Raw genomic sequence first — 57671 nt, 5'->3', positions numbered from 1 at the left:
CCTCTCCCGCAGGGGGAGAGGGATCATAGGGAGAGCAGCCGCCGCACCACGAACTCCATCATCTGCGGCGTCAGGGGTCTGCGGGTGGCCTGGTTGTTGAGGGCCAGGCCGCTGAGGGCGTCGATGATCAGGTCGGCGTCGGTGTCGGCGGGGATCTCGCCGCGGGCGATGGCGCGTTCGACGACCTGGCGGTTGTAGGCCCGGCGGCGCTGGAAGTCCTCCTGGCCGTTCTGAAAGAGCTCGGGCCGCACGCGGCTCTCGGCGATCAGGAAGCTCATGCATGGCCCGACGACGGGGTCGTTATAGAGGTCGACCATGGCCTGGCCGAGGGCGACGAGGTCGCTGACCACGTCGCCGGTGTCGGGCAGGGTCTCGAACAGGAAGGCCTCGTTGAAGGCCTCGCCGACCGCCTGCATGGGCGTGGCCCAGCGGCGATAGAAGGTGGCGCGCGGGGCGCCGGCCTTGTCGCAGATCTTCTCCAGGGTCAGGCCCGACATGCCGTGCTGGGCCAGCACCTCCAGCGCCGCGCGCTTGAGGCGCTTTTCCACCTCCGGGTCGCGCGGTCGGCCGGGGCCCCGGCGCTTGGCGGGCGGTTCGGTGGGCGTTTCTGAAGGTGGGCCGGGCTCGAAGTCCATGGTCGCAACCTAGAGCGTATTTGCGAACGATGGTCAAAAAAAGCGGCGCACCCGGGGAGGATGCGCCGCCAAAACCGCATGGCGCTGGGAAGGTCGGCCACGCGAAGCTTGTGAAGGTGGTCAGAACTTCCCTCGGATCCCCAGCATGATCTGGCGGCCGGGCTGGTAGTAGGTGTAGGCGGCGCTGTCCCACTGGAACGGGCTGCGCTGGGCCTCCTCGGTGATGTTGATGATGTCGAGGCTGACGCGCGGCTGGGTCGGCAGCTTGTCGAACTGGTAGCTGGCCGACAGGTCCCACTGGCCGCGGGCGTCGGTGTTGATGGTGGCGACCGGAATGCCGTTCTGGCCGGGGCCAGACGAGATCTGGGCGTCGTTCCAGACGTAGGACAGCCGCACAGTGGCCCCGTGCTTCTCGTAGTAGCCGGTGACGTTGTAGGTCCACGGCGAGATGCCGACGGCCTGGGCCGGGGCGCCGTTGCCGCGCGCGTTCTGCTCCACGTGGGTGGCGTTGGCGGTGAAGCCGGCGCCGTCGAGCAGGAAGTCCAGCGGCTGCACCCAGGTGACCTCCTGGCCCAGGATGGTCAGCACGCCGTCGGCGTTGACCTGCTGCTGCACGGTGACCGTCGCCGCGTCCGGGCCGCCGCGGTTGTTGATCGCCTGCTGCTGCAGGTTGGTCAGCTGGTCGAAGGGCACGCCCAGCTGGCTGAACGGGATGGTGTTGGTCCCGTTGACGGTGAAGCCGGTCAGCTCCTTGCGGAACAGGGCCACGCCGATATAGCCGGCGCCGCCGGTGTACCACTCGCCGCCGATGTCGAAGTTGTTGGACGTGTAGGGCTGAAGGTTGGGATTGCCCTGGTTGGCCTGCTGGGCCGAGGGATCGGCGAAGGTGGTGCCCGGCAGCATGGCGCTGGGGTTGGGGCGGGTCACCGTGCGCGAGGCCGAGGCGCGGACGATCAGGTCTTCGCGCAGGTTCCAGGCGACGTTGAACGAGGGCAGCAGGCCATCATAGTTGCTGGTGCGCGACAGGAACGACAGCACGCCGTTGACCGTCTGCGGGCCCTCGATCGTCTGGTCGGTCGAGTAGTAGCGGGCGCCGAGGTTGAAGCGCAGGTCGCGGTCCAGAACCTGCGTCGCGCCATTGACCTCGACATAGGCGCCGGTGGTCTTCTCGCGGATCAGGCCCGAGGCCGCGCCGGTGGCGGCGGCCGCCGAGAACGGGGCGCTGTCGAGGAAGGCCTGGTAGTTGCTGTCGGCGAAGAACCGGTCCTTGTCCAAGGTGATGAAGCCCAGCGGACCCTGCTGGATGTAGCTGGCCAGGTTGGCCTGGGTGATGGCCGAGCCGGCGCGGCCGTCGCAGGCCGGGACCGGGGCCGGAACCGGGCTCTGCGGGGTCACCCCGCCGCCGCCGCAGGTGAAGGCCTGCCAGCGAGCGGAATTGTCGAGCGCGGTGATCGTGCGGCCGACGTCGTCATAGGCGACGCCGAACTTGAAGTTGGTCCCCTTGTCGTCGCCCAGGGTCAGGTCGAAGTGGGCGCCCTTGGTCTGGGTGACGCGCTTTTCGGCCTGCACGTTGACGCGGCCGCCGGCCCACACCCAGCCCAGGGCCGGGTCGTTGAGGTCCTTGTTGGACTTGATCGACGGATAGTCGCCGCCGCCGTTGGCGTAGGTGACGTTCAGGCCCGAGTTCAGCGGGGTGTTGAACAGCACCGTCGGCGCTTCGCGGAAGAAGACGCTGCGGCTCCAGTTCACCTGGCCGTCCAGCTTGATCCAGTCGTTGGGGCGCCAGGTGAAGCCGGGGTTGAGGTTCAGGACCTCGACGTCCTCCTCGTAGGGGCGGTACTCGAGGAAGAACTGCGAGTTCAGGAACGTGCCCTCGGTGACCACGCCCTCGCCGTTCACCTTCACGCCCACCGGGACCATGAAGTTGGAGTTGCGCACGACCCAGTTCATGTCGATGCGCTCGAACGAGCGGCTGCCCTTCGAATAGAGGGTGTCGAAATAGACGTTCAGCTGGTCGTTGGGCCGCCACTCGGCCGACAGGACGTAGGAGTCGCGGTCGCGCTCGCCCGAGCTCCAGCTGTCACGGCCGAGGCGCGGCAGTTGGGCGTCGGACAGCTGTTGCAGGGTCGTGCCGGGGTTCAGCGCGGCCAGCAGGGCGTTGTCGACCGTCTGCCCGGGCGTCAGGCCGTTGGAGGTGACGCCGGCCGGCACGGTCGAGGCCCAGTTGAAGTTGTTGCCGCCGGTGGCGTTGCAGCCGGTGCAGGTCATGTTGGCGTTCGACCAGCCGACGCTTTCGAAGCCGGTGGTGGTGCTCTTGACCCGGGCGATGGCGACGCCGCCCAGCAGGCCGAAGTCGCCGATCGGGGTTTCCCAGGTCTTCGAGGCGATCAGCGAGCCGCGCGGACTGATGTCGTCGTCCTGGTTGTTCTTGCCGGCCTGCAGCGAATAGATCAGCTGGCCGCCTCCCTTGTAGTCGAAGGGGCGGGCGCTGCGCATGTTGACCACGCCGGCGACGCCGCCCTCGACCATGCCGGCCGTCGGGGTCTTGTGCACGTCGAGCCGGGTGAACAGCTCGGTCGGGAAGAGGTCGAGGTCGACCTCGCGGTTCTGGTTCTGGCTGTCGGTGCGACCCGACGAGGCCACCGCGATCTGTGAGCCGTTCAGCAGGATCTTGGTGAAGTTGGTGCCCAGGCCCCGGATCGTGACGTTCAGGCCCTCGCCGTTGATCTCGCGGGTCAGCTGGACGCCGGGGATGCGGTTGAGGGACTCGGCGATGTTGAGGTCGGGGAACTTGCCGATGTCCTCGGCGAAGACCGAGTCGGTGAAGGCGACGCTCTCGCGTTTCGCATTGGTCGCGTCGGCCAGGCTCTTGCGATAGCCGGTGACGACGACCTCCTCGACCGCGTCGGGCTCGGCGGCCTGCGGCGCGGGCGCCGTCTGGGCCAGGGCCGGCAGGGCGACGAGGGCGGTGGTCAGGCAAGTGGCCCCGATCAGGACCTGGCGGATTCCGCGCGTGCGGTGGCTGGACGACATCGATTCACTCCCCTGGCGCTTTTGGGATTGCGCTTTTCCTCACGACCGCCGCCGTCCGCCGTTGCGCGGCGATACGACTGGTAGCGGTCACAGGAGTGAACGGCTACGAGGTAAGGCCTATCGTGTCAAGGTGGTCATACCTTTGAGATCGTCTAGGTCGGACAAGGTCAAGCTTGCCTCGACGGGCTTGGCCATGACCACGTAGCGCATCGGCCCGCGAGCCTTGGCCTCCAGCGGCCAGCAGGTGGCCAGGGCCAGGCTCCGTCCGGGCGCGCGGGGGTCCACGCCCGAAGCGTCCCAGCGCACGACCTTGGCGCCGACCACCTCGAAGCGGGCGACCTTGCCGTCGGCGCGCTCGACCAGGATCGGGTCGCCGGGCCTAACTTTGCCTAACACCGCGAAGTGGGTGTCGCGGTGGGCGGCGTAGACGGCCGTGCCCCGGTCGCCGGCCTGCGGCGTGCCGGCCACGTGTCCGGGACCGAAGGCCAGGGCCTGGCCGCTGGCGCCGTCCAGGGCGATGACCCGCTCGCCCTGGCGCGGGAAGACGATGCGGGCCGTGGGCCAGGTGTCGGCCCAGCTCCAGGGGCGAACCGGCGCGCCGCCTTCACGCAGGCTCTGGTCGAAGGCCCGCTCCAAGAGCACCTGGGCCAGGGCGGCCTTGGCGTTGATCCACAGGCCCTGGCCGCAGAGCGCCAGGCCCAGGCCTCCGGCCGCCAGGGCCGGAAGCAGGAAGGGGAGCCGCCGGCGGGCGGCTCCCAGGAGATCGGCCAGCCTGCTCACGTCGTGACCTTCCGCCGACCCAAAGCCCAGCCGCCGGCGCCGAGCATCAGGGCGAGCGCCATCAGGCCAAGGCCCGTCAGGATCAGCATCGGCGCGTCGGTGGCCGTCTGCGGCAGGTCCAACTGCGCGACCTGCTGCTCGGGATCGGCCGGGGCGTCGGCGTTTCCGTTGGCGGCCTTGCGGTTGAACAGGGCGTCGAAGTCCCAGCCGGTCGGCAGGTTCAGCGGCAGGTCGCTGCGCAGCAGCGGGGTGTCGGCCGGGCGGGCGGGGGTCTTGTCGACCGCCACCAGGCTGGTCTGGCTGGTCACCAGGCCATGGTCGAGGCCCAGCTTCAGCACCCGCGCGTCGGCTTCGTCCTCGGTGATTTGCGCCAGGCTGCGGGCGACCTCGGCGTCGGTGATCTTGCGGCGGGCCCACAGCTTGGAGATCCCCTTGCCGGCCTCGGCGTCGCGCAGGCGGATCCTGGTCTGCCACGGGCGACCGTCGATGACGCCGCTGAGCGTCAGCACGCCGTCCAGGTCTTCCACCCGGGCGGCCAGGGTGACCGGCTCGCCGCGATAGAGGTCGGGCAGCACGGCGGGGGCGGCGTCGGAAGTCGTGCCCTCGAAGCGGGCCACGAGGTTGGTGGCCACCGGGCTTTCCAGCTTGTCGAAGAGGGCGCGCATGGATTCCTCGACCCCGTCGGTGGAGCCGATGTGGGTGAAGGTCCCACGGCCCAACTCGGCGGCGCGGCTCATCAGGTAGCTGTTGGGGGCCGAGCCGATGCCGACCATAAACACTTTTGAGCGGCCACGGCCGGCGGTGATGGCGTCGAACAGGCCCTGCTCGTCGCCGATCGCGCCGTCGGTCATGAACACCACCTGGCGCACCCGGCCGTCGTCACGTTCGCTGTCGTCGCGCAGGGCGGCGGCCATGGCCGGGACCATCTCGGTGCCGCCGGTGGCTTCCAGGCCCGAGACGAACTTGCGGGCGCGGGTCAGGTTGGCGGCGTCGGCGGCGACGCTGCCCTCGAACAGCACGGTCAGGGTGTCGTCGAAGCGCACGACGTTGAAGCGGTCGCCGGGCTTGAGGTTCGAAAGGCCGTACAGCAGGCCGGCCTTGGCTTGGCGCATCGACTCCCCGCCCATCGAGCCGGAATTGTCGATGACGAAGACGATGTCGCGGGCCGGTGGCGGGCCGCCCCGGGCGGCGATCGGCGGGGTGACCTGGGCCAGCACGTACTGGGCGCCGGCGACCTTCTCGCGGAACAGGGCGACGCTGGGCGCGGCCAGCGGGACCGGCTTCCAGGTCAGCACGAAGTCGCGGTCGGCCGGCGCCTGGCCCTTGGCCAGGGTGATGGTCTTGCCGCCCTTCTCGTCGCGGACGTCGACGGTGTGGGTGGCGCTGGCTACCGCGCCGAGCGGAAAGCCCGCGCGCAGGTGAACGGTCAGGGTGACCGGGTTGATCGCGCCGGCGACCTTCGGATCGACGATCTTGGCGCGGCCCTCGGGCGTCGGCGCCGTTCCGGGCGAGATATAGCGCGGGGCCACGACCAGCGGCATGCGCAGCGAATACTCGCCGGCCGAGACGGCGATGGGGGCCTGGTATTCGATCTGCACCAGCACGGTTTCGCCCGGCGCGACGTTGGCGACGGCGTTGGTGAACATGTTGGGGCGGTTCTGCTCGACCAGGGCGGCCTTCTTGCCCTGGGCCTTGGCCGCCTCGTAGATCGCCTGGGCCTCGGCGCGCTTCTTGATCTCGCCGACGATCACCTTCTTGCCGACCACCATCTTCAGGGTGTCGACCGCGCCGTCCTGGGGCAGGGGATAGACATAGACCGCCTCGACCCAATGGCCGGTGTCGTTGCGAAAGGCCTGGGTGACGCGGCCGCGCACGGTCAGGCCGCTGACGGTCATGTCGATGTCGGTTCCCAGGCGCACGGCCTCGACCACCTGGTCGCCGCCCTTGGCGCGCATGATCAGGCCGCCAGAAGCCGGGGGAGCGGCCGGCTCGGCGACTTCGGCGGCGCGGCCGGTTCCGGCCAGGGCCACCAGGAGCAGCAGCCCCAGGGCGAAGGCTTCGCAGAGGATGGGGAACCACCGGGCGCGGCGGGCGCCGGAGGCGACGCGGGGCTTGGGCGCGCCGACGTCTTGAGCGGACATGGGAGGATCTCCTTGGGGCTCGAAAGCAGGTGATCTCTCTTGTCGTCACACTCGGGTGCAGCCGCGAGCGGCGGGATTTGCAATCTTCGTGAGGGATCCGTGCAGCTTGTCCGGAGGCCGGCTTGCCGGGGCGGGAGCGGCGCCGCAATGTGCGGAAATGTACGGATTCGTGAGGCCTGCCCAATGACCCCGGCGACGGAAGCCGAGCTGCCCGACGAGCAGAGCCTGGCCATCGCCGCCCGCGTGCGCGAGGCGCTGGCCCGCCGCCGGATGTCGCGCCAGCAGTTGGCCGACATGGCCCGGATCAGCATCTCGACCCTGGAAAAGGCGCTCAGCGGCCGCCGGCCCTTCACCCTGGCCACCACCATCCGGCTGGAGGAGGCCCTGGAGCAGCCGCTACGCGCGGCCGTCCAGCAGGCCCCGATCGCCGTCGCCGGCCTGGCGCCGGAGGCCCTGGGCGCCTATTCGCGGCCGGCCGTGACCTGGCTGGAGGGCGAGTACCTGACCCTGCGGCCGTCGTTCGAGGATCCTGACGCGGTCTACGCCTATCGCACCGAGATCGTCTGGGACGAGACCGCCTCGAGCCTGGTCTTCCGCGAGGCCGCGCGGCAGGACGCCGAGTTCACCCAGCGCGGGGCGGTGTCGCTGTCGAACCAGTCGGGGCACACCTATCTGGTCACCAACGAGCAGGGGCAGTTTCGCCTGATCATCCTGGGCCGCCCGGCGATCGGCGGCGAGATGTACGGCATGCTGACCACCTTGCAGGTGGGGCAGGGCAGCCACCTGACGCCCGCCGCCGCGCCGATCGCCTTCGTGCCGCTGCGCCGCGTGGAGCAGCCCGCCTTCGGCCGCGTCGGGCCGGACGCGGCCGCCTATGGCGACTACCGCGCGGCCTTGGCGAGGGTCACCGACAAGGGCTTCGCGCGGTTCTTCGCGGGGTAGGGGCGGGACGCTCCCCACACGCTCGTCATCCCGGAAAGCCCGCAGGGCTTATCCGGGACCCAGGGGCGAGCCAGCTTTCAGGATTTCGACCCTTTTTGCACCGCGCATCCCCGCGAAGGCGGGGATCCAAGCTGCATTTCGGGAGAGGGCGAGGTCGCGGGAAATCCGCAGCCGCCGCTTGGGTCCCCGCCTTCGCGGGGAAGGACGGATTTGTGGCGGCCGTTGAGGAGTTGTCTAAGCCGCCCGCGCCCCCGCCACCCGTTCGGCCACAAACGTCATGTGATCCGGCATCGCCTCGGCCGAGCGGGCGATGACCGCGCGGATCTCGTTCATGCGGGCGCGCAGCAGATCGTCGCTCATCACGTCGGCCATCGGGTCCCAGCCCTTGGGTTTCAGGCCCTGGCCGACCATGACGGCGAACCAGGAGGTGTCGTTGAACAGTTCCTCGTTCTCGCGGAAGATCCGGCCGTGGCTCTCGAAGACGGCGATCTTGTCGGCCAGGTAGTCGGGGATCGGCATCTCGCGCAGGTAATCCCAGTAGGGCGTGTCCGAGCGCTGCGTGGCCTTGTAGTGCAGGATGAGGAAGTCGCGGATCTTCTCGTACTCGAAGGTCATCACCCGGTTGTAGCGGTCGATGTCGGGCTGCTGGAACCGGCGGTCGGGGAACATGGCCAGCAGGCGCGAGATGCCCACCTGGATCAGGTGGATGCTCTGGCTTTCCAGCGGCTCCATGAAGCCGGCCGACAGGCCGATGGCGACGACGTTCTTGTTCCAGCTCTTCTTGCGGCGGCCGGCCTTGAACTTCAGGGTCCAGGGATTGGCCAGGGCCTCGCCGTCGAGATTGGCCAGCAGATAGGCCGTGGCCTCGTCCTCGCTGATGTGCTCGCTCGAGAAGGCGTAGCCGTTGCCGATGCGGTGTTGTAGCGGGATGCGCCATTGCCAGCCGGCCGGGCGGGCGGTGGCGCGGGTCACCGGATCGGTCGAGCCGCCGGAGGCGCAGGGCACGGCTACGGCGCGATCGTTGAGAAGCCAGTGCGACCAGTCCTCGAAGCCGCTCTTCATCGCGCCCTCGATCAGCAGGCCCCGGAAGCCCGAGCAGTCGATGAAGAGGTCGCCCTCGACGACCGTTCCGTTCTCCAGCGTCACCGACTCCACGAAGCCGTCGGTCCCGCGAAGGGCGACGTCGACGATCCGGCCTTCGATGCGGCGCACGCTGCGGGCCTCGGCGTAGTCGCGCAGGAAGCGGGCGTAGAGGCCGGCGTCGAAGTGGAAGGCGTAGGCGATGTCGCCCAGCGGCGAGTTCTTCTGACCCGTGGGCCGCTGGAACTTCGCCTGGGCGGCCGCCAGTGATTGCAGGGAGTATTCGGACAGGTCGGCGGCCTCGCCCATGGCTTGGTAGCGCAGCCAGTAGGCGTGGAACGACACCCCTTCCATGTCGACGCCGTAGGGGCCGAACGGGTGGTGGTAGGTGTGGCCGATCTGCTTCCAGTCGCGGAACTCGATGGCCAGCTTGTAGGTGGCCTTGGTGCGGCGCAGGAAGTCGTCCTCGTCCAGGCCCAGCATGCGGTTGAACATGTTGATCTGGGGGATGGTCGACTCGCCGACCCCGACCGTGCCGATGGCCTCGCTCTCGATCACCGTGACCTTGGTCACCCCGTCCTTTAGGAAGCGCCCCAGGGCGGCGGCGGTCATCCAGCCGGCGGTGCCGCCGCCGACGATGACGACGTGGCGGATGCGGTCGTTGGTCATGCGGCGACTCCCTGGGCCGCGCCGCAGTAGCGGGCGACGAATTCGGCGTGGCTGGGCATCGCCTCGGCGGTGCGGCCGATAAGGGCCGACAGATGGGAGAGGCGCTGCTTGACCTGATCATCGGGCAGGCTGTCGACCAGCGGGTCCCATTCCTCCGGTACGATCCCCTGGCCCAGCAGCACGGCCAGCCAGTTGGGCTCGTGGAACAGGTCGTAGTCCGACGGGAACCAGCGGCCGCGATGGGCGAACAGCTCCATGCGGCGGGCCAGGCTGTCGGGCACGGTCATCGACGACAGGTAGCGCCAGTACTCGGTGTCGTCGCGGCGGGTGGCGTGGAAGTGCAGGATGACGAAGTCGCGGATGCGGTCGACCTGCTCGGCGGTCAGGCGGTTGTATTCGTCGATCTCCAGCGGATCGACGCCATTGGCCGGGAACAGCGCCAGCAGCTTGGTGATGCCGGCCTGGATCATGTGGATGCTGGTGCTTTCCAGCGGTTCGATGAAACCGGCCGACAGCCCGATCGAGCAGACGTTCTTCTCCCAGGCGCGCTCGCGGCGGCCCGGCGTGAAGCGCAGGAAGTTGGGCTCGTCGGTCGCCGCGCCGTCGAGGTTGGCCAGCAGGGTGTCGAGCGCCCGCTGGTCGTCGACGTGATGGCTGGAATAGACGTAGCCGTTGCCGATCCGATGTTGCAGCGGGATGCGCCACTGCCAGCCGCCTTCACGGGCGGTGGCGCGGGTGAACGGGGTCAGGCCGTCGCCGCCCAGCTCGCAAGGGATGGCCACGGCGCGGTTGTTGGGCAGCCAGCGGCCCCAGTCCTGGTAGGGCACCTTCAGGGCCTGGCCGATGACGAGGCCGCGAAAGCCCGAGCAGTCGACGAAGAAGTCGCCTTCGATGCGGCGGCCGTCCTCCAGCGCCACGGCCTCGACGAAGCCGGTCTCGGCGTTCTGGTCGACCCGGCCGATGCGGCCTTCGATCCGGACCACGCCGCGCTGTTCGGAAAAGCCGCGCAGGAAGCGGGCGTAGAGGCCGGCGTCGAAGTGATAGGCGTACTTCAGGCTCGACATGACCTTGGACGGGTCGGGATCGGGCAGGGAGAAGCGCCAGCGGCGGGCGGCGGCCTCGGTGAGGTTGTAGTCGCCGATCGGGCCCGCCGAAGCGGCGAACTTGCGCCAGACCTGGTGGAACTTGATCCCCTCCAGGTCGAGGCCGAAGGTTCCGAAGGGGTGGTGATAGGTCTCGCCGAGCGCGCCCCAGTCGACGAACTCGATGCCCAGCTTGAAGCTGGCCTTGGTGGCCCGCATGAACGCCCGCTCGTCGATGCCGAGCATGGCGTTGAAGGTCAGGATCGGCGGGATGGTGGCCTCGCCGACGCCGACCGTGCCGATGGCTTCGGATTCCACGAGGGTGATCTTCAGGCCCTGGGCGCTCAGCGTCTTGGCCAGCGCCGCCGCGGTCATCCACCCGGCCGTGCCGCCGCCGACGATGACGATCGACCTCACGCGTTGGTCTGACATGATACGCTTTCCCGCCCCAGAAGATCTTATGTCCGCACGGCTTTGAACGCCGTTTCAAGCGGGTCGTAAATTGACTGCGCTGTCCGCATTTGTCACGTTTCCCGCCGGTGAAAAATCGCCGGGACGTCGTTTCTGCCGGGAAAGGCGTTTCAAAACAAAAGGATGAGTGGCGCTTCAGGTGACGTTACGGGGTTATGTCAACGCCCTTGACGTGATCGACCTTTGCCATATCATCAGACCAATAATGGTCTCGACATATGACCAATGGTAGCGCTACCGCGTTGCCGCACCTGGGGAGGAATACAAGAATGAGCTCCGTAAACGGAGCGTCCGCGACGCGTGGGCGCCAGACTCTCGGCGATCTGAAATTCGGCCTGAAGTGCGGGGCGTCGGCCCTGGCGCTGAGCCTGGTGTTCGGGGCGTCGGCCCTGGCTCAGACGACCGCACCGGCCAGCGGCCAGACCACGGAAAATTCGGTCGACGAGGTGGTCGTCACGAGCATCCGCCAGAGCCTCAAGAGCAGCCAGCAATTGAAGCAGTCGTCGGAGATCATCGGCGACTCGATCACCGCCGAGGACATCGGGGCCCTGCCGGACCGCTCGGTGACCGAAGCCCTGCAGCGCGTGCCCGGCGTGTCGATCAACCGCTTCGCCGCCGGCGTCGACCCCGACCACTTCTCGACCGAAGGCTCGGGCGTCGTGGTCCGCGGCCTGAACTTCGTGCGTTCCGAGTTGAACGGCCGTGACACCTTCACCGCCAACAACGGCCGCATCCTCAGCTTCGCCGACGTGCCGTCGGAACTGATGGGCGGCGTCGACGTGTTCAAGAGCCCCTCGGCCGACATGATTGAGGGCGGCATCTCGGGCACCGTGAACCTGCGCACGCGCCTGCCGTTCGACAGCAACAAGCGCATCCTGTCGATGTCGGCCGAGGCCAGCTACGGCGACATGGTCGAGAAGTGGAAGCCGACCTACTCGTTCCTCTACAGCGACCGCTTCGACACCAGCTTCGGCGAGGTCGGCGTTCTGGCCAGCTTCGTGAACTCGCAACTGGCCAGCCGCAGCGACGCCATCCAGGTGTCGAACTTCGGCTGCCGCACCAACCTGGGCGCCTCCAGCGCCGACTGCGGCAATGGCACGAAGGGCGTGTGGTTCCCGCGCGGCGCGGCCTTCCGTTCGACCACCAACGACCGTGAGCGCCAGGGCCAGGCCGGGGCGATCCAGTGGAAGAGCAACGACGGCACGATGCAGGCCGCGTTCCAGTACCTGCGCTCGAAGTCGACCGTGAAGTGGACCGAGCACGCGGTCGAGATCGCCACCGACAACGTGGCCGGCAACGGCGACTCGCGCCCGGCCGACGGCACCACCTTCTCGTTCGACGAGGACGGCGTCTTCACCAACGGCGTCATCACCGGGACCACCGGCTGGCGCGCCGACCAGAACGGTTCGGACCCGCGCACGCCGATCAACGGCCTGCAGTCCAACAACGTCCGCCGCGACGAGAACACGACCAACATCACCACCGACTACGGCTTCAACTTCAAGTGGACGCCGAACGAGCACTGGGGCGTGCTGTTCGACGTTCAGCACGTGGACTCCAGCGTCGACGCGATCAGCATGGGCATGTGGGGGTCGACGTTCCAGAACGCCGCGATCACCCTCAACGGCAGCGACCTGCCGGATGTGAGGTTCACCGCCCCGTCCAGCGGCACGACGGTGTCGAACTGCACGCCGTTCAACAACAACTGCCCGTCCTACGCCCGCGGGACCCACGCCAGCCTCAGCGACCCGTACAACAACTTCTGGCGCTCGGCGATGGACCACATCGAGCAGTCCGAAGGCACCGAGGACGCGGTCAAGATCGACGTCGAGTACAAGTTCGGGGGCGACAGCTGGCTGGACTCGATCAAGGGCGGCGCCCGTTGGTCGGAGCGTGACCAGACCACCCGCTTCTCGGCCTACAACTGGGGCGTGGTCAGCGAGATCTGGGGCAGCGGCGGCCCGGTGTGGATGGACGATCCCATCAACGGCAACCCGACCACCGCCGGCGGCGCCGACAGCACCCGCTTCGTCGAGGCCTACGCCTTCGACAACTTCCTGCGCGGCAAGACCGGCGTGCCGACGGGCTCGGATCCGCGCCTGTTCTTCTCCCAGAACCTGGTCGACAACTACGGCTCGGTCTCGCAGTTCCTGCTGTCGGTGGGCGACGAGTGGCGTGACCGCACCGTCCTCGACGCCCAGACCGGTCAGAGGTGCCCGCAGAACTGGGTGCCGCTGGCGCAGCGCTGCGGCGTCACCGCCGGCACGCCGTTCCGTCCGCAAGAGATCAATCCGGTCAACGAGGTGACCCAGGCGGCCTATCTGATGGCCCGCTTCAAGGGCGAGGCCGGCGACTACAAGATCAGCGGCAATGTCGGCCTGCGCTACACCAAGACCGAGCGTGAGGCGACCGGCTACCTGGCGTTCCCGATCTCGACCAGCCTGGCCACCGACGCCGACTGCACCAAGGCGTTCACCGACTGGCAGGCCCTGCCGAGCCCGAAGCCGCCGTTCACGGCCTCGTCGTTCTGTTCGCTGACGCCGCAGGTGCGGGCCGCCGCCCGCTCGTGGGCCAACGGCGCCCTCACCCCGAGCACGGCCAAGGCCTCGTTCGACTACTGGCTGCCCAGCCTGAACCTGAAGGTCATGGCCCCGCACGGCCTGCAGTATCGCCTTGGCCTGTCCAAGACGATCACGCCGCCCGACATCGGCCTGACGCGCAACTACTACAACCTGGCCCTCAACACGAACTTCGACGGCATCACCAACGGCCAGCCCTCGGGCAACGTCACCGTCGGCAATCCCTTCCTGAAGCCGACCCAGTCGACCAATGTCGACGTGTCGGTGGAGTGGTACTTCGACCAGGTCGGCTCGCTGACCTTCGCGGGCTTCTGGAAGGAACTGAGCGACGTCGCCACCAACACCACCGCGCGCGTGCCCTTCACCAACAACGGGGCGACGTTCGACGTGCTGGTGACCACGCCGGGCAACTCCGACAAGAAGGCGACGGTCAAGGGCTTCGAGATCGGCTACCAGCAGTTCTACGACTTCCTGCCCAAACCGCTGGACGGGTTCGGCATCAACGCCAACTACAGCTATATCGAAAGCAGCGGCGTGCCGCAGAGCACCCTGTCGGCGACCGACCCCGACGTGGCCGCCGGCCGCGTGACCACGGTCGACACCAGCAAGCTGCCGCTGCAGGGCCTGTCCAAGCACAACGTCAACTTCGCGGCGATCTATGAGAAGGGGCCGATCTCGGCGCGCCTGGCCTACAACTGGCGCTCGGACTTCCTGCTCACCGTCCGCGACGTGATCGTGCCCTACGCCCCGATCATGAACGAGGCCACCGGCCAGCTCGACGGCTCGTTCTTCTACACCGTCAATCCGAAGGTGAAGGTCGGGGTGCAGGCGGTGAACCTGCTGAACGAGACCACCCGCACGACCCAGGTGCTCAACAGCGAGCTGCTGAAGACGGGCCGCTCCTGGTTCATGAACGACCGCCGCTACACCTTCGTGATGCGCGCCAGCTTCTAGTACCGCGTACCCGGGCGCGCGGCCCTCGCTCTTCGCCGCGCGCCTGTTTCTCCTGCCGACTTCATCCGCGCATCGCGCTCCCGCGGTGCGCGGTTTCTTTGAGTGGGGTTTCGTATGATTACCCGTCGTCACGCGCTGCTCGGCGCCAGCGCCGCTTTGGCCGCTTCGCCGGCCCTGGCCGAGAGCAAGATCCAGCCGCTCAAGTCACTCGCCGCCAAGAAGGGCCTCGTCTTCGGCAGCGCCGTCGGCGCGGGTCCGCCGGGATCGCTGACCGGCTCGTTCGAGGACGCCCGCTACCGCGCCATCCTGGCCGACGAGTGCGGGGTGCTGGTCCCCGAGAACGAGCTGAAGTGGTACGTGCTGCGCCCGGCCGAGAAGACCTTCGCCTTCGCGCGCGCCGACCGCATCGCCGCCTTCGCCGCCGAGCACGGCGCGAAGCTGCGCGGCCACACCCTGCTGTGGCATCACCCGCAATGGTTTCCGGCCTGGCTGAAGGACTACGATTTCGGCAGCAAACCCGCCGCCCGGGTCGAGACCATGCTGGCCGAGCACATCGACAAGGTGTGTGGCCACTATCCGCAGATCTATTCCTGGGACGTGGTCAACGAGACCGTCGATCCCGCCGACGGCGCTCTGCGCCGCACGGTCTTCTCCGACGCCATGGGCGGGGTCGAGCCGGTGCTGGACGTCTCGTTCCATCTGGCCCGCAAGGCAGCCCCCAAGGCCCGGCTCGTCTACAACGACTACATGAGCTGGGAGGTCGGCAACGAGAAGCACCGCCACGGCGTGCTCAAGCTGCTGGAGGGTTTCAGGAAGCGCAACGTGCCCGTCGACGCATTGGGGATCCAAAGCCACATCGGGGCCGAGAACGCCGACAGCTTCACCGGCTTTGGCCGGCCGCAGGAGAAGGAATGGCGGGCCTTCGTCGATGAGGCTGTCGGCATGGGCTACGACCTGACGCTCACCGAGTTCGACGTGCACGACAAGGGCCTGCCGGTGGATTTCGCGCAGCGTGACGCGGCCGTGGCGGCCTACGGCAAGGCCTATCTCGACCTGATGCTGAGCTATCGCCAGACCAAGGAGCTCCTGGCCTGGGGCATGGTCGACAAGTATTCGTGGCTGCAGAATCAGTGGCTGCGCCAGGACAAGGCCCCCAAGCGGCCGACGCTCTTTGACGACGCCTATGCGCCCAAGCCGCTACGCCAGGCGGTGGCCCAGGCGCTGCGCGACGCGCCGGCGCGATAGGGGAGGGCGGTCATGCTGCTGCGCCTCGCCCTGGCCTTTTCGCTGCTTGCCGGCGCCGCCGCGGCCGCGCCCCTGGCTCCTGGAACGGCGGCCTTCGACGAGTTCACCTACAGCGGCCAGGACCCGACCGACGCGCCCCTGGCGGCGGGCCAGTACGCCAACCCGATCCTGAAAGGCTTCTATCCCGACCCCAGCGTCACGCGCGTGGGGCAGGACTACTACCTGGTCAATTCGACCTTCGCCTGGTTCCCCGGCATCCCGGTGTTCCACAGCAAGGACCTGGTGAACTGGACCCAGATCAGCAACGCCATCGACCGGCCGGGCCAGCTGGACTTCAAGCGGCTGGCCATGTCGCGGGCGGTGTTCGCGCCGGCCATCACCGAGCACGCAGGCGTGTTCTACATCCTCAACACCTGCGTCGACTGCGGCGGCAACTTCCTGGTCACGGCCCGGGATCCCAAGGGGCCGTGGTCGGATCCGGTGTGGCTGCCGGAAATCGACGGCATCGACACCTCGCTGTTCTTCGACGACGACGGCCGGGCCTGGATCGTCAACAACGGCCCGCCGCAGGGGCCCTCGCGCTATGACGGGCACCGGGCGATCTGGATCCAGCAGTACGATCCCAAGGTCGGGAAGATGGTCGGGCCGTGCTCGGTGCTGCTCGACGGGGGCGTCGATCCCTCCACCAAGCCGATCTGGATCGAGGGGCCGCATATTCTCAAGGTCGACGGCCGCTACTACCTGACCGCCGCCGAGGGCGGCACGGCCGAGGGCCATTCGCAGGTGGTGCTGCGGTCCGACACGGTGACAGGACCTTACGCGCCCTATGCCGGCAATCCGATCCTGACCCAGCGCGACCTGCCGCGCGACCGCGCCCATCCGATCACTTCGGCCGGCCATGCCGACCTCGTCCAGACCCCGGACGGCGCGTGGTGGGCGACCTTCCTGGCGGTGCGGCCCTATGGCGACGACACCTACAACACCGGCCGCGAGACCTTCCTGCTGCCGGTGGAATGGAAGGACGGCTGGCCGGTGATCCTGCCGGCCAGGACGCCGATCCCCTATGCGGCCGAGCGGCCGAACCTGCCGGCGGGATCGCCGCCGAAGATCCCGACCACCGGCGCCTTCACCGTGCGCGAGACCTTCGACGCTCCGGCCCTGGGCCCCGACTGGATGACCATGCGCATTCCGGCCGGGCGGTGGTGGGCGCTGAAGGACGGCGCGCTGGTGCTGACGGCGCGGCCCGACCGCCTGGGCGGGTTCGAGCAGCCGTCGATCTGGGCTCGCCGCCAGCAGCACACCAACGCGACCGCCGAGACGACGGTGCGCTTCTCGCCGAAGGGCCAGGGCGACCGGGCCGGGATCGTGGCGGTGCAGAACGACGCCTTCTTCTACGCCCTGACCGTGGCCGTGGGTGAAGGTGGGCGGGCCGAGGTGCGGCTGGAGAAGCGGGCGGGCGAGAAAGACCCCGTCGACGGCGTGGTCGTGGCCCGCGCGCCGCTGAGCGTCGCGGCCGGAGCGCCGGTGCGGCTGAAGATCGAGGCGCGCGGCGGCCTCTACGATTTCGCCTATGCGACCAGCGACGGCGACTGGAAGAGCCTGGCCAAGGGCCAGGACGGAACCATCCTGTCGACCAAGGTCGCCGGCGGCTTCGTCGGGACCATGCTGGGCCTCTACGCCCGGGCGGACGGGAAGTGAGACGCCGCGACCTGCTGGCCGGCGCGGCCGCGATCCTGTCGTGCGGCGGGCCGGCCGTCGCCGGGGTCGCGGCCCTGACCGGCGAGCAGGCCCATGCGGCGATGCTGCGGCGCCTTGGGATCAGGGCCTTGCGCCCCGGCGTCGACGGGATGAACCCGGCGGCCGCCACCCCGGTGAACTACGACGAGGCGCGGGCGGGCCCGTTCAGCCTGCCGCCCGATCCGCTGGCCCTGCCGGACGGCGCGCCGGTGCGGGACGCCAGGACCTGGTGGGACGTCCGGCGGCCGCAGATCGTCGAGGCCTTCGCCCGCGAGATCCATGGCCGGGTCCCGCGCGGCCTGCCGGCGCCGGTCTGGCGGACGGTGAAGGCCGAGCATGTGACGCGCGCCGGCGTGGCGGTGGTCGAGCGGCGGCTGGCCGGCGACATCACGCGCTATGGCCGGACGGTGACCATCGACCTGCTGGTCGGGGCGCCGGAGGGCGCGGCCAAGGCCCCCGTGGTGATCGAGCTGGGCTTTCCCGACGGCCCGCCCTGGCTGCGTGGACGTCCGCCGCCGCCCGGTCCCGACTGGCGCGACGCGGTGGTCGCCCGAGGCTGGGCCTATGCGATCTACGCCCCGACCAGCGTGCAGCCCGACGATCCGGGCAAGCTTCAGGAGGGGATCATCGGCCTGGCCAATCGCGGCCGGCCGCGCGATCCGGACGACTGGGGCGCCCTGCGCGCCTGGGCCTGGGGCGTCTCGCGGGTGCTGGACCTGTTCGAGGCCGATCCGGCGATCGACGAGAGGCGCGCGGCGGTGGCGGGCATGTCGCGCTATGGCAAGGCCGCGCTGCTGGCCATGGCCTACGAGCCGCGCCTGGCGACCGGCTACATCGCCTCGTCCGGCGAGGGCGGGGCCAAGCTGCATCGCCGCCGGCGCGGCGAGCAGGTCGAGAACCTGGCGGCGGTGGGCGAGCATCACTGGATGGCGGGAAACTTCCTGCGCTACGCCGGGCCGCTGACCGCCGACGACCTGCCGGTGGACGCCCACAGCCTGATCGCCCTGGCCGCGCCCCGGCCGCTGTTCATCGGGACGGGCGCCGACGCGACCGACGGCTGGGTAGATGCGCGCGGGATGTTCATGGCCGCCGCGGCGGCGAGCCCGGTCTACAGGCTGCTGGGCGGAACGGGCCTTGACCGCATGGCGTTTCCGCCGCCCCTGACCCTGACGGCGGGAGACGACCTGGTGTTCCGCCAGCATGCCGAGGGGCACACGCCCGGGCCTAACTGGCCGTATTTCCTGGAATTCGCCGCGCGCGTCTTCAGACGGGCGGCGTGAAACGCTCGAGGATCGGCCACAGTTGAACGGCCGCGGCGAGGCCCAGCGAGCCGATCACCACCCAGCCGACGAACAGCGCGAACATCGGATGGCGCTGCCACCAATGCGCTCCGCTCAATGAGCCGCCAGTAGCCCTGGCCATGACGCTTCCTTCCCGACGAGCGAAGAACGGTCCAAGTAAAAATGGCCGTTCTTCTTCTCTGACCAACACGAGCCCTCGGTTTTTAGTGTGCTCTCGTTCGGTCCAATGTCTATTCTGACATTTCGTCGCATAGATAACACGAGTCGCCCAAACATGCGCATCGCTCTCGTCGCCCTGGGGTTGTCCGCCGCGCTCGCCGCTCCGGCCCTGGCCCAGACCTCGCCGACCCCGGCGCCCGCCCCGAACGTCACGGCCAATCCGGCCGCCGAAAACCTGGCCAAGTCGACGGCCTGGATGGCCGCCAACGCCAAGCAGCCGGGCGTCATCACCCTGCCGTCGGGCCTGCAGTACAAGGTGACGACGGCCGGCGCGAAGACCGCGCCCTCGCCCAAGCCGGGCGAGATCATCAAGGTCCACTACGAAGGCAAGCTGGTCGACGGCAAGGTGTTCGACAGCTCGTTCGAGCGGGGCAAGCCGCTGATCGCGCCGCTGGGCGGCCTGGTGCCGGCCTGGATGGAGGCCCTGCCGCTGATGAAGGTGGGCGACGAATGGACGCTGTTCGTCCCGCCGGCCCTTGGCTACGGCGAACGCGCCGCCGGCGAGATCCCGCCCAACAGCGTGATGATCTTCCGGATCAAGCTGATCGACATGATGACGCTGGACTAGGACCAAGACTTCTCCCTTCCCCCTTGATGGGGGAAGGGCGGGGATGGGGGTGACGCGGCGGTTCAACCGCCGATGCCGTAAATCACCCCCACCCAACCCTCCCCCATCAAGGGGGAGGGCTTATTTTGAACGGCTCTTCATCAGCGGCTGGATCTTGGTCCCGAAGTCGTCGATGCCCTGGACGAAGTCGTCGAAGGTCAGCAGCACGCCGCCGGTGCCGGGCACCTGCGCGATCTCGTCGAGCATCCGGGCGATGCTTTCGTAAGAGCCCACCAGCGTGCCCATGTTGAGGTTCACCGCCGATTCCGGCGCGGCCAGTTGTGCGGTGTTGGTGGTGGCGCCTGCCGCGGCGTTGGGCGCGGCCTGGTTGGTCAGCCAGGCCAGGGCCTGCTGGTCGGCCCCGTCACGATACGTCTGCCATTTGGCCAGGGCCTTCTCGTCGGTCTCGTCGGCGATGATCATGAACAGGATGAACGAGGCGACGTCGCGGCCGGTCTTGGCGGCGGCCGCTTCCAGCCGCTTGTTGACCGAGGCGAAGGCGGTGGGGGTGTTGGTCCCCTTGCCCAGGGCGAAGCTGTAGTCGGCATACTGCGCGGTGAAGGCCAGGCCTTCGTCCGACGAGCCGGCGCAGATCAGCTTGGTCTCCTGCGGGTGCGGGCTGACCCGGCAGTCGTCCATGGTGAAGTACTTGCCCTTGAAGTCCGAGACGCCGGTCTCCAGCAGGTCCTTCAGCACGGTGGCGTATTCGGCCAGGTAGTTGTAGCGGTCGGTATAGTGCTGCTCGCCGGGCCACAGGCCCATCTGGCTGTACTCGGCCTTCTGCCAGCCGGTGACCAGGTTGATGCCGAAGCGGCCCGGGGCGATCGAGTCGATGGTCGAGGCCATGCGCGCCACGATCGCCGGCGGGATGGTCAGGGTGGCGACGGTGGCGAAGACCTTGATCTTCTCGGTGACGGCCGCCAGGCCCGCCATCAGGGTGAAGCTCTCGAGATTGTGCTCCCAGAACTCGGTCTTGCCGCCGAAGCCGCGCAGCTTGATCATCGAGAGCGCGAAGTCGAGGCCGTAGCGCTCGGCCTTCTGGACGATGGTCTTGTTGAGCTCGAAGCTCGGCATGTACTGCGGCGAGGTCTCGGAGATGAGCCAGCCGTTATTGCCGATGGGGATGAAGACGCCGACCTGCATGGGATTACTGCTCCCTTCTGTGATGGAGTGGCGATGCTCCCCCTGTGGGGGAGCTGTCGCGCCTAGGGCCGGCGAGCCGGCCCGATGAAAAATTGGGCGACTGAGGGGGGAGTGGCAGGATCGGCCGTCGCTCAGAAAGCTGAGAACGTCCCCCCTCCGGCCCTCTGGGCCACCTCCCCCAGAGGGGGAGGATCGATGTGTCGAGCTCGCTCATCCGTTCCCTTCAAGGAACTTCACCAGCGAGGCGTTGAACCCCTCCGCGTCCGTGACCGTCGAGGCGTGGCCGCCCCAGGGCAGCACGTCGAGCGTGGCGTTGGGCAGGCGCTGGGCCAGGCGATGGGCGCAGGTGACGGGCACCAGCATGTCGTCGGCCGTGGCGCTGACCAGCACCGGGTGGGTGATGCGCGACAGCTGCTCATCGACGTCGAAGGCCAGCAGGGCGCCGATGCGGGCCAGCATCACGGCCTTGGGCGGGAAGCCGGCCACGTGGTGCGGCTCCTCGGCGGCCAGGCGCTCGCTGTTCTCCGAGATCCAGGTCGCCGGATAGAGGAACAGGGCCTGGGCGTGCACATAGGCCGCCGGACCTGTGTCGTGCAGCAGGTGCAGACGCGTGTCGAAGCAGCGCCTGATGTGGGGATCGGGCCGCGACCAGCTGTTGACCACCACCAGCTTGCCCAGCCGGTCGGGGTGCGAGAGGGCAAGGGCCAGGCCCGCATTGCCGCCGGCCGCATGGCCCACGACATGGGCCTTGGCGATGCCCAGGGCGTCCATGACCTTGACCATGTCGTCGGCCATGTCGGCGACGGCGTAGGGCTTGTCGGTCGGCAGTTCGCGCACGCTGCGGCCGGTGCCGCGATGGTCGTACAGCACCACCGGCCAGCGCGCGGTGAGGGCCGCCATCTGCGGCCCCCAGAACGATCCCGAACCGCCCAGGCCCGACGACATCAGCACGACCTCGCGGCCGGCGATAGGGCCGCCGTGCAGTTCGTAGTGCAGGCCGTCGACGGTTCCCGAAGTCATGCGCGCCCCTCCAGCCGAGTTTCCCCGCGAAGGCGGGGATCCAAGCGGACTTTCAGGGATTGGCGCGGCCGCGCCACGATCTGCCGACCCGGCTTGGATCCCCGCCTTCGCGTGGATGCCCGGAGAGAAAAGGACGTGACCGAAGCCATGGGGATCAGCGCTTGCCGATGTGGGCGACGGTGGCGATCTCGACCAGGAAGTCGGGCTTCACCAGGCCGCACTGGATGCAGTAGCGGGCCGGCTTGTCGCCCGGGAAGTACTCGGCATAGACCTTGTTGATGGTCTGGTAGTTGGCCCAGTCGGTCAGGAAGATGTGGTTCATGGTCACGTCGTCCATCACACCCCCGGCGGTTTCAATTACTGACTTGATGGTCTCCAGCACCTGCCGCGTCTGGCCCTCGGCGTCGCCGACGTGGGCGACGTTGTTGTCCTTGTCGAAGGCCAGGGTGCCCGAAACGTAGACCACGCCGTCGGCCAGCGTGCCCGGCGAGAACGGCGCGATCGGCGTGCCCGTGCCGGGCGGGGTGATGACGGTCTTGGGCATGTGTCTCGTTCCTCCTGCAAGCAAGCTCGTCATCCCGGACGACCTCGAAGAGGTCGATCCGGGACCCAGGGGCGGGCGGCAGTGCGGCGGCCCCTGGGTCCCGGCTCTCCGCTGCGCTGCGGCCGGGATGACGAAGGATTTTTCGTGATCTATCTCGGCGCCAGCTGCCCGAACGCGCCCTTGAAGTCGGCCACGGTCGAGACCCAGCCGAAGAAGGTCTCGATGTTGTAGAGCGCAGCCTTCTGCACGAAGTCGGGGCCGGCCTGGTGGGTGGCGTCCTCCAGCACCGTGCCGAAATATTCGAGGAAGAAGCCGTCGCGCAGGGTCGACTCCACGCAGACGTTGGTGGCGATGCCGACGAAGACCAGGTTCTTGATGTTCCGCGACCGCAGCACGCTGTCGAGCTGGCTGTTGAAGAAGCCGGAATAGCGGGTCTTGTGCAGGCAGATGTCGCCCGGCTGCGGCGCCAGTTCGTCGACCAGCTCGTAGTCCCACTGGCCGCGGGCCAGGAGCTTGCCCTGCAGCTCGGGCTTGGCGCGCATGGTCTTCAGCGCGTTCGATTTCCACCAGTTGGGCGAGCCGGGGCCGCCGGCCTCGACGTACTGGTCGTCCCAGCCGTTCTGGAAATAGATCACCTGCACGCCGGCCTCGCGAGCGGTTTCGAGCACGCCCTTGATCTGCTGGATGCAGGCGGCCGCGCCGCCGATGTCGAAGCCTGCCAGGTCGAGATAGCCGCCCTTGGAGGCGTAGGCGTTCTGCATGTCGATGACGATCACCGCGGTGCGGGCCGGATCCAGCGGGATCGGCTCGGGCCGGGCCGGCAGCATGACGGACTCGTCTGTGGCGATCATGGACGCGCTCTTCCCTCGGAGCCTGTCCTTGGACAGGCTCCTCTTCCTAACGTTTTGGAGCGTGGCGGACGCCGAAACCGCAAACACTTTCGGCTGCCACGCTCCAGATGGTCACGGCTCTGGCGGCCGCATCCCGGGCGTCATGGAAGATCAATCTACGCGGCGAGGCAATATGATCGATCCGACGGCGCCCCAGGATGGGTGCTGAGCGGATCGACCATCACGTTTGGCCGGAGAACATCGGTCAAGCGCCCGGCCGGCGCTTGGCGCGCACGCGCGCGGCTGCCCGTTCAGGCGTCGGCGGCGGGGGCGTCGTCGCCCAAATCCTGGGCGCCGCCGGCGCGGACCGTCAGTGTGCAGACCAGCCCCGTGCCCTGGTAGTCGAACTGGGCCTCGCCCTTCAGTTCGTTGCGCAGGCTGGCGGCGATCAGGCGCGAGCCGAAGCCCTTTCGGCTGGGCGGGCCCGTCAGCTTGGGTCCGCCGCTCTCGACCCAGCGCAGGGCCAGGCGGTAAGGGTCCAGCGGGTCGCGCCGCCAGGTGACCTCGACGCGGCCGGCCGGGGTGGACAGGCCGCCGTACTTGGAGGCGTTGGTGGCCAGTTCGTGGAACACCATCGACAGGGCCAGCGCCGCGCTGGGCGGCAGGGCGGCGGGCGGACCCTCGACATGGGCGCGGTCGCCATAGGGCTCAAGCGTCTGGCGCAGCAGGTCCGCCAGGTCGGCGCTTTCCCACACGGTGCGGGTCAGGAGGTCGTGGGCGCGGGCCAGGGCGTAGAGCCGTTCGTTGAAGGCGTCGAAGCCGGGCGCGGCCTCGCCCTTGCCCAGGCTTTGCAGCGCCAGCGACTGCACCGTGGCCAGGGTGTTCTTAACCCTGTGATTCAGTTCGTTGATCATCAGCTGCTGGCGGGCCTGGGCGCGTTTTTCCTCGGCCTCGCGGGCGCGCAGCTGTCGGGAGGTGGCGTGCAGGGCCTCGCGCACCTCGCCGATCTCGCGCAGGCCGCCGGTAGTCTGGGCGGGCATCTCGCCGCCGGAGGCCATGAGCCGGGCGTCCGCCACGAGGGCCCGCACCTCGCGGGAGATGCCGCGCGAGAACACCAGGGCCGCGCCGGCGCCGATGGCCAGCAGGGCCAGGCCCGCAGCCACCAGCAGGGCCAGGGACGACAGGTTGGCGCGCTCCAGCTCGGTGCGCGGCACGCCCACGATGAAGCTCCAGCCGTAGGTCGGCGAGCGGCTGAAGGCCGACAGGGTGGGGGTGCCGTCGAGGGTATAGGTCTCGAGCACGCCGTCGTTGTCCTTGGCCATGGCCTCGAGCATCGGCTTGCTGGCCGAACGGCCCAGCATCTTCTCCTGGTCGCGCGAGCGGGCCACCAGGCGGGCGTTACGGTCGACGATGCTGGCCGTCCAGCTTTCCGGCACGCCCTGGGCGGCGAACAGCGGGGCGAAGGCGGCGGGGGTCTGGATGTAGGCCAGGTCGTAGAGCTCGCCGTCGACGATCACCGGCATGTCGATGGCCACGATCGGCTGGCCGGCGACCTTGCCCTGGGTGAGGTTCGACACCGTGGTGCGGCCCGAACGGACGGCGGCCCAGCGCTCGGGCGGCAGGCCGGCGGTGCGGGGCGGGGGCTGGCCCTGCGGCAGGCGGGTGTTGATCACCTGGCCGCGGGGCGAGATCAGCACGATCCAGGCGTCCTTGGTGCGCACGGCGGCGCGGGCCTGGCGCTCGAAGCTTTCCAGGTCGCCGGCGGCCAGGGCGGGCGAGACGGCCAGGGCCTGCAGGGTGCTCTGGCCCAGGGCCAGCTGGCGATCGACGGCTAGGCCCAGCGCCCGGGTGGTGGCGATCAACTGCTGCTCGTAGCGGCCCTGGCTCTGGCCGTATTCGGCGCGGGCCAGCAGGGCCATGAAGACGATGGCCGGGGCGACCAGGCACAGGGCCATGATCAACAGCCGCCTTCGGACGGTGGGCGGTCCGGCGGCGGCTGAGGCGGCGTCGACCTGGGTCATGTCTCTGGCCAAGCGCTGCCGGCTCCAAAATCGAAGTCGCAAGAGGAAAGGGCGCGACGGCTGGCTGGTCAAGCTCCCCGCGACATCCCGTCGCGGGTCGGCGAGGCTTCTTTAAGGCGGCGGCGCAGTCGAGGCGCGCAGGGCCAGTTCGAAAGGCAGCAGGTGATCGGCGCGCGACAGCTTGCCGTCCTTTGCGGCCGCGGCGACCAGCAGGTCGACGGCCTGGGCGGCCATCTCGGCCACCGGCTGGCGCACGGTGGTCAAAGGCGGCAGCGACAGCCGGACGCTGGGCGTGTCGTCGAAGGTGGCCAGCGACAGCGCTCCGGGAATGACGATCTCCAGCCGCCTGGCCACGTGCATGACGGCCAGGGCCGTCTCGTCGTTGCCGGCAAGGATGGCGGTGGGGCGGCCCGGGCGCGACAGCAGGGCCTCGGCGGCCGCGACCCCGCCCTCGAAGGTGAAGTCGCCGGGAACCAGCAGGGTCTCGTCGATCGGCAGGCCGGCGGCCGACAACGCCTGGCGGTAGCCGTCCTCGCGAGCACGGCTGGCCAGGAAGCGCTTGCTGCCGGTGACGAAGCCGATGCGGCGATGACCTTGCTCGACCAGGTGCTCGGTCAGTTGGCGGGCGGCCGACTGATCGTCCATCCGCACCCGGGCGCCCGGACCGGCCGCCGCCGAGCCCATGCGCACGAACGGAACCTGGGCGCGCTTCAGCGCCTCGAGCACCGTCGGGTCCTCGCAATTGGGCGGGGTCAGGATCACCCCGTCGGGGCGCAGGGACGACAGCACATGCTGCACTCGCCGGGCCAACTGGTCGCTCTCCAGGTCGATCAGTTCGCACAGCAGGTGATAGCCGTGCACGTCGCAGCGGAGCATCGCCCCATACTGCATGCGGTCGATCCAGTTGTTGCCCCGGTCGCTACGCCAGTTCTCCAGCGTCAGCTTGCGGTCGTTGAAGGCGACGATCAGGAACGAGCGCGATCCGCCCAGGCGGCGGGCGGCGATATTGGGGGCGTAGCCCAGCTGGTCGATGGCCGCCTGTACGCGCTCGCGCAGTTCCGGCGTGACCGTCGGCTCGTTGTTGACCACGCGCGAGACGGTCTTGACCGAGACCCGGGCCTTTTCGGCCACATGGACGATGGTGACGTTGCGCATCGGGCTCCCGCCGCCGGCTTTCGGCGCGCTGTTAGCGATAGCGCGGCCTTGGCGGCCGAGTCGAGCCGGTTCCTGAGTGTAAGGCGCCAATAGATGCCGCCTTCTCTCCAAGTAAGACATCGTTGTCAGAAATTCGTAGTGCTCTGATTTCGGTTGAAATCGCTTTCAGCGGAACGGTTTGCGGCGAATTTGTCCTCGCGTGGACAAATATTAGCGTGTTGACACTAAGTAAGACAACGTTGTCTCGTTGCCGGGTGAGGCGGTCGCAAGCAGACGACCCCGCGAGCGGGAGGCCAGATCCATGCGCGTGCGCGTGGCCCGGGAGCCGCCGCGCGCCCGTCGGCCAGCCGCCGCCTCGAAACCCTACGCTGCTCCCGTGGCGTGTTCGGGCGCGGCGGCCTCTTTCCCCTTGGCCGTCGCGCTCCTTTTTCGATCGAGGCCGCCCGTGACGCCGTTCCGCCTTTCCGCCCTGGCCCTTCTGGCCGCCACCAGCCTGACAAGCGTCGCCAGCGCCGAGGTGCTGACCCCCGCCGGCAAGGCCACGGCGCACGTCGCCGCCTGGCCGGCGGTCAAGAGCCCCGCGGCCCTGACCGATGCGGCGACCGAGGCGAGGATCACCGCGCTGATGGCCAGGATGTCGGTGCGCGAGAAGGTCGGCCAGACGATCCAGGCCGACATCGGCTCGATCCGCCCCGAGCAACTGCGCGAATACCCGCTGGGCTCGATCCTGGCCGGCGGCAGCTCGGGCCCCAACGGTAACGACAAGGCCGGCCCGAAAGAGTGGGCGCAGTTCGTCGACCTGTTCCGCGCGGTGTCGCTTGAGGCCCGCGACGGCCACGTGCCGATCCCGCTGATGTTCGGCATCGACGCCGTGCACGGCCACAACAACGTGGTCGGCGCCACGCTCTTTCCGCACAATGTCGGCCTGGGGGCAGCCCGCGATCCGGACCTGATCGAGCGCATCGGCAAGGCGACCGCCGAAGAGGTGGCCGTGGCCGGCGGCGACTGGACCTTCGGTCCCACGGTGGCCGTGCCGCGCGACGACCGCTGGGGCCGGGCCTACGAGGGCTATGGCGAGGATCCGGAGATCGTCAAAAGCTATGCCGGCCGGATGACCCTGGGCCTGCAGGGCAAGCTCAACGCCGGCAAGGCGCTGGAAGCCGGCCGGATCGCCGGCAGCGCCAAGCACTTCCTCGCCGACGGCGGCACGCTGAACGGCAAGGACCAGGGCGACGCCCCGGTGTCGGAGGCCGACCTCGTGCGTCTGCACGCCCAGGGCTATCCGCCCAGCATCGAGGCCGGCATCCTGACGGTGATGGCCTCGTTCTCCAGCTGGAACGGCGTCAAGCACACCGGCAACAAGACCCTGCTGACCGACGTGCTGAAGGACCGCATGGGCTTTACCGGCTTCGTCGTCGGCGACTGGAACGCCCACGGCCAGGTCGACGGCTGTTCGAACGTCTCGTGCCCGCAGGCCCTGAACGCGGGCCTCGACATGTACATGGCCCCCGACAGCTGGCAGGGCCTGTTCGACAATACGCTCAAGCAGGTCGAGAGCGGCGAGATCAGCATGGCGCGCCTCGACGACGCCGTGCGCCGCATCCTGCGGGTCAAGGTCAAGTCGGGCCTGTTCGACCGGGTCGCCCCGCCGGTGCAGGGCCGCTACGAGCGCGTCGGCGCGCCCGATCACCGCGCCCTGGCTCGCGAGGCGGTGGCCAAGTCGCTGGTGCTGCTGAAGAACGACGGCGTGCTGCCGATCAAGGCGGGCGCCAAGGTGCTGGTGGCCGGCGACGCCGACGACATCGGCAAGGCGGCCGGCGGCTGGACCCTGTCGTGGCAAGGCACGGGCAACACCAACGCCGACTTCCCTGGCGCCCAGTCGATCTGGAGCGGCCTGAAGGAAGCGGTCGAGGCCTCGGGCGGCAAGGCGACCCTGTCCAAGGACGGCGCCTTCACCGACAAGCCGGACGTGGCGGTGGTGGTGTTCGGCGAGACGCCCTATGCCGAGTTCCAGGGCGACCTGCAGCATCTCGAATACCAGCCGGGCGACAAGACCGACCTGGCGCTGCTCAAGAAGCTCAAGGCCGCCGGCGTACCGGTGGTGGCGGTGTTCCTGTCGGGTCGCCCGCTGTGGGTGAACCCGGAGATCAACGCCTCGGACGCCTTCGTGGCGGCCTGGCTGCCGGGCTCGGAAGGCGGCGGCGTCGCCGACGTTCTGGTGGCCGGCAAGGACGGCAAGTCGCGGCGCGACTTCACCGGCAAGCTGTCGTTCAGCTGGCCCAAGCGCGCTGACCAGGGGCCGCTGAACAAGGGCGACGCGGGTTACGATCCGCAGTTCGCCTATGGCTACGGCCTCAGCTACGCCAAGCCCGGCAAGGTGGCGACGCTGGGCGAGGTGTCGGGCGTGTCCGGCGCCGGCGTCAATGTCGACAAGTACTTCGTCTCGGGCCGCACGCCGGCCCCGTGGCTGCTGTCGACCGCCGGCGGGGTGAAGCTGACCGCCATCGACGCCGCCGCCCAGGAGGACGCGCGCCTGGCGACCTGGACCGGTCCCGGCGCCCTGCTGGTCAACGGACCGCCGGCCGATCTCTCCCGCCAGACCACCGGCGACCTGTCGATCGCCCTGACCTACCGCGTCGATGCGAAGGCCCAGGGGCCGGTGGGCTTCTCGATCTCATGCGGCGAGGGCTGCGCCGGGGGCGTCGACGTGACGAAGATCTTCGCCGAGGCCCCGGTGGGCGAATGGCGCAAGACCCAGATCAAGCTGTCGTGCCTGAAGGCGGCCGGCGCCGACATGAGCCGGATCTCCTCGCCGGTGGTGCTGTCGGCGCAGGCCGGCTTCAAGCTGGCCTTCCGCGAGATCCGCCTGGAGCCGACGCAGGCGCATGTGAGCTGCCCGGGGAGCTGATCGGTCTGGTCCCAATGTTCGTCATCCCGGAAGCGCGTAGCGCTATCCGGGACCCAAGGGGGACTGGGCTCCGCTGGGGCTTCACCGCCCAGACGATGGCCGACGCGATGCGGCGACCCCTGGGTCCCGGCTCTCCGCTTCGCTACGGCCGGGATGACGACGTGAGGGGAGCCCCCAGCCGCTCCAGCAGCGCATCCCGATACGTCCGGCTGGTGACCACCTCGTCGCCGCCGGCCATGGTCAGCCGCCAGGAGCCGTCCGACAGGGGGCGGGCCTCGCGCACATGAGCGAGGTTTACCAGCGACGAGCGGTGGGCGCGGGCGAAGAGGCGAGGGTCGAGCTTCGCTTCCAGGCTCTGGAGCGTGGCGCGCAGCAGGCCCTCGCGGCCGGCCCAGTGGACGACCACGTAGTTGTCGGCCGCGCCGAACCACTCGACGGCCGACACCTCGACCGGGATGCGGCGCGCGCCCGACATCACCATCAGCCGCTCGGCGCCCTGGGGCGGAACCACGACGGCGCGGGCCTGAGCCAGGGCCGCTTCCAGCAGGGCGTTGCGAGCCCGGGCCTCGCGGGCGCGGCGGTGGTGGGCGGCGGCCAGGCCGACGGCGACGATGGCCGAATAGAGCAGCAGGCAGACCGGCGTCCGCTCTAGCATCCGGGCGCCGAGAGCGGCTTCGCCGCCGATGAAGGCGCGATCGATCAGGCCGGCGGTCAGGGTCTCCAGCGGCACGACGGCGAGGCCGGCCAGGAAGTTCGCCGCGATCCCGCGCGCCCCGGCCCCGAACCGGCGCAGCACCAGCCAGACGACCCCCGCCGCCGGCAGCCAGGCGGCGTAGATCCCGCCCTGCCAGAGCAGGGAGGCGGCCACGGACAGGCTCTCGCCCCGCCCCGCCGCCAGCCGGCGGGCGAACCAGGCGGCGCTGATCGTGGTGACCGTCCAACTGTAGGCCGTGAAGGCCCAGACCCAGGCGGCGGTCGGCGCGGCCTTCAGGCGGGCGACCATGCGCGCCGCCGCTGGGTGGCCAGAACCACGATCCAGATCATCGCGAGCGGTTGGAACAGCAAGGTCGGCCAGAGCTGGCTCCATGGCGTGGGCAGGAAGGTCAGGAAGTTGCCCGAGAAGGCGCTGAGCACAGCGCCGTACGCGCCGAGCATCTTCATAAGATGCTCGTAGGTCCAGAGGTCGGGCGAAAACGGCCAGTCCGTCGGCCGGGCGAACCGCCACAGGTCCCAGCCGCCCATCAGGAAGGCGCCCCAGACCAGGGCGATGCTCGGCGCGCGCGGGGCGTCGCTTTCACCGGTCAGCAGCAGCATCAGCACCCAGGCGCCGATCGCCACGACGGCCAGGGTGGCGGCCCAGTCGAGCGCGGTCGCCCGTTGAGCCGGATCGCGGTCGGGGCGCTTCCGGCGCAGCACCCGATAGCCGGAGAACAGGCCAAGGCTGGCCGTCGCCGACAGGGCGGTGAAATAGGCGTTGAAGTGCAGCGCCGTCATCAGCCAGGCGGCCGCCAGCATCACCCCCATCAGAACGACGAACAATCGTCCCGACAGCCGGTGCGCGCACGTTCCCTTGCGCGTCAGGATCGGGGCCAGGCCAACGACGGCGGCGGCCAGGCCGCAGGCGATGTGCAGGACGAGGGTCGGGGCGAAGAGCTGTTCCATGACCGCCGTCGTGGCCGGTGCGCCATGGGCATGGAAGCGAAGTGGGGCGAGCGGAGGCCGGGAGGGGCGAGGCCCCGGTCCTAGCCCAGCCCCTCCAGCGCCGCGATCAGTTCGGCGAAGGCCTCCGGCGGGGCCTCGCCTTGCTCGATCAGCAGGTCGTCGAGCTCGCGGGCCAGGTCGGTGACCTTGCCGTAGCCGAAGACGCCCGCCGCGCCGGCCAGGCGATGAACGACGTAGTGTCGGTCCTTCATCGAGGTGTCGGCCGAGCGCAGCCTGGCCAGATCGTCGGCGACGCGAACAAGGAACTTGGCCCGCAGCGGGGCTAGGGGATCGGCGGTGGTCATCGAGCGAGGATCGCGCGCACGTCCTGGGCCAGGGTCATCGGGTCGAACGGCTTGGTGATCACGTCGGCGGCGCCGAAGCCCAGCAGGCGGGCGCGCTCCTCGGCCTGGGCGCGGGCGGTGATGAAGATCACCGGCGTCCCGTCGATGTCGCCGCGCTCGCGCAGGCGCGTCAGCACGGCCGGGCCGTCCATGTCTGGCATCATCACGTCGAGCAGCACCACGTCGGGGCGCCAGGCGTCGCCGTCGAGCATGGCGAAGGCTTCCGGGCCGCCCCCGGCCGAGCGCACTTCGATGCCGGGATCCAGCTCCAGCGAGAAGGTCGCCACCTCGCGGATGTCGGCCTCGTCGTCGACGTACAGGAGCTTCAGGTCGGTCATCGGCGTCTCTTGGAATCGGCGTCCGAGGCGAGCTTGCGCACAGTTCGGGCCAGCTGGTCCAGCGTGGTCTTGGACTTGGTCAGCACCGCGTCGACCGAGGCCGCCAGCGCCTTGTCCTCCAGCGGCTGGGCCGAGAACACGATCACCGGCACAGGGTGCTCGCCGCCGTCGTGCAGGTCGCCCAGCAGCTCGACGCCGTTGCCGTCGCCCAGGCCCAGGTCGAGGATCACGACGTCGGGCCGGGCCTCGGCCAGGGCGGCGCGGCCGGCGCGGACGCTGTCGGCATGGCGGATGTCGCAGCGCTCCTGGAGGGCGTCGCGGACCACGGCGTGGACGTCGGCGTCGTCTTCGACATGCAGCACCTCGATGCGGCGAGCGTCGGCGTGGCCGTTGACGGCGCGGTGCACGGCGGTGCGCAAGCGGTCCAGATCGATGGGCTTCTGCAGCCAGTCGACGACGTCCAGCGCCTCGCCCCGGCCCTCCGCGGCCTCGGCCGAGATCACCAGGGCGGGGATGTCGCGGGTGGAGGCGTCGGCGCGCAGGCGGCGCAGCAGATCAAGGCCGCTGCCGTCGGGCAGGCGCACGTCGGTGACGAAGGCGTCGAAGCCGCCGATCTCGAGCACCGCGCTGGCCGAGGCCACGTCGCCGACGGTGTGGACGCGCACGCCTGCATCGCGAAGGGCCTGGGACAGGATCTCGGCGATGTCGGGATCGTCTTCGCACAGCAGCACGCGGGCGGCGCCTTCGCTGGCCTCGGGCACGCGGGCGCGGGTTTCGATCGTCGCCAGTTCGAACTGGAAGGTCGCCCCCTGGCCGGGGTCGGATTCGAACCACAGCCGGCCGCCGTGGCGCTGGACGATCTCGCGCGAGATGGCCAGGCCCAGACCCGTGCCGCCCTTGGCGCGGGTGTCGGAGGCGTCGGCCTGGGCGAACTTCGAGAAGATGCGGTCGCGGAACGCCTCGGGCACGCCGGGACCGTGGTCGCGCACGCTGAAGCGCAGCACGTCGGGACGCGGGGCATGCACCCGGACCTCGACCGTACCGCCGGCGGGCGAGAACTTGGCGGCGTTGGACAGCAGGTTGGCGGCCACCTGCGCCAGGCGGTCGACGTCGCCGCGCACCAGCGGCAGTCCGGGGGCGACATCGAGGGCGAAATCGACCTCCATCTGGCCGCCCAGCCCGCCCATGCCGTCGACCGCCCGCCGGGCCAGCTCGCCCAGGTCCATCGGCTTGAGGTCGAACTCCATCTGGCCGGATTCGATCTTCTCGATGTCGAGGATGTCGTTGATCAGCCGCACCAGCCGCTGGCAGTTGGAATGGGCGATGCCCAGCAGGCGCGCGGCGCGCTCCGGCAGGCTGCCGGCCGCCCCGCCGACCAGCAGGCCGAGCGACCCGGCGATCGAGGTCAGGGGCGTGCGCAGCTCATGGCTGACGGTGGAGACGAACTCGGCCTTCAGCTTCTCGACGCGTCGACGCTCGGAGATGTCGCGGATCGAGGCGGCGACGCGTTCGCCCTCGGGCAGGCGCACCAGGCCGATCGAGGCCTCGATCGGGAACGTGCTGCCGTCCGCGCGACGGCCGGTCAGCTCGCGCAGCACGCCCTTGGTCAGGTCGTCGGCGCCCGACAGCTGACGGATGAACAGCTCGCCCCGGTCGGGCAGGTCGATGAACTGGGCCAGGGCCTTGCGCAGCAGGGCCTCGCGCGGCTGGCCGAACATCTCCTCGGCGGCCTTGTTGACCGTCTCGATCGTACCGCTGGGATTGAGGGTGATGATGGCGTCCTGGGCGTTGTCGAGAATGGCGTCCAGGCGGCCGGCCGTGGCCTGGGCGACGGTGAACAGCTGCTGGCGGGCGCGGATCTGGCGCGACAGCAGCAGGAAGGCGGCCAGCAGGAACACCACCAGCACCACGAACAGGATCTGGGTCAGGCGTTCGGTCCGCAGGGTCAGGGCTTCGTTCGCCGCGATGCGCCGCTCGAGGGCGGCCTTGTCGGCGGCCTGCAGTTCGCCGACCACGGTGCGGATCTGGTCCATGATCACCTTGCCGCGGCCGCTGGAGACCACGGCGCGGGCGGCGTCTTCGCCGTGCTCGCGGCGCAGGCGGATGCCCTCGGCCATGGTGCCCTGCTTCTGCGCGATCAGGGCTTCGAGCCGGTCGAAGGCGGGGTCGTCCTTCTCGATCAGGTCGCCGACGTCGCGCTCGCGCATGCTGCGCAGGGTCGCAAGTTGGCTCGGCAGCCGGCGCAGGGCGGCGTCATAGGGTTCGAGGAACCGTTGCTGGCCGGTGATGACGAAGCCGCGCTGGCCGGTCTCGGCGTCCTGCATCAGCGAGAACACCGTCTGAAGTTGCATGCGCTGGTCGTAGGAGTGGTTCACCGCCTCGCGCAGCACCCTTCCGCGCGTGAACTCGCGCTGGATCTCCCAGGTGGTCAGCAGCAGCAGCAGAGGGGCGACGATCAGGCCCAGGATCACCGAGATCAGCAGGCCGCGCTGCTCGCGGCGCAGGAGGAAGCTGGTCATGGACTTGGGGTTCCTCGGGGGCGTTCGAGTCGGCAGCTTAGAGCCGGTCGGCGGCGCGACCAAACGCGGGTTTCCCGTTACCGTTGACTTACCCGGGGTCACGGCGAAAACCATGTTATCCGAGCGGCCGCGGCAGACGGCCCGCAGGGAGGTTCGGATGACTGAGGCCGCCGCCGTCGACTTCGCCCGCATGCCGACGCTGGGAGACGTCGCCCGCTACCACGCGCAGGAGCGGCCCGACGCCGTGGCCTTCTCGTTCGAGGGGCGCGACACCCGCTTTTCCGACCTCGACCGGCACACCAACCAGGTGGCCCGCGCCTTGATCGCCCAGGGGCTGAAGCCCGGCGACCGCATCGCCTATGTCGGCAAGAACAGCGACCTCTATTTCGAGATGCTGCTAGGCGCGGCCAAGGCGGGGATCGTCACCGCCCCGATCGGCTGGCGCTTGGCCCCGGCCGAGATCGCCTACATCGTCGCCGACACCGAGGCGAAGATGGTGTTCGTCGGCCCCGAACTGGTCGATCACGTGGGCGAGGTGGCCAAGCTGCTGGACGGGCCGGCGCCGCCGGTGGTGGCCATGGAGCCGGGCGGCCCGGCCGACCTGCCGCTGTTCACCGCCTGGCGCGACGCGCAGGATCCCGCCGACCCGGCCACGCCGCTGAAGTCGTCGGACGTGGTGCTGCAACTCTACACCTCGGGCACCACCGGCAAGCCCAAGGGCGCGATGCTGACCCACGACAACCTCTTGGCCATGCGCAAGGCCGCCGCCGAGCGCGCGCCGATGGACTGGAACGTCTGGGGCCCCGACGACGTCAGCCTGGTGGCCATGCCCGTGGCCCATATCGGCGGCACCGGCTGGGGGCTGGTGGGGCTGTTCAACGGGGCCAAGGGCGTGGTGGCGCGCGAGTTCGATCCCACCAAGGTGCTGGACTTCATCGAGCACGACCGGGTGTCGAAGATGTTCCTGGTGCCCGCGGCCCTGCAGATCGTCGTGCGGCTGCCGAGGGCCCGCGAGATCGACTATTCGCGCCTCAGCTACATCCTCTATGGCGCCGCGCCCATTCCGCTGGACCTGCTGCGCGAGAGCATCGAGGTGTTCGGCTGCGGCTTCGTCCAGCAGTACGGCATGACCGAGACCACCGGCACGGTGGTCTATCTGCCGCCGGAAGACCACGATCCGGCCGGCAACAAGCGCATGCGCTCGGCCGGCCTGCCGATGCCGGGCGTCGAGCTGCGCATCCTCGACGAGGCCGGCGGCGTTCTACCCGCGAACACCGTGGGAGAGATCGCCGTGCGCAGCGGTTCCAACATGGCCGGATACTGGAAGCTGGATGCGGCCACCGCCGCGACCATCGACGCCGACGGCTGGCTGCGCACCGGCGACGCCGGCTATCTGGACGAGGACGGCTATCTGTTCATCCACGACCGGGTGAAGGACATGATCGTCTCCGGCGGCGAGAACATCTATCCGGCCGAGGTGGAAAGCGCGGTCTACGGCCATCCGCACGTGGCCGAGGTGGCGGTGATCGGCGTGCCCGACGACAAGTGGGGCGAGGCCGTCAAGGCGGTGGTCGCGCCCAAGCCCGGCGTCACACCCGATCCCGACGACATCATCGCCTTCGCCCGCACGCGCATCGCGCATTTCAAGGCCCCCAAGAGCGTGGACTTCGTCGAGGCCTTGCCGCGCAACGCCTCGGGCAAGATCCTGCGCCGCCAGCTGCGTGAACCGTACTGGGCGGGGCGCGAACGACGGGTGAACTGATGGCCGATCCGCTCTCCCGCGCCGCGGCGCGACTGCTGACGCCGGACGGCGGACCGAAGATCGACTTCTCCGCCCCGCCCGGCGCGGCGGCCCTGACCTCCCCGGACTCGGTGTCGTGGCGGGTGTTCAAGAATCCGGTGTCGCTGTTCGTCGGCGGCATCACGGCGGTGATCCTCGAGTTGGCCGAGCCGCGCGTGCGCTCGGGGGTCTGGGATCACTCCAGCTTCAAGGCCGAGCCGCTGAAACGCCTCAAGCGCACGGGGCTGGCGGCGATGGTCACGGTCTATGGCCCGCGCGACGTGGCCGAGAAGATGATCGCCGGCGTGGTGCGGATGCACGGCCATGTCACCGGCGAGACCCCGGCCGGCGTCGCCTACCAGGCCAACGACCCGGCGCTGCTGGACTGGGTGCAGGCCACCGCCAGTTTCGGTTTCATCGAGGCCTACCACGCCTACGCCCACGCCTTGAGCCCGGCCGAGCGCGACGCCGCCTTCGCCGAGGCCGCGCCTGGGGCGCGGCTCTACGGCGCGACCGGGGCTCCGACCAGCGAGGCGCAGTGGAAGCGGCAGCTGGCGCTGATGCTGCCCAACCTGGAGCCATCGGAGATCGTCTTTGAGTTCCTGGACATCATGACGCAGACGCCGTTGCTGCCCGGCCCGTTGCGCCTGATCCAGAAGCCGCTGGTGCGGGCGGCGGTGGCGATCACGCCGGTCGAGGTGCGGGCGAAGCTCGGCCTGGGCGAGGCCTTCGCCCTGAACGGCGTCGAGCGGCGGCTGGTGAGGCTGGCGGGCGCCGGCGCCGACAAGGTGCCGATCAAGGGCTCGCCGGCGGTTGAGTCCACCCGGCGCATGGGCCTGCCGGACGACTACCTCTATCGGCGGCGGGCGGCTTAACCCTCCCCCTTGATGGGGGAGGGGCAGGGGTGGGGGTGATCGCGGCGGTTCGGCTCGCGCCTGGTCTTGACCCGCTTCCACCCCCATCCCCGACCCTTCCCCCATCAAAGGGGGAAGGGAGATCGCCTGTGATGTAGGATCGCGCCTTCCCCAACCGTCCTTGCCGCGAACCATCACGGAGCAGGGTCATGAGAAAGCTGATCGTCGCCGCCTTCGTCAGCCTGGACGGGGTGATGCAGGGGCCGGGCGGACCGGACGAGGATCGTCGCGGGGGCTTCGCCCACGGCGGCTGGGTGGCGCCCTATTCGGACGCTGTGACGGGCCAGGCGGTGATGTCGCTGTTCGAGGCCCCGTTCGAGCTGCTGCTGGGCCGCCGGACCTACGAGATCTTCGCCGCCCACTGGCCCTACCAGGACCCGAAGCACCCGATCGCCGAGCGCTTCAACGCCACGACCAAGCACGTCGCTTCCCGCGATCCCGAGGCGCCGCTGCCGTGGGAGAACAGCCGTCACGTCGGGCCCGACGCGGTTGAGGGCGTGCGCCGGCTGAAGGCGGGGACGGGGCCCGATCTGCTGACCCAGGGCTCCACGCAACTGGTCCACGCGCTGCTGGCGGCCGACCTCGTGGACGAGATGCAGCTGATGGTCTTCCCGCTGCTGCTGGGCCCGGGCCGGCGGCTGTTCGACGAGGCCGCCGCCCCGGGCGCCTGGACCCTGACCGGCTCGATCCTGGCCGACACCGGCGTGGTCGTGAACCGCTACCGCCGCGACGGTCCGGTGCGCACGGGCTCGTTCATGACGCAGGAGCCGAGCGCGGCGGAGCTGAAGCGGCGGGCTGAGTGGGCGGGGGAGGCCTAGGAGCGCGCGAAGGGCGGGGTCGCCAGGACGGCGGTCAGGTGGTCGTGCAGCTCACGGGCGGCCTGGCGCAGATCGGCCAGCAACCTGACCTCGGCCGCCTGCCGCTCGGCCGGCGGCCAGTGCTCAACGTCGTCGAAGGCGAAGAAGCCGGAATAGACGTACTCCAGCCCCAGTTCCTGCTCGGCGATCCTCTGGTCGGGGCGGTCCGGGTCGCGCCGAGGATTATGCACCAGCCGCCGCTTGGACAGATGGGTGAAGCGACCCAGCATAAGCCCGATCCTATTTCTCGGATCGTCATCGGCCAGGGCGAAGGCCAGGTGCAGGCGCAGGGCGCGCAGGATGGCCTCGTCGTTCTCCGGCATATCGCCGACCAGGCTTTGCAGCGCTCGGTCGAAATCCGCAGCGATCGCCGAGACGACCAGATCCGCGTCGCCGGCAAGGGCCGCGATGGTGGCGTCGCCCCGGTCGAGATCGGCTTCCAGCCAGCGCATGCAGGTAGCGGCGATGGCGGGACCATCAAGGAGATTCATGCGCCAAAGGCTGGCGATCTCCAGCGGGTCGGCGATGGCGGAGAGCGAGGGCATGGCGCGACCTTGGCGGCGCCCGTCTATGCTGTCCAGCCAAGCTGGACCATGCTGACCGGTGTCGGGATGGCGGTCGCCGGTTCGCGCGCCTTGCCGGGCGCGGCGATCGCGAAGGCGCCGCGCAGGCGGATGTCGGCGGAGGAGGAGCCGACCATGACCTCGATCTTGCCGGCCTCGATCCGCCAGCCGTCCGGGCTCCAGATCGCCAGCTGGGCGGCGGAAAGGGTGAAGGCCACGCGCCGCTTCTCGCCGGGCTTGAGGGTCACGCGGGCGAAGCCGCGCAGTTCCTTGACCGGGCGGGCGACGCTGGCGACCGGGTCGCGGACATAGAGCTGCACAACCTCGTCGGCCTCGACCGATCCGGTGTTGGCCAGCGTCAGCGACACCTTCACCGCGCTTGTGGGGGCGATGCTGTCGCGATCAAGCGCCAGGTCGGAATAGGCGAAGGCCGCATAGCTGAGGCCATGGCCGAACGGGAACAGCGGACCGATGTCGACGTCGTGGTAGCGGACGGTGTCCTTGGCCAGGTCCGGATCGGCCGGGCGGCCGGTGGGGACGTGGGCGTAGTAGGTCGGCGACTGGCCCGTGGCGCGGGGGAAGCCGACGGGCAGGCGGCCGCCCGGCGCGGCCTTGCCGAACAGGATCTCGGCCAGGGCCGGGCCGGCTTCGACGCCGAGGAACCAGGTCGCCAGCACGGCCGGCGCCTTTTCCAGCACCTCGGGCGCGACCAGCGGGCGGCCCGACGGCAGCAGCACGACGACCGGCTTGCCCGTCGCCAGCACGGCGCGGGCCAGGGCGCTCTGCGCGCCGGGCAACGTCAGGTCCGACCGGCTGCGGGACTCGCCGCTGTGGTCGAAGTCTTCGCCGACCATCAGCAAGACGAGATCGGCGGCCTTGGCGGCCTCGACGGCGGCGGGGATTCCCGTCTCGTCGTCGCTGCGGGGGCCGGCGCCGGCGACGTGGACGATCTCGGTTCCGGCCGGGGCGATGGTCTTCAGGGCGGGCAGAAGCGGGGCGACGTCGGCGACCTGACCGCGCGCCTTCCACGAGCCGAGCTGCGAGAGGTTGTCGGTCGCCAGGGCCCCGATGACGGCGATCTTCCTGGCGGAGGGCGCGATCGGCAGCAGGCCGCCGTCGTTCTTCAGCAGCACCACGGCCTTGCGCGCCGCCTCGCGGGCGATGGCGCGGTGTTCGGGGCCGACGAAGATGGTCTTCTCGCGCTCGACGTCGCCGAAGCGGTAGGGATCGTCGAACAGCCCAAGCCGCATCTTGGCGGTCAGGATGCGGGTCACCGCCTGGTCGAGCAGCGGCAGCAGGGACGGGTCCTGCCCGATCGCGGTCTTCAGGTGGGCGGCGTAGACGCCGCTGGCCATGTCCATGTCGACCCCGGCCTTCAGCGCCAGGGCGGCGGCCTGAACGGGGGTCTCGGCGACACCGTGATTGATCAGCTCGAGGATGGCGTTCCAGTCGCTGACCACCAGGCCCGGCCAGGTCCACTGGGTCTTCAGCACCCCGCGCACCAGGGCGGCGTTGGCGGTGGTGGGCTCGCCGTTCAGGTCGTTGAAGGCGGTCATCATCGTGCCCGCGCCCGCCTTGGCGGCCGCATGGAAGGGCGGCAGGTAGACCTCGTTCAGCGTGCGGTCCGACAGCTCGGCGCTGTCGTAGTCGCGGCCGCCGGCCGCTGCGCCATAGGCCCCGAAGTGCTTGGCGCAGGCCAGGATCGAGTCCTTGCCGGCCAGGCCCTCGCCCTGGAAGCCGCGCACTTGGGCCGCGGCCATCACACCGCCCAGATAGGGATCCTCGCCGGCCCCCTCGACGATGCGCCCCCAGCGGGGATCGCGGGCGATGTCGACCATCGGCGCGAAGGTCCAGTGCAGGCCGCTGACGGCGGTCTCGACCGCGGCCATGCGGGCGGTGGCGCGCACGATTTCGGGATCGAAGGTCGCGGCCATGGCCAGCGGCACGGGGTAGAGGGTGCGGAAGCCGTGCACCACGTCGATGGCGAACAGCAGCGGGATCTTCAGCCGCGACTCCTCGACGGCCGTGCGTTGCAGCTCGCGCAGGAAGGCCGCGCCGGCCACGTGCAGGTACGAGCCGACGCCGCCCTTGCGCACGAGGTCGAGGGCGGACGCGTCGATCTTGGAGTTCAGCGCCTTCTGGCGACCGCCGGCCGGCTGGTGGGTCTGGCCGATCTTCTCGTCCAGGGTCATCTGCTTGAGGAGCGTGCGGACGCGGGCGTCCTGGTCGGCGGCCAAAGCGGGAGAGGCGAGCGCGGGCAGGGCGGGCGCCAGGCCCATCGCGGCCCCGGCGGCCAGCAGCGCGCGGCGGTCGATCAGCGGTCCCATGGCGTCGTTCTCCCTTCGATCGTCGTGCGCGGTCGTTAGGCGGGGAGAGCACTATGGTTTGACAACGCTGTCAACGCTTGGTTGTCCAAACCCGTCCGGCGGGCGAAAGTCCTCCTTAACCGACCGGGCCGAGGGTGCGGACCCGAGACTAGCAGTGTTGCAGGAGAGCGCGCGGTGATCGTCGCGGTGTTGCAGGCCCGGATGAGCTCGACCCGTCTGCCGGGCAAGGTGCTGGCCGACGTCGTCGGCGCGCCGATGGTGCTGCGCCAGATCGAGCGCCTGCGCCGCGTCGCTTCGATCGACCGGCTGATCACGGCGACCTCGAACGAGGTCAGCGACGATCCCTTGGCGCAAGCGCTGGAGGCGGCGGGCGTCGAGGTGTTCCGAGGCTCGCTGGACGACGTGCTGGGCCGGTTCGCCGGCGCGGTGGCGGGCCTGACGGACGACGACCTGATGCTGCGGCTGACGGCCGATTGCCCGCTGGCCGACCCGGTGCTGATCGAGGCGCTGATCGGCGAGCACCAGGCCAATGGCGCGGACTATTCCGCCACCACCCTGCCGCATCGCACCTATCCGATCGGGCTGGACGCCGAGATCCTGAGCGCCGGCCTGCTGCGGCTGACGGCGGCGGAGGCCAGCGATCCCTACGAGCGCGAGCACGTCACGCCCTTCATCTATCGCCGGCCGGAACGCTTCGCCCTGGGCGGCCTGACCCAGCCGGTGGACGAGAGCCAGGTGCGCTGGACGGTCGACCTGCCGTCGGACCTCGACTTCGTACGCGCGGTCTATGAGTCGCTCTATCCGGCCAGGCCCGCCTTCACGTCGGACGACATCCGGGCGCTGGTGCGCGGGCGGCCCGACCTGCAGAACCTGGGCGACCTGCCGCGGATCTAGGCGGCGGAAACGGCCGACAGGTCGAAGCCCTTGGCGATAAGCCGCTCGCGGGCGGCGTCGCGGGCCGCGCCGCGCCATTCGCTTTCCAGCAAGCCAAGGCCGATGACGTCCTGCGGCTGGCCGCCCTTGACCACGTGGTTGCGCAGCACCGCCTCGCGGGTGAAGCCGAAGCCTTCGTGCAGGCGCCAGACGGCCTTGTTGCTCTCGATGACCTCGCACCACAGCTTGGTCAGGCCCAGCACGCCGAACACGTATTCGATCACCCAGTATTCGACGAAGCTGCCGACCCCCAGGCCCCGCACCGACGGATCGGCGAGGTAGTAGGCCCAGGCGCAGCGGCGGTTCTTCAGGTCGATATCGGCCAGGTTGGCCAGGCCCACCGGATGGCCGTCCAGCTCGATGACCCAATAGCGAACGGTCGGGTTGGTCCCCAGGCGTGAGAACCAGGCAGCGTGTTCGCCCTCGGAGATCAGGTGGTCGCTGTACATGTAGGGGGCGACGGCGTCGGAGTTGCGCCATTCCAGCAGCCGCTCCTGATCGTGCGCCGCGACGGCGCGCAGAGTGACTGTGGGCATGAAGGGGGTCTCGACGCTTTAGCTGGCTTACGCGCGGGTAAGTGTCAGGTGGGCGTCGCGTGATTGTTTCCGAAACGGGGCGAAATCTGGGCAAGGAACCGATCGGCGGTGCGCGGGGCGCCCAGGCCGTCGCAGACCTTGGCGGCGGCGGCCGACAGGGCCCGCCAGGCGTCAGGGTCGTCGGCGAGCGCGGCGAAGGCGCGCCGCAGGCTCTCGCCGTCGAGAGACGCAGCGTCGAGCGATCGGTGCGCACCCAGATCAGACAAGGCCTGGGCCGCTTCGCGCTGGTTGTCGGCCAGCACCAGCGAGAGCGTGGGCAGGGCGAGCACGCAGCGTTCCCAACTGCTGGAGCCGGAGGCGCCGATGGCGAGGTCGGCCTGGGCGGTCAGGCGCGGCATGTCGCGGCTGTCGACATGCAGGGCCAGGCGCGGATCGGCTGCGGCGATTTCTCGCAGGGCCGGCAGGCTGGCCGCCTGACCTCCGACCACGACGTCGAGGGCGCGGTCGCCCAGCACCGGCAGCAGGGCCTCGACGGTGCGGGCGGTGATCCCGCCGACGTCGGTCAGGCCCAGCGAGACCAGCACCCGGCGCACGCTCGAGGTGGCCGTACGGCGGGCCAGGGTCTCGTCGCGCAGGGCTGCGAAGGCCGGCGACAGGGCGGCATGGTTGGGGCCGAGCAGCAGTTGGGCGTGGTCGGGGACGAGGCCGGCATAGTCTTCCGCCCGCCGCGTCACCCCGGCGTCGAGCAGCAGGTCGGCGGCCAGGGGGCGGTCGGCCAGGTCGTCGACCACCAGGGTCGGGCGGCCGGCGGCGATGCGGCGATGGTCGTCCGCGTCCAGGTCGTAGTGATCGAAGACGAGGGCGTCGTAGTCGGCGGCCAGGCGAGCGGCGCCGGCGACGAGGTCGCTTTCAGCGAAGGTTCCAGCGCAGATGGCCGGCGAGGCGAAGGTCTGCGACAGGCCGGCGATAGCGGGCGGTCCGGCAAAGGCGAAGGTCGCGCCCCTGGCCTCCAGCGCTCGCGCCAGATTCAGGCCGCGCATGAAATGGCCGCCGCCGACGCTGGGGCCGGCGTTGACGACGAAGAGGATGCGTTCTCCAGCCATGCACCGGGCCTAGCACAAGCCCGATGGGCGAGCGAGCGTCAGGCCTGGGCCTGATGCTCCACGTGGCCGTCGAGCACTTCGGTGCGCGAGAACACCTCTTCCTGGCCGTCCAGCAGCAGCTCCTCGGCGGCGACATGGTCGCGTTCGGCCTCGGCCAGCACCTGCCGCAGGGCCTCGACTTCGGTGTCGGCCTCGACGAGCACGCTGCGCAGCGGGGCGTGGCCGTCGCCCAGCCGGATCTCGATGCGCCATTGAGCGGACATGGTCGGGTCTCCCTTCAGCCAGACTGATAACGCAAGCGGCCGTCACAGGTTCGCCCGATGAGGGGCGAGGCGTTGCGCGACGCGCCCCGGTCGGCGAGGTTGCCGCCCGCGACACGGTAGGAAGGGATTCTATGGATCGGCGAGAAGCTTCGCTTGAAGGGATCAGCCGTCGCGGACTGGTGGCAGGGGCGGCGGGCCTGGCCGGGCTGGCGGTGGCCGGCCGGTCGGCGGCGCAGGCGAGGGGCTCCCAGCGGGTCGAGGCGCTGATCGCGCAGATGACCATCGACGAGAAGGCCGGCCAGCTGTCGTGCTACGCCGACATGATCCGCCCGCCGGTGGGCGACATGAACCCGGCCGTCAACCTGCGCAACACCCAGCAGCTGCTGGCCGAGACCAGAGCGGGCAAGATCGGCACGCTGATGAACGGCGTCGGTGTCGAGGGCGCCTTGCTGGCCCAGACCGCGGCCGTGGAGCATTCGCGCCTGGGCATTCCGCTGCTGCTGGCCGCCGACGTCATCCACGGCTTCAAGACCGTCTATCCGATCCCGCTGGCCGAGGCCGCGAGCTTCGATCCGCCGCTGGCCTATCGCACCGCCCGCGCGGCCGCGCAGGAAGCCACGGCCCACGGCCTGCACTGGACCTTCGCGCCGATGGTCGACGTGGCCCGCGACGAGCGCTGGGGCCGGGTGGCCGAGGGCTCGGGCGAGGACGTGTTCTTAGGGGAAGCGCTGGCCCAGGCCCGGGTGCGCGGCTTCCAGGGGCCGAACCTGAAGGCGCCGGATTCGATGCTGTCCTGCGCCAAGCACTTCGCCGCCTATGGCGCGGTGGCCGCGGGCATGGACTACAACACCGTCGAATTGTCGGAAGCCACGCTGCGCGAGGTGCACCTGCCGCCGTTCCAGGCCGCCTTCGAGGCGGGCTGCCTGACGGTGATGTCGGCCTTCAATGACATCAACGGCGTGCCGGCCACGGCCAACAAGCGCCTGCTGACCGACCTGCTGCGCACCGAGTGGGGCTTCAGGGGCGTGGTCATCTCCGACTACACCGCCGACCAGGAACTGGTGGCTCACGGCTATGCCGCCGACGACCGCGATGCGGCGCGCCTGGCGATCCTGGCGGGCGTCGACATCAGCATGCAGAGCGGGCTCTACAGCCGCTACCTGCCCGAGCTGGTCAAGAGCGGCGCGGTGCCGATGGCGGTGGTCGACCAGGCCGTGCGTCGGGTGCTGATGCTGAAGGAGGCCATCGGCCTGTTCGACCAGCCGTTCCGCTCGATCGACCCCAAGGCTCAGGCCGCCCGCACGGCCACCCCGGCCATGCGCGCCCTGAGCCGCGAGGCGGGCGCGGCCTCGATCGTGCTGCTGAAGAACGACGGCAATCTCCTGCCCTTGCCGCGCGCGGGCAAGCGCATCGCCCTGATCGGGCCGTTCGCCGACGACCGCGACAACATCCTGGGGCCCTGGGCCTTCTTCGGCGACAAGAGCCTGGGCGTCGACCTGGCCACGGGCTTCCGGCAGGCCATGGCCGACCCCAACCTGTTGCAGACCGTCAAGGGCAGCGACGTCGAGGCTTCCATCCCCGGCGGGATCGAGGCGGCGGTGGCCGCCGCCCGCGTCGCCGACATCGTCGTGCTGGCGGTCGGCGAGGGCCAGAACATGTCGGGCGAGGCCCAGTCGCGCACTGACATCGGCATCCCCAAGCCGCAGATGATGCTGGCCGAGGCGGTGGCCGCCGTGGGCAAGCCCACCGTCGTGCTGCTGCGCCACGGCCGGGCGCTCGTTTTGGACGGGGCGGTGAAGAACGCCCCGGCGATCCTGGCCACCTGGTTCTTAGGGACCGAGACCGGCCATGCCGTGGCCGACGTGGTGTTCGGCGCGGTGAACCCGTCCGGCCGACTGCCGGTCAGCTTTCCCTACGAGAGCGGCCAGCAGCCCTACGCCTACAATCACCGCACGACGGGCCGCCCGGCCCCGGCCGACAGCGAGATCCAGGAGTACAAGGCCCGCTGGCGCACGGTGAAGAACGAGGCGCTGTACCCGTTCGGCTACGGCCTGGCCTACACCACCTTCGCTCTCTCGAACCTGAAGCTGTCGTCGCCGACCCTGGCCTGGAACGGCAAGCTGCAGGTCAGCGCCCGGGTGACCAACACCGGCAGGCGCGAGGGGGTGCACGTGGTGCAGCTCTACACCCGCGACCGGGTGGCCAGCCGCACCCGGCCGGTGCGCGAGCTCAAGCGCTTCCTGCGGGTGAACTTGAAGCCGGGCGAGGGCCGCGACATCACCTTCGAGCTGGAGCGGGGCAGCCTGACCTTCTTCGGCGACGGCGACCGCTGGACCGCCGAGCCTGGCGTGTTCGACGTCTGGGTGGCGAGTAGCGCCGTGGACGGGCTGAACGCGCAGTTCACGCTGCTCGGGGCGTAGGTCGCGAGTCCTTCTCCCCTTGCGGGAGAAGGTGTCGGCGTAAGCCGACGGATGAGGGGTCTCTCAGATATCGGACGCCGTGCCAGGCCTGCCCGCCTTCGCGGCGGGGCCGGTCATCGACCCCTCACCCGACCTCGCTTTGCGAGGCCACCCTCTCCCGCAGGGGGAGAGGGGAAACCCTATCGAACAACCCCCGCACCCAGTCGTTGACGTAGCCGTCGATCACCAGATGCACGCGGTCCTCGGTCCCGTGATTGGCGACGCTGTGGGGGTCGGTGAGCTTGAGGTACCAGGCGCTGCCGGCCTCCATCGCCACCCGGCGACCGTTGAGGCGGAAGTCGACGTCGGGGTTGGTGACCACCGGCACATGGAAGCGCACCAGCAGCGAGCCGGCGTCGAGGTCCTCGTCGTGGTGGGTCTTGATCACCGAGCCGGGGGCCAGCTTCATCAGCCGCACGCTGGTGGCCTGGAACGGGAAGGCGGCGATCACCTCGCGGAAATAGGGGCAGGGGGCCAGGAACGGCGTGTCCTCGAACGCCGTCGCGCCGGGATCCGAATAGATCATCATCACCGGATGGCTGGCGCCGGCCTGGCAGCGCAGGGGAATGACGCTCCAGTCGCCGTCATAGTTCTGGGTGACGAAGTGGGCGATCCAGTCCGCGCCGGCGGTCAGGGCCTCAAGGTCGGCGCGCAGGCGGATCGGATCGAAGGCGAGCGGCAGCTTCAGGCGGTCTGGAAATCCCATCGCCCGAGCCTATTGTGCCGCCCTTCAGCCGACAAGGGCCAGGGGCGGGCATGCAACTTACGGCGGACGCGACGCGGGATCTGGACGCCTTCATGGCGCGGCTGGCCGAGGACGTCGGCGCCTGCGCCGGGCTGGCCGACCTGTTTCGCGACGAGGAGTTCGCCCGTGAGGCGCAGGCGCTCGCCGCCGGCTGGGGGATGGCCGCGCCGGGACTGGCCGAACGACTGGCCCGGCGCAGCGTGGTTGCGCGCCCGGCCGCGCCGCCGGCCGGCTGGCTGCCGGTCGCCGTCTCGCCAGGCGAGGACGCCGTCGACTGGGCCTTCTTCGGCGGGCGGCGGCTGGAGGAATCGTTCTTCGGCGAGAGCGTGCCCAAGGTCTGGTCGGCGCCGCTGAACCGGCTGCTGCGCCTGCGCACGCCGCTGTCGGCGCTGGAGGGGCTGGCGGGACCGGCGCCCGACGGCCTCGTCTTCCACATGTCGCGCTGCGGCTCGACCCTGCTGGGCCGGATGCTGGGCGCGCCGACGGGGGCGACCGTGCTGTCGGAGGCCGCGCCGATTGATCATGTGGTGCGGGGCGACCTGCCTCGGGACCGCAAGGTCGCGCTGCTGCGCGGCGTGGTGGCGGCGCTGGGCCGGGCGCGCGGGGCGGGAGACGAGCGCCTGTTTCTCAAGCTGGACTGCTGGCACGCCCTGGACTTCGACCTCTTCCGCGAGGCGTTTCCGACGACACCCTGGCTGCACCTCTACCGCTCGCCGGCCGAGGTGATGGTCTCGCACGCCCGCTCGCCGGGGATGCAGATGGTTCCGCAGGTGGTGGCGCCCGCGGTGTTCGGCCTGGCCGAGCCGGCGACGCCGGACGCCGACTACCAGGCCGCGGTGCTGGCGGCGATCGGCGAGGCGATGCTGGCGGCCTTCGCGGCCGACGGGACGGGGCTGCTGGTCAGCTACGAGACGCTGCCGGGGGCGGTGGCGGGTCGCGTGCTGCCGCATTTCGGCTGGGCGCCTGATGCGCTTGAGCACGAGGTGATGACGGCGGCGGCGGCGATCGACGCCAAGGCGCCCGAGCGGGCGTTCGCGCCGGACGGGGCGGCCAAGCGGGCCGAGGTCGACCCGGCGATCCGGGCGGCCTGCGCGGCCCGGCTCGACGGCCTGCATGCGCGGCTGGAGGCGGCGGGCGGCCCTTCGACAAGCTCAGGGTGAGGTCGTCGAGTGAACAGCCTTGGCCTTGGTCCTCATCCTGAGCTTGTCGAAGGAAGAGGACCGCGCAGGGCGCTGGACAGATTTTCAGGAAGACGAAGGGTGGAAGGGGCGCATCTGGGATTGGGGGGTGATGCGCCCCTTCCGGTCGCGGCGTGTCCGGGGGGATGCCGCCGCGATCAGCCCCGCACCGTCGCGCGGGGATCGGTTGGGGGAGGGGTCTTACCCTCCCCGGTCAGTTCAGGACCCCTTGCCGGCGGGAGCGCCGCCGCCGAGGACCTTGTAGAGCGTGACCAGGTTGCTGGCCCGGGCCAGGCGCGCGTTGATCAGGCCCTGCTGGGCCGAATACTGCGTGCGCTGGGCGTCGAGCAGGACGAGCGAGCTGTCGACGCCGCGGTCGTAGCGCAGCTTGGTCAGGCGCGCGGTGTCCGCGGCGGCCGCGGCCACCCGTTCCTGGGCGGCCAGGCGGTCGCCGATCGTGGCCTGGGTGGCCAGGGCGTCGGAGACCTCGCGGAAGGCCGTCTGGACGGTCTTCTCGTAGGTCGCCACGGCGATCTTCTGGCCGGCCTTGGCGCTGTCGAGCCCGGCCTTGTTGGCCCCGCCGGCGAAGATCGGCACGCTGATGCTGGGCGCGAAGCTCCAGGCCTTGGTGCCGCTCTTGAACAGGCCGTCCAGATCGGCGCTGGCGCTGCCGTACGAGCCGGTCAGGCTGATGCGCGGGAAGAAGGCCGCGCGGGCCGCGCCGATATTGGCGTTGGCGCCCATCAGCTGGTGCTCGGCGGCCAGCACGTCGGGACGACGGGTCAGCACGTCCGAGGCCACGCCCGCCGGCAGATCGGGAAGGATCTGGGCGGTGATCAGGCCGCCGGCCGGCTGCAGGTCGGCCGGAACTTCCGTACCGACCAGCAGGCGCAGGGCGTTCTTGTCGCGCTCGACCTGGGCCGTGTAGGTGGCGACGTCCGAACGGGCGGTCTCGGCCAGGGTCTGCGAGGTGCGCAGGTCCAGCTGCGAGGCCGCGCCGACGTCGAACTGGCGCTGGACCAGGGCGAGGCTGTCTTCACGGCTCCTCAGCGTGTCCTTGGCCAGGGCCAGCAGGTCCTGGTCGGCCGCCAGGGTCAGCCAGGCATTGGCCGTCTCGGCGATCAGGCTGATCTGCGTCGCGCGGGCGGTCTCCTCGGTGGCCAGGTAGCTGTGCAGCGCCTGGTCCTTGAGGCTGCGCACCCGCCCGAAGATGTCGAGCTCGTACGAGGTGATCCCGACATTGGCGTTGTAGTTCTCGATCTCCAGCGCGCCGGTGCCGCCGATGGCCGAGCCGAAGCCCGAGGCCGCCGTCGGGGTCTCGCTCTTGGTGCCCGAGAGCGTGCCGTTGACCGTCGGCAGCAGGGCCGCGCGCTGGATGCGGTAGGTGGCGCGGGCCTGCTCGATGTTGAGCACCGCGACCCGCAGGTCGCGGTTGTTGGCCAAAGCCAGGTCGATGGTCCCCGCCAGGCGGGGGTCTTCGAACACCTGCTTCCAGGCGAGGTCGCCGGCCGAAGCCGTCTGGCCGTTGGCCGAAGCCGTGGGCCAGGTGGTGGCGACCGGCAGGGCCGGTCGCTCGTACTTCGGGGCCATGGTGCAGGCGGTCAGCGCGCTGGCCGCCAGCAGGGTGAGGGTCAGGTTACGAAGCATCTCAGTGGCTTTCCACCGGGGTGGCGGGGGCCTCGTCGTGGTGACGGGGCTTGGGCTTGAAGATCCGTTCGACGATCACGAAGAACAGCGGGACGAAGAAGATCGCCAGGATGGTCGCCGACAACATGCCGCCGATGACGCCCGTGCCGATCGCGTGCTGGCTGCCCGAGCCGGCGCCGTTGGACGTCGCCAGCGGCAGCACGCCGAAGACGAAGGCCAGCGACGTCATGATGATCGGACGCAGACGGATGCGGACGGCTTCCAGCGTGGCTTCCACAAGGTCGCCGGTGCGCTCGAAGATCTCCTTGGCGAACTCGACGATCAGGATGGCGTTCTTGGCCGCCAGGCCCATGGTCGTGAGCAGGCCCACCTGGAAGTAGATGTCGTTGCTCAGGCCGCGCAGGGTGGTCGCCAGCAGGGCGCCGACGATGCCGAGCGGGATGACCATGATGACCGACAGCGGGATCGACCAGCTCTCGTAGAGGGCCGCCAGCAGCAGGAACACCACCAGGATCGAGATCGCGTACAGGGCCGGAGCCTGGTTGCCCGCTTCACGTTCCTGGGCCGACAGGCCGGTCCACTCGAAGCCGATGCCGGCCGGCAGCTGGGCGGCGATCTTCTCCATGGCCGCCATCGCGTCGCCCGAGCTCTTGCCCGGGGCCGGAGCGCCCTGGATGTTCATCGACGACAGACCGTTATAGCGCTCCAGGCGCGGCGAGCCGTAGACCCAGCGGGTCGTGGCGAAGGCCGAGAAGGGCACCATCTGGCCGCTGCTGTTGCGGACGTACCAGTTGTTCAGGTCTTCAGGCTTCATGCGGTAGGGCGCGTCGGCCTGCATGTAGACCTTCTTGACCCGGCCGCGGTCGATGAAGTCGTTGACGTACGAGCCGCCCCACGCCGCGCTGAGCGCCGCGTTGATGTCGGCCGTGGTCAGGCCCATCGAGCCGGCCTTGGCCTGGTCGATGTCGATCTTCAGCTGCGGGGTGTCTTCCTGACCGTTGGGACGCACGCCGACCAGGTTGGGATCCTGGCCAGCCATGCCCAGGACCTGGTTGCGGGCCGCGGTGAGGGCGTCATGGCCCACGCCGCCGATGTCCTGCAGCTGGAAGTCGAAGCCCGACGAGGTGCCCAGTTCCGGCACGGCCGGCGGCACGACGGCGAACACCATCGCATCGCGGATCTGCAGGAACTTGCCCATGGCGCGGCCGGCGACGGCCGGAGCCTTGAGGTTGGCGGCCTTGCGCTCGTCGAAGTCCTTCAGGCGGACGAAGGCCAGACCGGCGTTCTGGCCCGCGCCGCTGAAGCTGAAGCCCGAGACGGTGAACACCGACTGCACGGCGTCCTTCTCTTCGTCCATGAAGTGGCTGCGGACCTGGTCGAGGACGCCCAGGGTGCGTTCCTCGGTGGCGCCCGGCGGCAGCTGGACGAGGGTGATCATGATCCCCTGGTCTTCTTCCGGCAGGAAGGCGCTGGGCAGGCGGACGAACAGCAGGCCCATGACCAGGATGATCACGCCGTAGATGGCCATCCAGCGGACACTGCGGCCGAGGATCTTGCGGACCCCGCCCTGATAGCGTCCCGAGACGTCGTTGAAGCTGCGGTTGAACCAGTTGAAGAAGCGGTTGAAGAGGTTGGCCACCGCACCGAGCGCGCCCGGATGATCGGTGCGCAGAGCCTCGCCGTGGGCGCGGTCATGCGGCTTGAGCATGGTGGCGCAGAGCGCCGGCGTCAGCACCAGGGCGACCACGACCGACAGCATCATCGCCGAGACGATGGTGATCGAGAACTGGCGGTAGATGACGCCTTGCGAGCCGCTGAAGAAGGCCATCGGCACGAACACCGCCGACAGGACCAGCGCGATGCCGATCAGGGCGCCGGTGATCTCGCCCATCGACTTGCGCGTGGCCTCGACGGGGGAGAGACCCTCTTCGCTCATCACCCGCTCGACGTTCTCGACCACGACGATGGCGTCGTCGACGAGGAGGCCGATGGCCAGCACGAGGCCGAACATGGTCAGGGTGTTGATGGAGTAGCCGAAGGCCGCGAGGATGCCGAAGGTGCCCAGAAGCACGACCGGGACGGCGATGGTCGGGATCAGGGTGGCGCGCCAGTTCTGCAGGAACAGGAACATGACGATGAAGACCAGGATGATGGCTTCGACCAGCGTCTTGATCACTTCGTGGATCGACAGTTCCACGAACGGCGTGGAGTCGTAGGGAACGACGTACTTGTAGCCGGCCGGGAAGGTCTTCTCGAGCGTGGCCATCTGCTCCTTGACCGCCTTGGCGGTGTCCAGAGCATTGGCGCCGGGGGCCAGGCGGATGGCCAGACCCGCGGCCGGACGGCCGTTGAACTTCGCGGTCGAGACGTAGCTTTCGGCGCCCAGCTCGACGCGGGCGACGTCGCGCAGGCGGACCAGAGCCCCGCCCGTGCTGTTCTTGACGATGATGTTCTCGAACTCTTCGGGCGTCTGCAGGCGCGACTGGGCCGTGATCGTGGCGTTCAGGCCCGTGCCCGGCAGGTTGGGCGTGCCGCCCAGCTGGCCGGCCGAAACCTGCGCGTTCTGGGCCTGGATGGCCGCCGACACGTCCGAAGGCGTCAGGCTGTAGGACGACAGCTTGTTCGGGTCGAGCCAGATGCGCATGGCGTACTGGGCGCCGAACAGCTGCACTTCGCCCACGCCGTCGACGCGGCTCAGCGGGTCCTGGATGTTGGACGCGATGTAGTCCGCGAGGTCGGTGTTGGTGGTCTTGTCGTTCTCCGAATAGAGGCCGACGACCATCATGAAGTTACGGGCCGACTTGGCGACCGTCAGGCCTTGCTGCTGCACTTCCTGCGGCAGCAGGGCGGTGGCGGTCTGCAGCTTGTTCTGGACCTGCACCTGGGCGATGTCGATGTCGGTGCCGGCCTTGAAGGTCAGGGTGACCGTGGCCGAGCCCGAGCTGTCGCTGGTCGACGACATGTAATCCAGGCCGTCGAGGCCCTTCATCTTCTGTTCGATGACCTGGGTGACGCTGTCCTCGACCGTCTTGGCCGAGGCGCCCGGATAGTTGGCGGAGACCGAGACCTGCGGCAGGGCGATCTCGGGATACTGCGCGATCGGCAGCGTGCGGATGGCGAGCGCCCCCGCCAGCATGATCACGATCGCGACCACCCATGCGAAGATGGGTCTGTCGATGAAGAAACGGGACAGCATTGTGGGCCGGCCTTAGCGTTGAGCGGTGATGACGGCGGCCTTCACGGGCGCGCCAGGACGGACCTTCTGCAGGCCTTCGACGATGACCTGATCGCCGACCTTCAGGCCGGAGGTCACCAGCCACTTGTCGCCGACCGTCTGGCCGACGGTGATCGGACGGATCTCGGCCACGCCCTTGGCGCCGACCACGGTGACCGTGGCGTTGCCCTTCGGGTCGCGGCTGACGCCGGCTTGCGGGATCAGCACGCCGTTGGAGGCCACGCCCTTGCCCAGGGTGGCGCGGACGTACATGCCCGGCAGCAGGGTGCCGTTGGGGTTGTCGAAGGTGGCGCGCAGGCCGAACGAGCCGGTGGTCTGGTCGACGGTGACGTCCGAGAACTCCAGGCGGCCCTGGGTCGGATAGGTCGAGCCGTCTTCCAGCTTCAGGCTGACCTGGGCCGAGCCCGAACGACCGATCTGGCCGCCGGCGAGATCACGCTGCAGCTGCAGCAGCTCGGCCGACGACTGGGTCAGGTCGACATAGACCTTGTCGAGGTTCTGGATGGTGGCCAGGGCGGTGGCCTGGCTGGCCGTGACCAGGGCGCCGGGGGTCACCGAGCTCTTGCCGATACGGCCCGAGATCGGGGCGACCACGCGGGTCCAGCCCAGGTTGATGCGGGCGTTGTCGAGCGCGGCCTTCTGGGCGGCGACGTTCGCCTGGGCCTGCTGGGCGGCGGCCTGGGCGTCGTCGTTGTCCTGCTTGGAGACGGCGTTGACGGCGACCAGTTCCTTGTAGCGGTCGGCCTTCAGCTTGGCGGCGGTGTAGGTCGCCTGGGCCTGGGCCAGGCCCGCCTGGGCGCTGTTGACCGAGGCTTGGAAGGTCGCCGGCTCGATCTGGTAGAGCGGCTGGCCGGCGCGGACGTAGGAGCCTTCCTGGAACAGGCGGGCCTTCACGATGCCGCCGACCTGCGGACGCACTTCCGAGACCAGATAGGCCGAGGTGCGGCCCTGAAGTTCGCTGGTCAGGGTCACCGGCTCGGTCTTCACGACCACCACGCCCACGGGCGTGGGACCGCCCGCGCCCATGCCGCCCGCGGCTCCGCCCTTGCCTTGCCCGCAGGCGGCGAGGGTGAGCGAGACAGCCGCCAGAAGAACCGCCGAAGCGGCGAGCGGACGTTTGATAGCCATGGATATCCCCGGAGCGACAGGCTGCCGCAAGGAGGGGAGGTCCCCTTGACGACGCGCCTATGATGAACAATTTGAGAATGAACGTTCATTCTCAATTGCGCTGGACATAGGCCCGGGGTAAGGCGAAGTCAACACCCCGTCCTGTCGGCCCAGTTGACCTGACGGAAATGTAATGGAGAACGGGACCGCTCGATGGTCGACGTGAGTTCAAACGCCAAGCCGACGCCCGAGGCGCGGCGGCAACAGATTCTGGATGCGGCCTGCGACGTTGTGCGCCAGGCCGGCTTCCATGGCGCCAGCATGGCCGAGATCGCAAAGGCCGCGGGCCTGAGCGTTGGCCAGATCTATCGCTACTTCGAGAACAAGGAAGCCATGGTGGCGGCGATCGTCGCCCAGGACCTGGCCGAGATGCGCGAGAAGTTCGCCGAACTGGAAAGCCGGCCGGGCACGCTGCTCGACGCCATGCTCGACCACATCGATGAGGCGGTCAGCAAGTGCTACGACCCGCGCCGCGCGCCGCTGGTGCTGGAGGTGATGGCCGAGGCTTCGCGCAATCCCAAGGTCGCCGCCATCGTCCGCGCCGCCGACGACCAGGAGCGCGCCCTGGCCAGCCAGATGCTGGCGCGCAGCCGCAAGCCCGAATGGAGCGAGGCCGAGTTCGCCGCCCGCACCGAACTGATCGGCGCGATGTTCGACGGCCTGGTCATCCGCAGCGTCAATCACCCGGAACAGGACCGCAAGGCCATGGCCAGCGTGATGAAGGCGGTCCTGACCTGCCTTCTGGGGTAAGCGGTTTCCTTCGAAAGCGGAGTCTTCGGTCGGCGTCAGGATTCGGAGCGTTTCAGCTCCAAACCCGTCCTTCCCCGCGAAGGCGGGGACCCAAGCCGAATCCGCGGTGCGCTCGGCGTTTGTGCTTGGTCCTGAAATCCAGCTTGGATCCCCGCCTTCGCGGGGATGCTCGGTGAAAAACGGTCAGGATCCCGAGTTTTGATCCGCATCCTACGGCACCAGATACCGCCGCAGGGCCGGAACGGCCACGGCCAGTTCGTCGGTGACGATCTTCGAGAAATAGTCGGCGCCGTCGCGACCCAGGTGGGTGTAGTCGAACGACAGCTTGGCTTGCCCCATCGGCTCGACGGCGGCGTTGTTCTGGGCCTTGGCGGCTGGAGCGGGCGCCGCGCCTGGCGTCGCAGGAGTCGCCGGCTGGGCGCTGATCGTGGTGCCGGTCCTGGCGGCGGCCAGCACCTCGGCCGGGGGCGGCTGCTGGGCGAACCGGGTCGCTTCCGCCGCGCCCATCGCTTGGACGGCGGCGTAGGACTTGGCGTGCAGGTCGACGAGCGGGGTCTTGGTCTCGGCCGCGACCTTGCGGGTGGCCTCGGCCCACGGGGCGAGGTCGTCGATCAGCTTGCCGTCCTGGAACTGCCGACGGGTGAGCGGCGTGACCAGCACCGGCTTGCCGCCGGCGGCGCGGACCTCCTCGACATAGCGTTTCAGGTTGGCGGGGTATTCGGTGGCGAGGTCCGTCGAGCGGCCCGGCTTGCCCGGCTGGTCGTTGTGGCCGAACTGGATCAGCACATAGGTGTCGGTGAACCCTCCCGAGCCGATCTCCTTCATGGCCAGCCGCCACGAGCCCTCGGTGCGGTAGTTGCCGCTGGAGCGGCCGCCGCGCGCCAGGTTGATGCAGGCGGCGAACGAGGTCAGGTGCTGGCCGCAGAAGCTGGGGCCCCACCCGCCGATCACGGCGGTGGTGGAGTCGCCGATCAGCACGATCTTCACGGCCCGGAACATCGGCGGCTCGGCTTCGGGCGCCTGGGCGTGAGCGACGAGGGGAGCGGTCGCCAGGACGGCGGCGAGGAGGAGGGACTTCATTAATGTCAGCTCCAAAATGGCTCGTCATCCCGGCGTAGCGAAGCGGAGAGCCGGGATCCAGGGGCCGCCGCACTGCGCTTGGCCCCTGGGTCCCGGATAAGCGCTGCGCGCTTTCCGGGATGACGATGAAGGGGATGGGGAGGATCTGAAAACTAGTCCAGCGCGCGGTACTTGAAGTTCAGGAACCGAGCCGAGCCCTTGCCGGCGGCGTAGATGCCCGGCTTCAGCATCAGGAAGCCGCCGCGCACATTGTGGTGGTAGCCGCTGACCTCCATGCCGCGGTCGAACCGCTTCCAGGTCTTGCCGCCGTCGCCGCTGGTGTGGAAGGCGACGATGTGGCGGTTGTTGCGCAGGCGCATGAGCATCTTCGAGCCATGCGGATTGGCGGGACGCCCGCGCTCGATGCCGTACTGGTGGGTGACGAAGTTCTTGGCGTCGAAACCCAGGCCGCAATAGAGCTGGCGGTCGTAGAACAGGATCAGGCCGGCGCGGGTCTCCGGATCGATTTCGATCTCGCACTCGATCTCATAGGCCTGGTCGCCGTTGACGAAGATCAGCGGCGAGCCCGTCGACGGGGCCTCGCCCGCGCCCTTTAGCGTCAGCACGCCGTTTGAGCGGCTGATGCGGTCCTGCTCGCCCGGCTTGGGGTCGAAGAAGTTCCACTGCACGCCGTACTTGTCGGTCGAGAAGTCGTCCGACAGCGCCATGCCGTGCGGCACGGCCGTGCCGCCTTTGGGCTTCCTGATCGGCTTGGCCAGGTCGCCGCCGCCGATGTCGAACCAGCCGTCCTTGGTCCAGGTGACCGGGGCCAGCAGGGTCTGGCGGCCCAGGGTCCAGAAGCCGTTCTCGTAGCCGTGATAGACGGTCCACCACTCACCGGCCGAGCCCTCGACCAGGGTGGCATGGCCGCGCGACCACCACTTCTCGGCGTTGTCGACGGTGCGCACCAGCGGGTTCTTCGGGTGGTTCTCCCACGGGCCGCCCAGCGACTTGGCGCGCGCGGCGATGACCATGTGCCCGGTCGGCGGGCCGGCCGTGCCGCCCACGGCGGTGATCATGTAGAAGTACTCGCCCTTCTTCATGACCTTGGGGCCCTCGGGCGAGAAGCCCTCGACGTCCCAGTCGTCCGGATAGCGCCAGGGATTATAGACGTGCTCGGGCTTGCCCACCGTTGAGAGGCCATCGGGCGCCAGCTTGATGCGGTCGCCGCCCGACAGGAACAGCCAGCGCTCGCCGTTCTCGTCGACGATATGGCCGGGGTCGATATAGCCGGGCAGCTTCAGGTCGATCGGCTCGGACCAGGGGCCTTCGATCTTGTCGGCCCAGATCACGTAGCTGGTGTTGTTCTTGGGGAACTTGGCCGGGATGTAGAGGTAGTAGCGGCCCTTGTGCTTGCACAGCTCCGGCGCCCAGACCGAGCCGATGTTGGTCTTCAGGGCCGGGCCCACCGGCGCCCAGTTCACCAGGTCCTTCGAGTGCCAGATCAAGAGGCCCGGATAGGCGTCGAACGACGAGTGGGTCATGTAGTAGTCGTCGCCGTCCTTGAGGATCGACGGGTCGGGCCGGTCGCCGGCCAGGATCGGGTTGAGGAAGGTCCCGTCGCCCAGGTCGGCCTTGCGTTGGCCTTCGACGCCCTTGGTCCAGGTCGGGCCGGACTTGGGCTTGGCGGGAAGGGAGCCGACGCCTTCGGCCGAGGCGGCGGAGGGCAGGGTGGCGGCGGCCGCTCCCGTCAGTAGCGAACCGCCCGTCAGCAACAGGGCTCCGCGTCGGCTGAGGTCGGCCATGAATTTTCCTTCCCGGGTACTGGCCGCGCGAACTGACGCCGCGTCGGCTTGTTACCGGTCACTTAAGCGGCGGATCGCTGCTTTGTCTACCGGTGTCATCGCCCATTTTCTGACGATAACGCTGTCAGAGGCGCGGGCAAAAGAAAACGCCCGGGAGCAGGGCGCCCGGGCGTTTGTCTGTTCAGATCTCCTCCCCCGCTTGCGGGGGAGGGGGACCGCGAAGCGGTGGAGGGGGCGAGACTGGGCGCCGTGCCGGCCGGGGGGGCCCCCCCCCCCCCCCCGCCGCCCCCCCCCCCCCCCCCCCCCCCCCACCCCCCGAGCCGCAGCAAAAACACCCCCACCCCCCCACACC

General features: G+C 69.6%; 43 protein-coding genes and 1 pseudogene. 15 read left to right on the top strand and 29 right to left on the bottom strand.

Annotation, left to right across the window (positions count from 1 at the left end; genetic code table 11):
- Positions 1-23: 23 nt before the first annotated feature.
- The 4 genes from P7A99_RS21140 to P7A99_RS21125 form a co-directional block, all read right to left on the bottom strand.
- Positions 24-635: a TetR/AcrR family transcriptional regulator gene (locus P7A99_RS21140; RefSeq protein ID WP_277795723.1), complete on the bottom strand. Its 612-nt coding sequence runs from the start codon at positions 633-635 to the stop codon at positions 24-26.
- Positions 636-755: 120 nt separating this feature from the next.
- Positions 756-3668 (bottom strand): TonB-dependent receptor, encoded by a 2913-nt coding sequence (locus P7A99_RS21135; protein WP_277795722.1) that lies wholly within the window; start codon positions 3666-3668, stop codon positions 756-758.
- 117 nt (positions 3669-3785) lie between these two features.
- Positions 3786-4448, bottom strand: coding sequence for a class GN sortase (locus P7A99_RS21130; protein ID WP_277795721.1), 663 nt, complete (start codon positions 4446-4448; stop codon positions 3786-3788).
- Positions 4445-6589: a marine proteobacterial sortase target protein gene (locus tag P7A99_RS21125; protein ID WP_277795720.1), complete on the bottom strand. Its 2145-nt coding sequence runs from the start codon at positions 6587-6589 to the stop codon at positions 4445-4447. The genes P7A99_RS21130 and P7A99_RS21125 overlap by 4 nt, the downstream gene beginning before the upstream one ends.
- A gap of 183 nt (positions 6590-6772) precedes the next feature.
- On the opposite strand from P7A99_RS21125, the gene P7A99_RS21120 reads away from it, so the two are divergent.
- Positions 6773-7531: a helix-turn-helix domain-containing protein gene (locus tag P7A99_RS21120; protein WP_277795719.1), complete on the top strand. Its 759-nt coding sequence runs from the start codon at positions 6773-6775 to the stop codon at positions 7529-7531.
- A 234-nt stretch (positions 7532-7765) separates the two neighbouring features.
- On the opposite strand, the gene P7A99_RS21115 is transcribed toward P7A99_RS21120, so the two are convergent.
- Both P7A99_RS21115 and P7A99_RS21110 read right to left on the bottom strand, forming a co-directional pair.
- Entirely contained in the window at positions 7766-9280 is a 1515-nt protein-coding gene (locus P7A99_RS21115) for a tryptophan halogenase family protein (protein WP_277795718.1), read from the bottom strand.
- Complete coding sequence (locus P7A99_RS21110) at positions 9277-10794, bottom strand: tryptophan halogenase family protein (protein ID WP_277795717.1); 1518 nt, start codon at positions 10792-10794, stop codon at positions 9277-9279. Before P7A99_RS21110 ends, P7A99_RS21115 begins: the two co-directional genes overlap by 4 nt.
- A gap of 308 nt (positions 10795-11102) precedes the next feature.
- On the opposite strand from P7A99_RS21110, the gene P7A99_RS21105 reads away from it, so the two are divergent.
- The 4 genes from P7A99_RS21105 (at position 11103) to P7A99_RS21090 (ending at position 18628) form a co-directional block, all read left to right on the top strand.
- On the top strand, positions 11103-14366 hold the full coding sequence (locus tag P7A99_RS21105; RefSeq protein WP_277795716.1) for a TonB-dependent receptor: 3264 nt from the start codon (positions 11103-11105) through the stop codon (positions 14364-14366).
- Positions 14367-14480: 114 nt separating this feature from the next.
- The gene (locus tag P7A99_RS21100) at positions 14481-15611 is read left to right on the top strand and encodes an endo-1,4-beta-xylanase (RefSeq protein WP_277795715.1); all 1131 of its coding nucleotides are present in this window, start codon (positions 14481-14483) and stop codon (positions 15609-15611) included.
- Between the two features lie 12 nt (positions 15612-15623).
- Positions 15624-17309, top strand: a complete 1686-nt coding sequence (locus tag P7A99_RS21095; protein WP_277795714.1) for a glycoside hydrolase family 43 protein — start codon at positions 15624-15626, stop codon at positions 17307-17309.
- Positions 17306-18628: an acetylxylan esterase gene (locus P7A99_RS21090; protein ID WP_277795713.1), complete on the top strand. Its 1323-nt coding sequence runs from the start codon at positions 17306-17308 to the stop codon at positions 18626-18628. Before P7A99_RS21095 ends, P7A99_RS21090 begins: the two co-directional genes overlap by 4 nt.
- On the opposite strand, the gene P7A99_RS21085 is transcribed toward P7A99_RS21090, so the two are convergent.
- Positions 18612-18770: a hypothetical protein gene (locus P7A99_RS21085; protein WP_277795712.1), complete on the bottom strand. Its 159-nt coding sequence runs from the start codon at positions 18768-18770 to the stop codon at positions 18612-18614. The two genes, P7A99_RS21090 and P7A99_RS21085, sit on opposite strands and share 17 nt — an antisense overlap.
- Positions 18771-18923: 153 nt before the next feature.
- Here P7A99_RS21085 and P7A99_RS21080 point away from each other — a divergent pair, with 153 nt between their 5' ends.
- The gene (locus tag P7A99_RS21080) at positions 18924-19436 is read left to right on the top strand and encodes an FKBP-type peptidyl-prolyl cis-trans isomerase (protein WP_277795711.1); all 513 of its coding nucleotides are present in this window, start codon (positions 18924-18926) and stop codon (positions 19434-19436) included.
- Between the two features lie 120 nt (positions 19437-19556).
- Here P7A99_RS21080 and rutA read toward each other — a convergent pair whose 3' ends face one another.
- From rutA to P7A99_RS21045, 6 genes are all read right to left on the bottom strand, one after another.
- Entirely contained in the window at positions 19557-20618 is a 1062-nt protein-coding gene (gene rutA, locus P7A99_RS21075; RefSeq protein WP_277795710.1) for a pyrimidine utilization protein A, read from the bottom strand.
- A gap of 210 nt (positions 20619-20828) precedes the next feature.
- On the bottom strand, positions 20829-21638 hold the full coding sequence (gene rutD / locus P7A99_RS21070) for a pyrimidine utilization protein D (protein ID WP_277795709.1): 810 nt from the start codon (positions 21636-21638) through the stop codon (positions 20829-20831).
- A gap of 154 nt (positions 21639-21792) precedes the next feature.
- Complete coding sequence (rutC, locus tag P7A99_RS21065) at positions 21793-22182, bottom strand: pyrimidine utilization protein C (protein ID WP_277795708.1); 390 nt, start codon at positions 22180-22182, stop codon at positions 21793-21795.
- A 149-nt stretch (positions 22183-22331) separates the two neighbouring features.
- The gene (rutB, locus tag P7A99_RS21055) at positions 22332-23033 is read right to left on the bottom strand and encodes a pyrimidine utilization protein B (protein ID WP_277795707.1); all 702 of its coding nucleotides are present in this window, start codon (positions 23031-23033) and stop codon (positions 22332-22334) included.
- A 290-nt stretch (positions 23034-23323) separates the two neighbouring features.
- Positions 23324-25045: a sensor histidine kinase gene (locus P7A99_RS21050; RefSeq protein ID WP_347276703.1), complete on the bottom strand. Its 1722-nt coding sequence runs from the start codon at positions 25043-25045 to the stop codon at positions 23324-23326.
- Positions 25046-25144: 99 nt separating this feature from the next.
- Positions 25145-26188 carry a LacI family DNA-binding transcriptional regulator gene (locus P7A99_RS21045; protein ID WP_277795706.1) on the bottom strand — a complete coding sequence of 348 codons (1044 nt, stop codon included), beginning with the start codon at positions 26186-26188 and terminating at the stop codon, positions 25145-25147.
- Positions 26189-26633: 445 nt separating this feature from the next.
- On the opposite strand from P7A99_RS21045, the gene P7A99_RS21040 reads away from it, so the two are divergent.
- Positions 26634-29096: a glycoside hydrolase family 3 protein gene (locus tag P7A99_RS21040; RefSeq protein WP_431307697.1), complete on the top strand. Its 2463-nt coding sequence runs from the start codon at positions 26634-26636 to the stop codon at positions 29094-29096.
- A gap of 142 nt (positions 29097-29238) precedes the next feature.
- Here the strand turns inward: P7A99_RS21040 and P7A99_RS21035 are convergent, their stop codons facing one another.
- From P7A99_RS21035 to P7A99_RS21015, 5 genes are all read right to left on the bottom strand, one after another.
- Entirely contained in the window at positions 29239-30099 is an 861-nt protein-coding gene (locus tag P7A99_RS21035; RefSeq protein ID WP_277795705.1) for a LytTR family DNA-binding domain-containing protein, read from the bottom strand.
- Entirely contained in the window at positions 30084-30758 is a 675-nt protein-coding gene (locus tag P7A99_RS21030; protein ID WP_277795704.1) for a DUF2306 domain-containing protein, read from the bottom strand. The genes P7A99_RS21035 and P7A99_RS21030 overlap by 16 nt, the downstream gene beginning before the upstream one ends.
- A gap of 80 nt (positions 30759-30838) precedes the next feature.
- A complete protein-coding gene (locus P7A99_RS21025; protein WP_277795703.1) occupies positions 30839-31102 on the bottom strand; it encodes an Hpt domain-containing protein in 264 nt (87 codons plus the stop codon).
- Positions 31099-31479 carry a response regulator gene (locus P7A99_RS21020; protein ID WP_277795702.1) on the bottom strand — a complete coding sequence of 127 codons (381 nt, stop codon included), beginning with the start codon at positions 31477-31479 and terminating at the stop codon, positions 31099-31101. The genes P7A99_RS21025 and P7A99_RS21020 overlap by 4 nt, the downstream gene beginning before the upstream one ends.
- The gene (locus P7A99_RS21015) at positions 31476-33998 is read right to left on the bottom strand and encodes a CHASE3 domain-containing protein (RefSeq protein WP_277795701.1); all 2523 of its coding nucleotides are present in this window, start codon (positions 33996-33998) and stop codon (positions 31476-31478) included. The genes P7A99_RS21020 and P7A99_RS21015 overlap by 4 nt, the downstream gene beginning before the upstream one ends.
- Positions 33999-34155: 157 nt before the next feature.
- On the opposite strand from P7A99_RS21015, the gene P7A99_RS21010 reads away from it, so the two are divergent.
- The 3 genes from P7A99_RS21010 (at position 34156) to P7A99_RS21000 (ending at position 37510) form a co-directional block, all read left to right on the top strand.
- The gene (locus P7A99_RS21010; RefSeq protein ID WP_277795700.1) at positions 34156-35760 is read left to right on the top strand and encodes a fatty acid--CoA ligase; all 1605 of its coding nucleotides are present in this window, start codon (positions 34156-34158) and stop codon (positions 35758-35760) included.
- The gene (locus P7A99_RS21005; protein WP_277795699.1) at positions 35760-36653 is read left to right on the top strand and encodes an oxygenase MpaB family protein; all 894 of its coding nucleotides are present in this window, start codon (positions 35760-35762) and stop codon (positions 36651-36653) included. Before P7A99_RS21010 ends, P7A99_RS21005 begins: the two co-directional genes overlap by 1 nt.
- 188 nt (positions 36654-36841) lie before the next feature.
- Entirely contained in the window at positions 36842-37510 is a 669-nt protein-coding gene (locus tag P7A99_RS21000) for a dihydrofolate reductase family protein (RefSeq protein ID WP_277795698.1), read from the top strand.
- On the opposite strand, the gene P7A99_RS20995 is transcribed toward P7A99_RS21000, so the two are convergent.
- Together P7A99_RS20995 and P7A99_RS20990 are read right to left on the bottom strand one after the other, a co-directional pair.
- Positions 37507-38094, bottom strand: coding sequence for a hypothetical protein (locus P7A99_RS20995; protein WP_277795697.1), 588 nt, complete (start codon positions 38092-38094; stop codon positions 37507-37509). The genes P7A99_RS21000 and P7A99_RS20995 overlap by 4 nt on opposite strands.
- A 23-nt stretch (positions 38095-38117) precedes the next feature.
- A complete protein-coding gene (locus tag P7A99_RS20990) occupies positions 38118-40439 on the bottom strand; it encodes a glycoside hydrolase family 3 N-terminal domain-containing protein (RefSeq protein WP_277795696.1) in 2322 nt (773 codons plus the stop codon).
- A gap of 174 nt (positions 40440-40613) precedes the next feature.
- On the opposite strand from P7A99_RS20990, the gene P7A99_RS20985 reads away from it, so the two are divergent.
- Positions 40614-41333 carry a glycosyltransferase family protein gene (locus tag P7A99_RS20985; protein ID WP_277795695.1) on the top strand — a complete coding sequence of 240 codons (720 nt, stop codon included), beginning with the start codon at positions 40614-40616 and terminating at the stop codon, positions 41331-41333.
- Here the strand turns inward: P7A99_RS20985 and pseH are convergent.
- The 3 genes from pseH to P7A99_RS20970 are packed head-to-tail and all read right to left on the bottom strand — an operon-like array spanning position 41330 to position 43274.
- Positions 41330-41908 (bottom strand): UDP-4-amino-4,6-dideoxy-N-acetyl-beta-L-altrosamine N-acetyltransferase, encoded by a 579-nt coding sequence (gene pseH / locus P7A99_RS20980; RefSeq protein WP_277795694.1) that lies wholly within the window; start codon positions 41906-41908, stop codon positions 41330-41332. The two genes, P7A99_RS20985 and pseH, sit on opposite strands and share 4 nt — an antisense overlap.
- Positions 41909-41952: 44 nt before the next feature.
- The gene (pseG, locus tag P7A99_RS20975) at positions 41953-43011 is read right to left on the bottom strand and encodes a UDP-2,4-diacetamido-2,4,6-trideoxy-beta-L-altropyranose hydrolase (protein WP_277795693.1); all 1059 of its coding nucleotides are present in this window, start codon (positions 43009-43011) and stop codon (positions 41953-41955) included.
- A 38-nt stretch (positions 43012-43049) separates the two neighbouring features.
- Entirely contained in the window at positions 43050-43274 is a 225-nt protein-coding gene (locus P7A99_RS20970) for a hypothetical protein (RefSeq protein WP_277795692.1), read from the bottom strand.
- 131 nt (positions 43275-43405) lie between these two features.
- Here P7A99_RS20970 and P7A99_RS20965 point away from each other — a divergent pair, with 131 nt between their 5' ends.
- Complete coding sequence (locus P7A99_RS20965) at positions 43406-45694, top strand: glycoside hydrolase family 3 N-terminal domain-containing protein (protein WP_277795691.1); 2289 nt, start codon at positions 43406-43408, stop codon at positions 45692-45694.
- Positions 45695-45818: 124 nt separating this feature from the next.
- Here the strand turns inward: P7A99_RS20965 and P7A99_RS20960 are convergent, their stop codons facing one another.
- Positions 45819-46439 (bottom strand): aspartyl/asparaginyl beta-hydroxylase domain-containing protein, encoded by a 621-nt coding sequence (locus P7A99_RS20960; protein WP_277795690.1) that lies wholly within the window; start codon positions 46437-46439, stop codon positions 45819-45821.
- A gap of 50 nt (positions 46440-46489) precedes the next feature.
- On the opposite strand from P7A99_RS20960, the gene P7A99_RS20955 reads away from it, so the two are divergent.
- Positions 46490-47638, top strand: a complete 1149-nt coding sequence (locus P7A99_RS20955; RefSeq protein ID WP_277795689.1) for an aspartyl beta-hydroxylase — start codon at positions 46490-46492, stop codon at positions 47636-47638.
- 237 nt (positions 47639-47875) lie between these two features.
- Here the strand turns inward: P7A99_RS20955 and P7A99_RS20950 are convergent, their stop codons facing one another.
- The 3 genes from P7A99_RS20950 to P7A99_RS20940 are packed head-to-tail and all read right to left on the bottom strand — an operon-like array spanning position 47876 to position 53666.
- Positions 47876-49303 (bottom strand): efflux transporter outer membrane subunit, encoded by a 1428-nt coding sequence (locus P7A99_RS20950; RefSeq protein ID WP_277795688.1) that lies wholly within the window; start codon positions 49301-49303, stop codon positions 47876-47878.
- Position 49304: 1 nt separating this feature from the next.
- Positions 49305-52499 carry an efflux RND transporter permease subunit gene (locus tag P7A99_RS20945; RefSeq protein WP_277795687.1) on the bottom strand — a complete coding sequence of 1065 codons (3195 nt, stop codon included), beginning with the start codon at positions 52497-52499 and terminating at the stop codon, positions 49305-49307.
- A 12-nt stretch (positions 52500-52511) separates the two neighbouring features.
- The gene (locus P7A99_RS20940) at positions 52512-53666 is read right to left on the bottom strand and encodes an efflux RND transporter periplasmic adaptor subunit (RefSeq protein WP_277795686.1); all 1155 of its coding nucleotides are present in this window, start codon (positions 53664-53666) and stop codon (positions 52512-52514) included.
- 192 nt (positions 53667-53858) lie between these two features.
- Between P7A99_RS20940 and P7A99_RS20935 the strand changes: the two genes are divergently transcribed.
- Entirely contained in the window at positions 53859-54455 is a 597-nt protein-coding gene (locus tag P7A99_RS20935; RefSeq protein ID WP_277795685.1) for a TetR/AcrR family transcriptional regulator, read from the top strand.
- A 210-nt stretch (positions 54456-54665) separates the two neighbouring features.
- On the opposite strand, the gene P7A99_RS20930 is transcribed toward P7A99_RS20935, so the two are convergent.
- Positions 54666-55535, bottom strand: coding sequence for a rhamnogalacturonan acetylesterase (locus tag P7A99_RS20930; RefSeq protein WP_277795684.1), 870 nt, complete (start codon positions 55533-55535; stop codon positions 54666-54668).
- A 33-nt stretch (positions 55536-55568) separates the two neighbouring features.
- On the opposite strand from P7A99_RS20930, the pseudogene P7A99_RS20925 reads away from it, so the two are divergent.
- Positions 55569-55632 (top strand): annotated as a pseudogene (locus P7A99_RS20925) (hypothetical protein); the annotation flags it as partial.
- Between the two features lie 55 nt (positions 55633-55687).
- Here the strand turns inward: P7A99_RS20925 and P7A99_RS20920 are convergent.
- Positions 55688-57319, bottom strand: coding sequence for a family 43 glycosylhydrolase (locus P7A99_RS20920; RefSeq protein WP_277795683.1), 1632 nt, complete (start codon positions 57317-57319; stop codon positions 55688-55690).
- Positions 57320-57671: the final 352 nt, after the last annotated feature.

The organism is Caulobacter endophyticus (genome assembly GCF_029543245.1).
GTDB lineage: Bacteria > Pseudomonadota > Alphaproteobacteria > Caulobacterales > Caulobacteraceae > Caulobacter > Caulobacter endophyticus_A.
The sequence above is the reverse complement of the archived record's forward strand: the minus strand, read 5'-3'. Positions and strand labels throughout refer to the sequence as shown.

Coding starts and splice junctions, on each gene's coding strand:
- P7A99_RS20995 (WP_277795697.1), bottom strand. CDS start 38,094: ATGCCCTCGCTCTCCGCCATCGCCGACCCGCTGGAGATCGCCAGCCTT.
- P7A99_RS21140 (WP_277795723.1), bottom strand. CDS start 635: ATGGACTTCGAGCCCGGCCCACCTTCAGAAACGCCCACCGAACCGCCC.
- P7A99_RS21025 (WP_277795703.1), bottom strand. CDS start 31,102: ATGACCACCGCCGATCCCCTAGCCCCGCTGCGGGCCAAGTTCCTTGTT.
- P7A99_RS20965 (WP_277795691.1), top strand. CDS start 43,406: ATGGATCGGCGAGAAGCTTCGCTTGAAGGGATCAGCCGTCGCGGACTG.
- P7A99_RS21080 (WP_277795711.1), top strand. CDS start 18,924: ATGCGCATCGCTCTCGTCGCCCTGGGGTTGTCCGCCGCGCTCGCCGCT.
- P7A99_RS20960 (WP_277795690.1), bottom strand. CDS start 46,439: ATGGGATTTCCAGACCGCCTGAAGCTGCCGCTCGCCTTCGATCCGATC.
- P7A99_RS20945 (WP_277795687.1), bottom strand. CDS start 52,499: ATGCTGTCCCGTTTCTTCATCGACAGACCCATCTTCGCATGGGTGGTC.
- rutD (WP_277795709.1), bottom strand. CDS start 21,638: ATGACTTCGGGAACCGTCGACGGCCTGCACTACGAACTGCACGGCGGC.
- P7A99_RS21100 (WP_277795715.1), top strand. CDS start 14,481: ATGATTACCCGTCGTCACGCGCTGCTCGGCGCCAGCGCCGCTTTGGCC.
- P7A99_RS21110 (WP_277795717.1), bottom strand. CDS start 10,794: ATGTCAGACCAACGCGTGAGGTCGATCGTCATCGTCGGCGGCGGCACG.
- rutA (WP_277795710.1), bottom strand. CDS start 20,618: ATGCAGGTCGGCGTCTTCATCCCCATCGGCAATAACGGCTGGCTCATC.
- P7A99_RS20990 (WP_277795696.1), bottom strand. CDS start 40,439: ATGGGACCGCTGATCGACCGCCGCGCGCTGCTGGCCGCCGGGGCCGCG.
- P7A99_RS21015 (WP_277795701.1), bottom strand. CDS start 33,998: ATGACCAGCTTCCTCCTGCGCCGCGAGCAGCGCGGCCTGCTGATCTCG.
- pseG (WP_277795693.1), bottom strand. CDS start 43,011: ATGGCTGGAGAACGCATCCTCTTCGTCGTCAACGCCGGCCCCAGCGTC.
- P7A99_RS20970 (WP_277795692.1), bottom strand. CDS start 43,274: ATGTCCGCTCAATGGCGCATCGAGATCCGGCTGGGCGACGGCCACGCC.
- P7A99_RS21035 (WP_277795705.1), bottom strand. CDS start 30,099: ATGGTCGCCCGCCTGAAGGCCGCGCCGACCGCCGCCTGGGTCTGGGCC.
- P7A99_RS21010 (WP_277795700.1), top strand. CDS start 34,156: ATGACTGAGGCCGCCGCCGTCGACTTCGCCCGCATGCCGACGCTGGGA.
- P7A99_RS21135 (WP_277795722.1), bottom strand. CDS start 3,668: ATGTCGTCCAGCCACCGCACGCGCGGAATCCGCCAGGTCCTGATCGGG.
- P7A99_RS21115 (WP_277795718.1), bottom strand. CDS start 9,280: ATGACCAACGACCGCATCCGCCACGTCGTCATCGTCGGCGGCGGCACC.
- P7A99_RS21125 (WP_277795720.1), bottom strand. CDS start 6,589: ATGTCCGCTCAAGACGTCGGCGCGCCCAAGCCCCGCGTCGCCTCCGGC.
- P7A99_RS20920 (WP_277795683.1), bottom strand. CDS start 57,319: ATGGCCGACCTCAGCCGACGCGGAGCCCTGTTGCTGACGGGCGGTTCG.
- rutC (WP_277795708.1), bottom strand. CDS start 22,182: ATGCCCAAGACCGTCATCACCCCGCCCGGCACGGGCACGCCGATCGCG.
- P7A99_RS21045 (WP_277795706.1), bottom strand. CDS start 26,188: ATGCGCAACGTCACCATCGTCCATGTGGCCGAAAAGGCCCGGGTCTCG.
- P7A99_RS20940 (WP_277795686.1), bottom strand. CDS start 53,666: ATGGCTATCAAACGTCCGCTCGCCGCTTCGGCGGTTCTTCTGGCGGCT.
- P7A99_RS21005 (WP_277795699.1), top strand. CDS start 35,760: ATGGCCGATCCGCTCTCCCGCGCCGCGGCGCGACTGCTGACGCCGGAC.
- pseH (WP_277795694.1), bottom strand. CDS start 41,908: ATGCCCACAGTCACTCTGCGCGCCGTCGCGGCGCACGATCAGGAGCGG.
- P7A99_RS21000 (WP_277795698.1), top strand. CDS start 36,842: ATGAGAAAGCTGATCGTCGCCGCCTTCGTCAGCCTGGACGGGGTGATG.
- P7A99_RS20950 (WP_277795688.1), bottom strand. CDS start 49,303: ATGCTTCGTAACCTGACCCTCACCCTGCTGGCGGCCAGCGCGCTGACC.
- P7A99_RS21095 (WP_277795714.1), top strand. CDS start 15,624: ATGCTGCTGCGCCTCGCCCTGGCCTTTTCGCTGCTTGCCGGCGCCGCC.
- rutB (WP_277795707.1), bottom strand. CDS start 23,033: ATGATCGCCACAGACGAGTCCGTCATGCTGCCGGCCCGGCCCGAGCCG.
- P7A99_RS20935 (WP_277795685.1), top strand. CDS start 53,859: ATGGTCGACGTGAGTTCAAACGCCAAGCCGACGCCCGAGGCGCGGCGG.
- P7A99_RS21120 (WP_277795719.1), top strand. CDS start 6,773: ATGACCCCGGCGACGGAAGCCGAGCTGCCCGACGAGCAGAGCCTGGCC.
- P7A99_RS20930 (WP_277795684.1), bottom strand. CDS start 55,535: ATGAAGTCCCTCCTCCTCGCCGCCGTCCTGGCGACCGCTCCCCTCGTC.
- P7A99_RS21030 (WP_277795704.1), bottom strand. CDS start 30,758: ATGGAACAGCTCTTCGCCCCGACCCTCGTCCTGCACATCGCCTGCGGC.
- P7A99_RS21105 (WP_277795716.1), top strand. CDS start 11,103: ATGAGCTCCGTAAACGGAGCGTCCGCGACGCGTGGGCGCCAGACTCTC.
- P7A99_RS21020 (WP_277795702.1), bottom strand. CDS start 31,479: ATGACCGACCTGAAGCTCCTGTACGTCGACGACGAGGCCGACATCCGC.
- P7A99_RS21085 (WP_277795712.1), bottom strand. CDS start 18,770: ATGGCCAGGGCTACTGGCGGCTCATTGAGCGGAGCGCATTGGTGGCAG.
- P7A99_RS20955 (WP_277795689.1), top strand. CDS start 46,490: ATGCAACTTACGGCGGACGCGACGCGGGATCTGGACGCCTTCATGGCG.